The organism is Pseudomonas sp. NFX71, assembly GCF_048079215.1.
GTDB classification, from domain to species: Bacteria; Pseudomonadota; Gammaproteobacteria; order Pseudomonadales; family Pseudomonadaceae; genus Aquipseudomonas; species Aquipseudomonas fluorescens_B.
On the sequence record NZ_CP182230.1, the window covers coordinates 6230957 to 6286298 of the forward strand.

At 58.4% G+C, this 55342-nt stretch carries 55 protein-coding genes and 2 pseudogenes (1 of these 57 only partly in view); 29 read left to right on the forward strand and 28 right to left on the reverse strand.

Features of this window, described 5'->3' with window-relative positions; all coding sequences use genetic code 11:
* Both ACM1ZW_RS28950 and ACM1ZW_RS28955 read left to right on the forward strand, forming a co-directional pair.
* On the forward strand, positions 1-1097 hold the 3' portion of the coding sequence (locus ACM1ZW_RS28950) for an ABC transporter ATP-binding protein (RefSeq protein ID WP_416739863.1). It extends 763 nt beyond the left edge of the window; only the last 1097 of its 1860 coding nucleotides appear in the window; the start codon falls outside the window, past its left edge; its stop codon occupies positions 1095-1097.
* Between the two features lie 141 nt (positions 1098-1238).
* A complete protein-coding gene (locus ACM1ZW_RS28955; RefSeq protein ID WP_017338313.1) occupies positions 1239-1559 on the forward strand; it encodes an isochorismate lyase in 321 nt (106 codons plus the stop codon).
* Between the two features lie 125 nt (positions 1560-1684).
* Here ACM1ZW_RS28955 and arsN2 read toward each other — a convergent pair whose 3' ends face one another.
* On the reverse strand, positions 1685-2134 hold the full coding sequence (gene arsN2 / locus ACM1ZW_RS28960) for an arsenic resistance N-acetyltransferase ArsN2 (RefSeq protein WP_416739864.1): 450 nt from the start codon (positions 2132-2134) through the stop codon (positions 1685-1687).
* Between the two features lie 436 nt (positions 2135-2570).
* Here arsN2 and ACM1ZW_RS28965 point away from each other — a divergent pair, with 436 nt between their 5' ends.
* The gene (locus tag ACM1ZW_RS28965; RefSeq protein WP_017338311.1) at positions 2571-3080 is read left to right on the forward strand and encodes a YkgB family protein; all 510 of its coding nucleotides are present in this window, start codon (positions 2571-2573) and stop codon (positions 3078-3080) included.
* Between the two features lie 44 nt (positions 3081-3124).
* Here the strand turns inward: ACM1ZW_RS28965 and ACM1ZW_RS28970 are convergent, their stop codons facing one another.
* Entirely contained in the window at positions 3125-3970 is an 846-nt protein-coding gene (locus ACM1ZW_RS28970) for an AraC family transcriptional regulator (protein WP_212178055.1), read from the reverse strand.
* Between the two features lie 268 nt (positions 3971-4238).
* On the opposite strand from ACM1ZW_RS28970, the gene ACM1ZW_RS28975 reads away from it, so the two are divergent.
* Positions 4239-5312 (forward strand): NAD(P)/FAD-dependent oxidoreductase, encoded by a 1074-nt coding sequence (locus ACM1ZW_RS28975; protein WP_416739865.1) that lies wholly within the window; start codon positions 4239-4241, stop codon positions 5310-5312.
* Between the two features lie 31 nt (positions 5313-5343).
* Here ACM1ZW_RS28975 and ACM1ZW_RS28980 read toward each other — a convergent pair whose 3' ends face one another.
* Positions 5344-6330, reverse strand: coding sequence for a DMT family transporter (locus ACM1ZW_RS28980; RefSeq protein ID WP_416739866.1), 987 nt, complete (start codon positions 6328-6330; stop codon positions 5344-5346).
* Positions 6331-6422: 92 nt separating this feature from the next.
* On the opposite strand from ACM1ZW_RS28980, the gene ACM1ZW_RS28985 reads away from it, so the two are divergent.
* Positions 6423-7331, forward strand: coding sequence for a LysR substrate-binding domain-containing protein (locus tag ACM1ZW_RS28985; RefSeq protein ID WP_017338307.1), 909 nt, complete (start codon positions 6423-6425; stop codon positions 7329-7331).
* Positions 7332-7649: 318 nt separating this feature from the next.
* Here the strand turns inward: ACM1ZW_RS28985 and ACM1ZW_RS28990 are convergent, their stop codons facing one another.
* The 3 genes from ACM1ZW_RS28990 to ACM1ZW_RS29000 form a co-directional block, all read right to left on the reverse strand.
* The gene (locus ACM1ZW_RS28990) at positions 7650-8234 is read right to left on the reverse strand and encodes a DUF6630 family protein (RefSeq protein WP_017338306.1); all 585 of its coding nucleotides are present in this window, start codon (positions 8232-8234) and stop codon (positions 7650-7652) included.
* 278 nt (positions 8235-8512) lie between these two features.
* Complete coding sequence (locus ACM1ZW_RS28995) at positions 8513-8905, reverse strand: VOC family protein (RefSeq protein WP_031318798.1); 393 nt, start codon at positions 8903-8905, stop codon at positions 8513-8515.
* A 183-nt stretch (positions 8906-9088) separates the two neighbouring features.
* Complete coding sequence (locus tag ACM1ZW_RS29000) at positions 9089-9520, reverse strand: bleomycin resistance protein (RefSeq protein ID WP_416739867.1); 432 nt, start codon at positions 9518-9520, stop codon at positions 9089-9091.
* 707 nt (positions 9521-10227) lie between these two features.
* On the opposite strand from ACM1ZW_RS29000, the gene ACM1ZW_RS29005 reads away from it, so the two are divergent.
* Complete coding sequence (locus ACM1ZW_RS29005; protein ID WP_031318797.1) at positions 10228-11682, forward strand: TrkH family potassium uptake protein; 1455 nt, start codon at positions 10228-10230, stop codon at positions 11680-11682.
* A gap of 117 nt (positions 11683-11799) precedes the next feature.
* Here the strand turns inward: ACM1ZW_RS29005 and ACM1ZW_RS29010 are convergent, their stop codons facing one another.
* Both ACM1ZW_RS29010 and ACM1ZW_RS29015 read right to left on the reverse strand, forming a co-directional pair.
* Positions 11800-14697, reverse strand: coding sequence for an EAL domain-containing protein (locus tag ACM1ZW_RS29010; RefSeq protein ID WP_416739868.1), 2898 nt, complete (start codon positions 14695-14697; stop codon positions 11800-11802).
* 124 nt (positions 14698-14821) lie between these two features.
* On the reverse strand, positions 14822-15049 hold the full coding sequence (locus tag ACM1ZW_RS29015) for a hypothetical protein (protein WP_414880033.1): 228 nt from the start codon (positions 15047-15049) through the stop codon (positions 14822-14824).
* Positions 15050-15141: 92 nt separating this feature from the next.
* Between ACM1ZW_RS29015 and ACM1ZW_RS29020 the strand changes: the two genes are divergently transcribed.
* Positions 15142-16413 carry an epoxide hydrolase family protein gene (locus ACM1ZW_RS29020; RefSeq protein ID WP_416739869.1) on the forward strand — a complete coding sequence of 424 codons (1272 nt, stop codon included), beginning with the start codon at positions 15142-15144 and terminating at the stop codon, positions 16411-16413.
* A 98-nt stretch (positions 16414-16511) separates the two neighbouring features.
* Entirely contained in the window at positions 16512-17012 is a 501-nt protein-coding gene (locus ACM1ZW_RS29025) for a GNAT family N-acetyltransferase (protein WP_416739870.1), read from the forward strand.
* A 130-nt stretch (positions 17013-17142) separates the two neighbouring features.
* On the opposite strand, the gene ACM1ZW_RS29030 is transcribed toward ACM1ZW_RS29025, so the two are convergent.
* The gene (locus ACM1ZW_RS29030; RefSeq protein ID WP_017338298.1) at positions 17143-17475 is read right to left on the reverse strand and encodes a hypothetical protein; all 333 of its coding nucleotides are present in this window, start codon (positions 17473-17475) and stop codon (positions 17143-17145) included.
* A gap of 201 nt (positions 17476-17676) precedes the next feature.
* Here ACM1ZW_RS29030 and ACM1ZW_RS29035 point away from each other — a divergent pair, with 201 nt between their 5' ends.
* Positions 17677-17928, forward strand: coding sequence for a hypothetical protein (locus tag ACM1ZW_RS29035; protein WP_416739871.1), 252 nt, complete (start codon positions 17677-17679; stop codon positions 17926-17928).
* A 37-nt stretch (positions 17929-17965) separates the two neighbouring features.
* Complete coding sequence (locus ACM1ZW_RS29040; RefSeq protein WP_414884339.1) at positions 17966-18184, forward strand: DUF4287 domain-containing protein; 219 nt, start codon at positions 17966-17968, stop codon at positions 18182-18184.
* Between the two features lie 55 nt (positions 18185-18239).
* Here ACM1ZW_RS29040 and ACM1ZW_RS29045 read toward each other — a convergent pair whose 3' ends face one another.
* Entirely contained in the window at positions 18240-19094 is an 855-nt protein-coding gene (locus ACM1ZW_RS29045; protein WP_416739872.1) for a LysR substrate-binding domain-containing protein, read from the reverse strand.
* Between the two features lie 96 nt (positions 19095-19190).
* Here ACM1ZW_RS29045 and ACM1ZW_RS29050 point away from each other — a divergent pair, with 96 nt between their 5' ends.
* A complete protein-coding gene (locus tag ACM1ZW_RS29050) occupies positions 19191-19832 on the forward strand; it encodes an FMN-dependent NADH-azoreductase (protein ID WP_017338294.1) in 642 nt (213 codons plus the stop codon).
* Positions 19833-19933: 101 nt separating this feature from the next.
* Entirely contained in the window at positions 19934-20611 is a 678-nt protein-coding gene (locus ACM1ZW_RS29055; RefSeq protein ID WP_416739873.1) for a class I SAM-dependent methyltransferase, read from the forward strand.
* A 16-nt stretch (positions 20612-20627) separates the two neighbouring features.
* Here the strand turns inward: ACM1ZW_RS29055 and ACM1ZW_RS29060 are convergent, their stop codons facing one another.
* Positions 20628-21278 (reverse strand): TetR/AcrR family transcriptional regulator, encoded by a 651-nt coding sequence (locus ACM1ZW_RS29060; RefSeq protein ID WP_416739874.1) that lies wholly within the window; start codon positions 21276-21278, stop codon positions 20628-20630.
* 126 nt (positions 21279-21404) lie between these two features.
* Between ACM1ZW_RS29060 and ACM1ZW_RS29065 the strand changes: the two genes are divergently transcribed.
* Positions 21405-21830, forward strand: a complete 426-nt coding sequence (locus ACM1ZW_RS29065) for a hypothetical protein (protein ID WP_416739875.1) — start codon at positions 21405-21407, stop codon at positions 21828-21830.
* A gap of 192 nt (positions 21831-22022) precedes the next feature.
* On the opposite strand, the gene ACM1ZW_RS29070 is transcribed toward ACM1ZW_RS29065, so the two are convergent.
* The 3 genes and pseudogenes from ACM1ZW_RS29070 to ACM1ZW_RS29080 all read right to left on the reverse strand — a co-directional run.
* Complete coding sequence (locus tag ACM1ZW_RS29070; RefSeq protein ID WP_017338290.1) at positions 22023-22481, reverse strand: MarR family winged helix-turn-helix transcriptional regulator; 459 nt, start codon at positions 22479-22481, stop codon at positions 22023-22025.
* Between the two features lie 244 nt (positions 22482-22725).
* Entirely contained in the window at positions 22726-23217 is a 492-nt protein-coding gene (locus ACM1ZW_RS29075; RefSeq protein WP_017338289.1) for a VOC family protein, read from the reverse strand.
* Between the two features lie 86 nt (positions 23218-23303).
* Positions 23304-23516, reverse strand: a pseudogene (locus tag ACM1ZW_RS29080) (dihydrofolate reductase family protein); the annotation flags it as partial.
* Between the two features lie 286 nt (positions 23517-23802).
* Between ACM1ZW_RS29080 and ACM1ZW_RS29085 the strand changes: the two are divergent.
* Positions 23803-24981 (forward strand): GGDEF domain-containing protein, encoded by a 1179-nt coding sequence (locus ACM1ZW_RS29085; RefSeq protein ID WP_416739876.1) that lies wholly within the window; start codon positions 23803-23805, stop codon positions 24979-24981.
* A 117-nt stretch (positions 24982-25098) separates the two neighbouring features.
* Positions 25099-25947: a hypothetical protein gene (locus tag ACM1ZW_RS29090; protein WP_017338286.1), complete on the forward strand. Its 849-nt coding sequence runs from the start codon at positions 25099-25101 to the stop codon at positions 25945-25947.
* Positions 25948-26022: 75 nt separating this feature from the next.
* Here ACM1ZW_RS29090 and ACM1ZW_RS29095 read toward each other — a convergent pair whose 3' ends face one another.
* The gene (locus ACM1ZW_RS29095; protein WP_414880040.1) at positions 26023-26415 is read right to left on the reverse strand and encodes a GFA family protein; all 393 of its coding nucleotides are present in this window, start codon (positions 26413-26415) and stop codon (positions 26023-26025) included.
* A gap of 131 nt (positions 26416-26546) precedes the next feature.
* Here ACM1ZW_RS29095 and ACM1ZW_RS29100 point away from each other — a divergent pair, with 131 nt between their 5' ends.
* Positions 26547-26951, forward strand: a complete 405-nt coding sequence (locus tag ACM1ZW_RS29100; protein ID WP_017338284.1) for an antitoxin Xre-like helix-turn-helix domain-containing protein — start codon at positions 26547-26549, stop codon at positions 26949-26951.
* The gene (locus tag ACM1ZW_RS29105; RefSeq protein WP_017338283.1) at positions 26945-27637 is read left to right on the forward strand and encodes an RES family NAD+ phosphorylase; all 693 of its coding nucleotides are present in this window, start codon (positions 26945-26947) and stop codon (positions 27635-27637) included. Before ACM1ZW_RS29100 ends, ACM1ZW_RS29105 begins: the two co-directional genes overlap by 7 nt.
* A 62-nt stretch (positions 27638-27699) precedes the next feature.
* On the opposite strand, the gene ACM1ZW_RS29110 is transcribed toward ACM1ZW_RS29105, so the two are convergent.
* The 4 genes from ACM1ZW_RS29110 to ACM1ZW_RS29125 are packed head-to-tail and all read right to left on the reverse strand — an operon-like array spanning position 27700 to position 32018.
* The gene (locus tag ACM1ZW_RS29110; RefSeq protein WP_416739877.1) at positions 27700-28356 is read right to left on the reverse strand and encodes a DUF2931 family protein; all 657 of its coding nucleotides are present in this window, start codon (positions 28354-28356) and stop codon (positions 27700-27702) included.
* The gene (locus ACM1ZW_RS29115; RefSeq protein WP_416739878.1) at positions 28356-29888 is read right to left on the reverse strand and encodes a phospholipase effector Tle1 domain-containing protein; all 1533 of its coding nucleotides are present in this window, start codon (positions 29886-29888) and stop codon (positions 28356-28358) included. The genes ACM1ZW_RS29110 and ACM1ZW_RS29115 overlap by 1 nt, the downstream gene beginning before the upstream one ends.
* The gene (locus tag ACM1ZW_RS29120; protein ID WP_416739879.1) at positions 29812-30468 is read right to left on the reverse strand and encodes a DUF2931 family protein; all 657 of its coding nucleotides are present in this window, start codon (positions 30466-30468) and stop codon (positions 29812-29814) included. Before ACM1ZW_RS29120 ends, ACM1ZW_RS29115 begins: the two co-directional genes overlap by 77 nt.
* On the reverse strand, positions 30468-32018 hold the full coding sequence (locus tag ACM1ZW_RS29125) for a T6SS phospholipase effector Tle1-like catalytic domain-containing protein (protein ID WP_416739880.1): 1551 nt from the start codon (positions 32016-32018) through the stop codon (positions 30468-30470). The genes ACM1ZW_RS29120 and ACM1ZW_RS29125 overlap by 1 nt, the downstream gene beginning before the upstream one ends.
* A 218-nt stretch (positions 32019-32236) precedes the next feature.
* On the opposite strand from ACM1ZW_RS29125, the gene ACM1ZW_RS29130 reads away from it, so the two are divergent.
* Both ACM1ZW_RS29130 and ACM1ZW_RS29135 read left to right on the forward strand, forming a co-directional pair.
* Positions 32237-32677, forward strand: coding sequence for a phage infection protein (locus ACM1ZW_RS29130; protein WP_414880043.1), 441 nt, complete (start codon positions 32237-32239; stop codon positions 32675-32677).
* Positions 32678-33105: 428 nt separating this feature from the next.
* Positions 33106-33657, forward strand: a complete 552-nt coding sequence (locus tag ACM1ZW_RS29135) for a cupin (RefSeq protein WP_416739881.1) — start codon at positions 33106-33108, stop codon at positions 33655-33657.
* Between the two features lie 42 nt (positions 33658-33699).
* Here the strand turns inward: ACM1ZW_RS29135 and ACM1ZW_RS29140 are convergent, their stop codons facing one another.
* Together ACM1ZW_RS29140 and ACM1ZW_RS29145 are read right to left on the reverse strand one after the other, a co-directional pair.
* Positions 33700-35373 carry an MFS transporter gene (locus ACM1ZW_RS29140; protein WP_017338438.1) on the reverse strand — a complete coding sequence of 558 codons (1674 nt, stop codon included), beginning with the start codon at positions 35371-35373 and terminating at the stop codon, positions 33700-33702.
* A gap of 264 nt (positions 35374-35637) precedes the next feature.
* Positions 35638-37314, reverse strand: a complete 1677-nt coding sequence (locus tag ACM1ZW_RS29145; RefSeq protein WP_416739882.1) for a tetratricopeptide repeat protein — start codon at positions 37312-37314, stop codon at positions 35638-35640.
* Positions 37315-37581: 267 nt separating this feature from the next.
* Between ACM1ZW_RS29145 and ACM1ZW_RS29150 the strand changes: the two genes are divergently transcribed.
* A complete protein-coding gene (locus ACM1ZW_RS29150; protein WP_414880047.1) occupies positions 37582-37944 on the forward strand; it encodes a hypothetical protein in 363 nt (120 codons plus the stop codon).
* Positions 37945-38094: 150 nt separating this feature from the next.
* Positions 38095-38664 carry a chorismate mutase gene (locus tag ACM1ZW_RS29155; RefSeq protein WP_416739883.1) on the forward strand — a complete coding sequence of 190 codons (570 nt, stop codon included), beginning with the start codon at positions 38095-38097 and terminating at the stop codon, positions 38662-38664.
* A gap of 4 nt (positions 38665-38668) precedes the next feature.
* Here ACM1ZW_RS29155 and ACM1ZW_RS29160 read toward each other — a convergent pair whose 3' ends face one another.
* Entirely contained in the window at positions 38669-39058 is a 390-nt protein-coding gene (locus ACM1ZW_RS29160) for a c-type cytochrome (protein WP_414884329.1), read from the reverse strand.
* 359 nt (positions 39059-39417) lie between these two features.
* Here ACM1ZW_RS29160 and ACM1ZW_RS29165 point away from each other — a divergent pair, with 359 nt between their 5' ends.
* The 5 genes from ACM1ZW_RS29165 (at position 39418) to ACM1ZW_RS29185 (ending at position 45656) form a co-directional block, all read left to right on the forward strand.
* Positions 39418-40791 carry a glutamine synthetase family protein gene (locus tag ACM1ZW_RS29165; protein WP_416739884.1) on the forward strand — a complete coding sequence of 458 codons (1374 nt, stop codon included), beginning with the start codon at positions 39418-39420 and terminating at the stop codon, positions 40789-40791.
* Between the two features lie 7 nt (positions 40792-40798).
* A complete protein-coding gene (locus ACM1ZW_RS29170; protein ID WP_416739885.1) occupies positions 40799-42190 on the forward strand; it encodes an aldehyde dehydrogenase family protein in 1392 nt (463 codons plus the stop codon).
* 3 nt (positions 42191-42193) lie between these two features.
* Positions 42194-43354, forward strand: coding sequence for an iron-containing alcohol dehydrogenase (locus ACM1ZW_RS29175; protein ID WP_416739886.1), 1161 nt, complete (start codon positions 42194-42196; stop codon positions 43352-43354).
* Between the two features lie 114 nt (positions 43355-43468).
* Positions 43469-45025, forward strand: a complete 1557-nt coding sequence (locus tag ACM1ZW_RS29180) for an amino acid permease (RefSeq protein WP_414880051.1) — start codon at positions 43469-43471, stop codon at positions 45023-45025.
* A gap of 211 nt (positions 45026-45236) precedes the next feature.
* The gene (locus ACM1ZW_RS29185) at positions 45237-45656 is read left to right on the forward strand and encodes an organic hydroperoxide resistance protein (protein WP_017339309.1); all 420 of its coding nucleotides are present in this window, start codon (positions 45237-45239) and stop codon (positions 45654-45656) included.
* A 51-nt stretch (positions 45657-45707) separates the two neighbouring features.
* Here ACM1ZW_RS29185 and ACM1ZW_RS29190 read toward each other — a convergent pair whose 3' ends face one another.
* A complete protein-coding gene (locus ACM1ZW_RS29190; RefSeq protein WP_416739887.1) occupies positions 45708-46043 on the reverse strand; it encodes a hypothetical protein in 336 nt (111 codons plus the stop codon).
* Between the two features lie 353 nt (positions 46044-46396).
* Positions 46397-47566: pseudogene (gene solA, locus ACM1ZW_RS29195) on the reverse strand (N-methyl-L-tryptophan oxidase).
* A gap of 184 nt (positions 47567-47750) precedes the next feature.
* On the opposite strand from solA, the gene ACM1ZW_RS29200 reads away from it, so the two are divergent.
* The gene (locus ACM1ZW_RS29200; protein WP_416739888.1) at positions 47751-49463 is read left to right on the forward strand and encodes an amidase; all 1713 of its coding nucleotides are present in this window, start codon (positions 47751-47753) and stop codon (positions 49461-49463) included.
* A gap of 60 nt (positions 49464-49523) precedes the next feature.
* On the opposite strand, the gene ACM1ZW_RS29205 is transcribed toward ACM1ZW_RS29200, so the two are convergent.
* Positions 49524-49778, reverse strand: coding sequence for a hypothetical protein (locus ACM1ZW_RS29205; RefSeq protein WP_017339313.1), 255 nt, complete (start codon positions 49776-49778; stop codon positions 49524-49526).
* A gap of 158 nt (positions 49779-49936) precedes the next feature.
* Here ACM1ZW_RS29205 and ACM1ZW_RS29210 point away from each other — a divergent pair, with 158 nt between their 5' ends.
* On the forward strand, positions 49937-50176 hold the full coding sequence (locus ACM1ZW_RS29210; RefSeq protein WP_416739889.1) for a hypothetical protein: 240 nt from the start codon (positions 49937-49939) through the stop codon (positions 50174-50176).
* Positions 50177-50403: 227 nt separating this feature from the next.
* Here the strand turns inward: ACM1ZW_RS29210 and ACM1ZW_RS29215 are convergent, their stop codons facing one another.
* Positions 50404-51729 (reverse strand): OprD family porin, encoded by a 1326-nt coding sequence (locus tag ACM1ZW_RS29215; protein ID WP_416739890.1) that lies wholly within the window; start codon positions 51727-51729, stop codon positions 50404-50406.
* A gap of 144 nt (positions 51730-51873) precedes the next feature.
* Positions 51874-53223 carry a gluconate:H+ symporter gene (locus ACM1ZW_RS29220; protein WP_052909684.1) on the reverse strand — a complete coding sequence of 450 codons (1350 nt, stop codon included), beginning with the start codon at positions 53221-53223 and terminating at the stop codon, positions 51874-51876.
* A gap of 686 nt (positions 53224-53909) precedes the next feature.
* On the opposite strand from ACM1ZW_RS29220, the gene msrA reads away from it, so the two are divergent.
* Positions 53910-54416: a peptide-methionine (S)-S-oxide reductase MsrA gene (gene msrA, locus ACM1ZW_RS29225; protein WP_017339560.1), complete on the forward strand. Its 507-nt coding sequence runs from the start codon at positions 53910-53912 to the stop codon at positions 54414-54416.
* Between the two features lie 64 nt (positions 54417-54480).
* Here the strand turns inward: msrA and ACM1ZW_RS29230 are convergent, their stop codons facing one another.
* Positions 54481-55209 carry a cysteine hydrolase gene (locus tag ACM1ZW_RS29230; RefSeq protein ID WP_017339561.1) on the reverse strand — a complete coding sequence of 243 codons (729 nt, stop codon included), beginning with the start codon at positions 55207-55209 and terminating at the stop codon, positions 54481-54483.
* Between the last annotated feature and the right edge of the window lie 133 nt (positions 55210-55342).

Consider the following 55342-nt stretch of genomic DNA (forward strand, 5'->3'; position numbering starts at 1 on the left):
AGCAAACCGGCTTTCGCCAGATGCGTCTGGTCAGCCAATTCGAGATCGTCAACCAGGCGTTGGTGGTGGCGTTGATCATGGCCGCTGGCGGTTATGCCCTGTGGCTATGGCACCAAGGCGATGTCGGCGCAGGTGCCGTGGCGGCAATCACTGCCATGGCGTTGCGTATCAACGGCATGTCGCACTGGATCATGTGGCAGATGACCTCGCTGTTCGAGGGTATCGGCACGGTGCAGGATGGCATGGCCACCCTGACCCGCGGCCCCAAGGTACAGGACGCGCCGGACGCAGGCGTGCTGGTGACCTCGGGCGGAGCGGTGACCTTCGACAACGTGAGCTTCAACTACAATGGCGAACGCCAGGTGCTCGATGGCCTGAGCCTGAACATTCGTCCGGGCGAAAAAATCGGCCTGGTGGGCCGCTCCGGCGCAGGCAAATCCACGCTCATCAACTTGCTGCTGCGCTTCTATGACGTCGACAGCGGGCAGATTCGCATTGACGGGCAAGACATTGCGCACGTGACACAAGACAGCCTGCGCGGCGCGATCGGCATGGTCACCCAGGATACGTCCCTGCTGCACCGCTCCATTCGCGACAACATTGCCTACGGTCGCCCCGATGCGACCGACGCGCAAATCCACAGTGCCGCGGCCAATGCCCAGGCCGATGAGTTCATCAGCCAACTGAGCGACCGCCAGGGACACACCGGCTACGACACCTTGGTAGGCGAGCGCGGCATCAAACTGTCGGGCGGTCAGCGTCAGCGCGTCGCCATTGCCCGAGTGATGCTCAAGAACGCCCCGATCCTGCTACTTGACGAGGCGACCAGCGCGCTGGATTCGGAAGTCGAAGTGGCCATTCAGGAAAGCCTCGATGAAATGATGAAGGGCAAAACCGTCATCGCCATCGCCCATCGGCTGTCCACGATTGCGGCGATGGATCGACTCATTGTCATGGACGATGGACGCATCATCGAACAGGGCACCCACACCGAATTGCTCGCCAGGAACGGCCTCTATGCGCGGCTGTGGCACCATCAGAGTGGCGGGTTCCTGGGGGAGGATCGGGGGGTGCCCGAGGCGATGGATCAGGTATGAGCGTGAATGCTCGGGGATGAGACCGCTCCTCGTGCTGCAGACAATGGATGTTATGGTGTTTTGGCTGTATCACGCACGTAGATGCCGCGGCGATCCTCTTCCGAAGGCTCGCCATTTTTTTCAACAAACGGAGTCACCTGCATGGAAGTCATCAATCAGTTGCAACCCGCAGACTGTGCGGGCATGGAGGACATCCGACGCGAAATCGACGCCCTTGATCAGGTCGTTATCAAGCTGTTAGGCAAGCGTTTTCACTACGTGCTGGCGGCCTCGAAGTTCAAGACCTCGGCGACTTCGGTGCGTGCTCCGGAGCGTTTCAAGGCCATGCTGGCGACACGTCGCGAGTGGGCCGAGGTCGAGGGCCTGAACCCGGATGCAATCGAAAAGATGTACAGCGACCTGGTAAACCACTTCATTGCCGAAGAGATGAAACACTGGGTGACTCATCAATCCGAGACCTGATTCTGGTGTCCGGACTTTCCGCTTTGGGTGATGGATTTCACTCCGTCGCGACATGCAGAAAACGGCCAAAAGCGGGTGTTGGTTACCAACACTGGCAATGACCCAGAAGCGTTTCGATGGCTCACTCAGCGCAGAGGGGATCTGCTTAAAGTTTTGCGCAGGTAGCTTGCTGACGAAGGACACAAATGCTGGAACTGAGCTGTCTGGGCAATTGCGACAGGCGCTTTACCCCTATCAAGCAGTTCGTACCCGTTGGCCGTGAAAAAATCAACAGCGCTTTGGGTCAACAAATGCAGTCGGGCTGCGCCTCGGGAGACCGCGTGTTGTTCCAGTTCCGACAACACCGCTGTACCCAGTCCCGCTCCACGATGCTCCTCGCAAACGACCATAGAGCGCAGCAGGAGATCGGGGCCAGTACCCTCCAACCCTCCATAAGCAACCAGTTTCCCATCCACGTCGAATCGGTAGAACTGCCGCCCGGGTTCGCTCACATCATCGCAGGGCAATCCAGCTTGACTCAAAGACGCACGGAGCTGATTCAAACCGCTCGCTCCAACTTTAATCATCTGCATCATCAGTGCTCTTATAGGCTCTCTGACACTCAATGCTAGCAGGCTCAATCCTTGTCGCCGATCAATCGACAACGGCACTTAAATTCGTCCGTTTTGGGTCGGATAGCGACGGTCGCATACTAGCAATAGTGTTCATGGCTCGTCCTCCACGTTGAGGGGAGAACAGGGGTGGATCAGTCACAATTGCTGGTGGTCGCTATTCGACCCAAAGCCGACGTCGAGGACTCTTGTTTTATGCCATTCAGAAACGGTTTAAATGGTGCCGCCAGGGAGCATGGCGATCGCTTTAGACCTGAATGAGTCGAGACGATCTGCACCGAACGCAATACGTTCAGACGCCACGAGCGTGCGGACAAAGGCAACACTGTATCGACTCCCAACGCACACCGCGCAGGGTTGCTGATTAGCGTTCCTCACCACACTCTTGGAAGCATTGATCATGAAAACCTTCAGAATCGAGAACTACGAAACCAACAGCGCACAAAACCCTTCAACGCTCGGGTTCAAAACCATGGCGCTTGGCATCTACGGGGCCTATTTTGCGCTCGCCGTCATTTACTTCTGGTTCGGCGGAATGAAGTTCACACACTACGAAGCGGTCGGGCTGGTTCCGCTGGTGAGCAACAGCCCTTTCCTGGGTTGGGTTTATGAGATTTTCAGTGTCGACACCTTCTCCAATCTGCTTGGCGTTCTGGAGGTCTCGATCGGAATACTGATTGCAGGTCGCTTGCTGTCACCGAAGCTTTCTTTGGTAGGTGGCGTGCTCTCTGCCGGACTCTTTTTCACCACCTTGAGCTTCATGTTCTCGACCCCCGGCGTGATCGAACCCGGCCTCGGTTTTCCCGCTATCACGGTCGCTCCAGGTCAGTTTCTACTTAAAGACATCGGGTTACTTGCCGCTTCGATTTTCGTGGCCGGCCATTCTCTGACGGAGCTGGAACGCCGTTGAGCCGATGATCGACCACCCGGGATGGCCCGGAGCAGTTAGATGTTTCAGGCCATCGCTCCATCATCTGAACCTGCCAGGTCTTTAATCCAGTCCCGAGGACTGTAGCCAGTCTTGCGTCGAAACGCGCGTGCAAGTGCCGAAGGACTTTCATAACCGACTTCGGAGGCGATCAGTGTAATCGACCGTCCTTCACGAAGTCGCTTTTGCGCCAGGCTGATACGCCAACTCAGCAGATAATCGGCGGGCGTCTGCCCGATAACGGCCCGGAAATGCACCGCGTAGGCCGCGCGAGACATGTTCGATTCGCTCGCCAGTTCCGCAATTGACCAAGCACGATGAGGTGCGTTGTGAATCTGCACCAAAGAGCGCGACAACCGCGGGTCAGCCAGTCCAGCCATCATTCCAGTACGCAACTGGTTGTGATCAAGCAGATGTCGAAACAACAGGATGACCAGCAGTTCGAATAACCGTCCCAGCGCTGCCTCCCGGCCACAATGTGCACCCGCCGCCTCGCCGAACATCCACTTCAACGTATCGGCCAGCATTGGCAGTTCATCCAGGGACAACACCAGACAATCGGGTAACGAAGCCGACAGCGGGTTATCGACCCCACCCTCAAACTCCATTGACGCACACAACAACTGAGCTCCCTCGGACTCACCGGCAAACAATTGATGCCGGCTGGGGCGCGGCATAAAAATCAGGCTGGGCCGGATCAGCAGCAATTCCTTACGATCGGCTCCCAGTAACGTAACACTGCCAGCCTGTAGCAGGTGGATATACCCACGACCTTCAGCGCCGTCGTAAGACGACAAGCCGCACAGTTTGCCACTGTAAAACAGGTTTGCGCGCACGCCGAACTGTGACAACAAGGTAGACAAGCGATCCATGGGCAATCTCTTGGCAGAAATAGACGCCCAGATCATAACACCGCCGGATTGCGCCCCATCGTGACTAAAATGCTGTATTACCTGATGGGCTAAGTTCGATCAATCTTTGCCTGAAGTGACGGCCGCTTAGCGTCGATTACTACCCGTCACGACAGGCAGTAATCGGCCAGGAGCTGACACTTAAAAAGCGTTCTGAACGATCAGGTTCTCATGTCATGAAATCATCCTGCTGTCGTAACATCGGCACATCGACAGAACGGAGGTTGATATGGGAAATGGTCAGGGCAAACGAGTCGTTGTCATTGGTGCAGGCATCGTGGGCGCGTCATTGGCGTATCACTTGGCAGGTAAAGGCGCGAATGTCACCTTGGTCGAGGCTGAAGGTATAGCTTGCGGAGTGACTGGCAGCTCATTCGCCTGGATCAATACCGCACACCCCGAACCTGACCCAATTGCGCAACTGCGCGGTTCTGCCATCAAGGAGTACCGCCGGCTCGAAACGCAGCTGCCTGGTCTGAAGATACGATGGACAGGTGCCTTGTCTTACAGCGTGATGGCGAGTGGAGCGCTGCCGACCCCAGGTCACCAGGCTTCGGCAAACCTGGTGTCTCGATCGCAGATTCTCGACCTTGAACCAAATCTCAAGAACCCTCCCCAGTCTGCTCTATATGCGGCTGAAGAAGGAGCGCTGGACGCAGTACCAGCTACGCATGCGTTGATCGCAGGTGCCCAGGCGTATGGGGCGAATATTCTCACTCAGACGCGAGTGCTCGGTTTTGTAACCCAGAGTGCAACGGTGACCGGAGTCGAAACAACAATAGGCATTATCGATGCCGATATTGTCGTATTGGCAGCCGGGACAGGCATCACGAAGCTGACAGACATGCTTGGAGTGTCCCTGCCTATAGAAGCCTCGCCTGCCATTTTCATCCGTTACAAGTCACAACCCAACCTCGTGCACACTCTCATCTCCAGCCCTGAAATAGAAGTGAGGCAAAGTTCGGATGGTGCATTGCTGGCGGCAGAAGATTACCTGGACGACGCCATGGACAATCAGCCGGCAGCGATAGCGCTTCGAACTGCCAAGACAATACAGAACGAACTCCATGGTGTTGTTTCCATAGATCCGGAAAGGGCTTGTATCGGACTTAGGCCGATGCCTACCGATGGCATCCCCATCATCGGTTATTTGCCAAACGTGGGCGGCGTCTATGTTTGTGCAATGCACCCTGGAGTTACTTTGGCAGCGGTAGTGGGGCGTCTAGCCAGCGAGGAGATCATCGATGGCAAGACGTCCAGTGCCCTTTGGCCATGCCGGCCCGACCGATTCTTCCAAGCGTAGGGTGATCCTCTTGTGAGACAGCAATCGGCTGTTAGGAGTTAACGGAGTTGATTTTTCTTATCGTGCAGGATGGGTTACCGATTGAAGTCAGGATGATACGAACAGCCATAATCACACCTACTAGAATGGCAGCAAGACCTGACGCTTCTAAAGGTGTTGGCAGCCGGCTATGAAACAACAGGCCGAGTAATGTAGCGAACAGCGATTCAAGGGAGATCAGTTGTCCAGAAAGCACCATGGGAAGGCGACGGGACGCTGCGTTCCAGGCCCAGGCCCCGACGAGTGAGGACATCATCGCAATAACGAGGCCCCAGACGTACAAATGTCCTGCCGGGGAAACACTGAAACCAAGGATTGGCAGCTTGAGAAGGTCGAGCGCCTGCACAACCGGTAACAAGCACACGGTGCCCATTCCGGCACCGGCCATCATGAGGCCTGTCCAGACACCTGACGAATTGGCCGGGAGTTTCTCCAGTGCACTCTGGTTCAGCAAGCTGAATGCGAGCCACAAGACCACGGCGCAGACAGAAAAAATCAACCCCATCAACCACGCCCCATGGCCCGCAACGGGTTGATTGATACTGCTGATGTTCGTCAGCACAAGCCCGCCAGTCAAGAATGTCAGCGGTCTCATCAGTCTGCGCCATGGAAGCGTTTTTTTCGTGGCGTTGCTGAGCAGTGCCAACAAGACTGGCACCATGCCAATGAACGCTGGAGTCAGCACGGGGCCGCCAAAAATAACACCGGCGGCAATGCAGGTGCTGTACCCGAGATATCCGATCACGCCCAGACCGGCGGCGAGAAATTGCTGATTGCGACGCAGGCACCGTAGCTGGGCGCGACAGAGCACCATGACAACCACGCCCAGCGCACCCGAGATCAGAAACCGGATAACCATCAAGTCATAGATGCTGTAGGCGCCAGTGACGTAAGGGGCTATGAAATTCAGAGCCCAGCTCAGGGTCGCGACCACGGCAAGGATCACTCCGGCGATGATGTTTGAGTGAGCAATGGTCATCAGGCATATCCGCGAGGTATTCAGCTCATGTTGCACAGCGCCAGGGGTATGCTACAAACGAGTTCTCGGTCTTGGATGCATAACGTCTGATTATGAATACGCTTGGGAAGTCATTGCCGCCGCTTGCCAGTTTGCTGCCCTTTGAAGCGGCTGCTCGACTGGAAAGCTTTTCGAAGGCTGCCGATGAATTGCACATCACCCAAGCGGCGATCAGCCGCCAGATCCGTGGGCTTGAAGAAAATCTTGGGTTGAAGCTTTTTTGCCGCCGCAACCGTGCAGTCTTCCTGACGCAGGAGGGGCGTGAGCTAGGGCGCGTGGTGAGCACCGCATTGCAAAGTATCAGCGACAGTGCCGTCACCCTTCGTGAATCACCCCGTAAAAACCGCGTCGTTTTACTGTGTCAGTTGTGCGAAGCGTTCTATTGGTTGATGCCGCGCCTTTCGACGTTCCACCAGCAACACCCGGAAATCGAGATCCAGGTCGCGACATCCACCAGACCGTTGACTGAATTCAATGACCATTTTGACGTGGCCTTACAAAGCACCGGACGCCCCAGCGGCTTGCATGTTCTGGCGTTTACCGCCGCTGATGAAGTGTTTCCAGTGTGCAGTCCTCATTACCTGACTGCCCGACAGTCACTCGGGATCAGTGAACTTCGCCTCCACACGCTTTTACACCATCGCGCCACGCCACCGCACTTGATGGAATGGGATAGCTGGCTGCAGGCATTTGGGCAGACATTGGAGGGTTGTTCTCAGGGCACTTTGTTTGACAGTTACCCCTTGATGCTTCAGGCCGCCGTTGAAGGGCATGGAATTGCAATGGGGTGGCGTCGAACCGCCGGGAGGCTTATTGAAAACGGTACGCTGGTGAGACCTTGCGCAGAAAGTGTCCCTCTACCTAATGCGATATCGGTTTTCAGACTGCAGGGTGGGGAAGACCGGATTGAGGTGCGCGCGCTGATTGAGTGGCTTGCAGAGGAATTACGTAATGAAAGCTAACAGATCAATTCCCCTGTTTATGACGTTTGAGTAACGACCGCTTTTGGCCGAGGCTGTGTAAAAACGTTTTTCAGTGCGACAGGTACTCAAAACCGGATTGAAAATCGCGCTTCTACGCGAAATCTACATCTGCTGACGTGCCGATAAATTTCAGATTTAACGTAGACGCGCACACTTCAATTTTGGCGAAGCGTTTTTACACACTCTGGGCCGATTGTTGCCTGTCGCGAAGAGCAGCAATCGACCCACAGCGGCCTTTCTTAAACACTGACACCACGGTCGTCACACCGCCCATTTTCCCTTATGCACTGCTCAACGTCAGAAGTTCTCGAGACTGACTTTAATGCCCGCACGGCCGGCCAACTCAATGGTCTCTTCCACCCGGTCAGCGTCAACAATAAAACCATCGTAATTTTCACCACCGGAGTCCAAGTGAAGATAACGTTTACCAAACCGAACCAACCATCGGTCGAATTCATCAAGCACCTCTGGCATTGATGAGGCACCGTTTCGCACGTAGACGTAGGGCTCTTTCAATTGGTTGGCGCTAACCAGATAAGGAGCCTGATATTCAAACACATCAAAACCTTTCCAATCCAGGCTCATTAAAACGAGGTGTTCAAGTTTTTGCGCCTTTGAACCATCCAACAATCCATCTGTGAAAGCACTACATGCGTCATCTCCCATCGCGTATCTACGCATGACGCGCCTGACAAGTCTGGCGCCTTCTTTTTCCGGAACCACCGCCAACAGCGCCTGGGCAAAAGTCTCGAGTGCCTTTTTTTGTGCGGGATCGGGTGGGCCGGGCCGTAATTCTTTCATGATCGCTGAAGCGCTGAGGTTAGTTTCCTCGGGTGGAGGCATGGTAAAGCGCCCACCAAACAACCGATCCAAAATGCCCATACCACTCCTTGGAATACCTTGGGGCAAGCGACTTTTCTTTTACCGGCGACAGTCGCTGCTTGTTTTGAGATTTGTGTTGTAGTTGAGCCTAAGGCTCCAAGTGAGGTTTGTCGATCGACCGCCTTTTTTACTGCCAAATTGGACCTGATCCGACCGTCCGCTTTTGGCCCAGAGTGTGTAAAAACGCCTTCGTGAACCCTTGCTATCAGAAATCATAGCAAGGGCTCTCGACAATGTTTTGTTCACGATTTCAGCCAAAAAAAGATCCTACACTTGACCTACTCCGAATCGTGACAACAGACGCAAAGCTTGTTTCCTTCAGGGTCTCGAAAATACGCCCCATAAAAATTCGGGTGGTATTCGGGTCGCAAGCCCGGAGCGCCTTCACATGTTCCATCCAATGCCAACGCCAAGGTATGGGCGTTGTGTACGATCTGTCGATTAGGTGCCAGCAGAGCAATCATTTGCCCATTTCCTAGCGTCGCAGATTCGCCGTCGAACGGTTTGCCCACCACGAAAAGAGGGCGTGCAGTGTCGGGGTGTTTCCAGCCCGCCCATGGGCGTTCAAGTTCTGTGAACTTGAGATCAAGTCCGAGTATCTGCATGACCCCTTGATAAAACACAAATGCTCGATTGAAGTCATTCACTCCGATGAATACATGTGAAATCATTTTTTGTCCTAAAAAGAGGAAGCCTTCTCGCACCATACCAAGAATTTTTCAGGCTGTTTTCAACTCCTAGCCCGAAACATACTCCGTCGGTCTTGGAAGCTGTTTTTACACACTCTGGGGCCGAAAGCGGACGACCATGAATGCTCGCTTGTGACCAAAGCTGACGGTTGACTTGGTTCGGATTCAACTTGAGCAGGCTGGTCGCTCGCCTAACCGCTCTACCAACCTTACGAGATAACCGTCGACATCCTGGACGATGAACTCGCGCTGCCCTACTTCTACATTTTCAGCCCGATACCAGGTGTCTTTGCATTCTCGATAGAGTGGAAATCCAGCCTGATCAAGTTTTTGGATGATGGGTGCAACGGCCTCGACATCAATCTGCAGGTTGATGCCTCTTCCAAACGGTTTAGTCAACGGCGCAGTCAGCCATTGCCCGGCATTCGAATCAATCTGCTCAAGCATTACTTGAGCGCCATTTAAATCCAGGTATGCGAATCCATCTTCCGGACGTTGATAAGCTATTTTGAACCCCAGGCAAGAAACCCAAAAAGCCATACTGCTACCCAGATCGGTGACCATCAGCTCCGGCACCAGTTTGTTACGTTTGAACATGAGATGACTTCCATTTCAAAAGGCTTACATGGCGGGCTGCGGCTTTCAGCTGACGTTCCTTCAAAATCTGGGTGCCGATACCCTTGGCTTGAAATTCGTGTGAAACAGCGATGTTCTGAATATGGATTCAGATCGTCTTTGTCCAGACCTTGAAAGTAGCCAACAGTCTGGCCGTCGACTTCAATAACCGACGTGATTGCATATGCGAATTAGGCTGCAAAATTAGAGCGCTGCCAACTTTCATCCCAGCCCCATATTTTCTCGATGTGCCCGTGGAAAACTGCTCGATGCAAGTCAAACAGGGCTGTTCGATCACTGTCAGTTGCGGGGCGTACCGTCATATCGCTTATCAATCCCTGATAACGCATGCCCTCCAGTGCTGCGCTATATCGGCATAACTTTGATTTGTGCTGAAGTCCGGAGAGGCTAGCGCCTGTAAAAACAAACAGCAACACCACTCAATAAACCGACTGCTGAAAACACCTTTTTTGCGCGCAGCTACGCGAAATCCGAGCCCGGAATGCTCTGCTCAAAGTGAAGGTGTCAATCTCAAGCTCGTACTACGGCCGACCTTTTCAACAGGACCCAAAGCTGCTCTTTGACCCATGCAGCCTGACTGATTGCTCATAGAAATTTTACGGAGAATTTACGGAGCCTTTAGGGTGGGCATCCGATACTGCGCGGTGCTAATTTGGAACGCTACTGTGATGTCCCTCGCAGCAATTCGGCTTATCGGCTTCATCTTAGGTATTTTTTTGATCACGCTGGCCGTGAGCATGGCTATTCCCATGATCACACTGGTGATCTATGAGCGTAGCGACGATCTCTCGGCCTTCCTCTGGTCGAGTTTGATTACCTTCATCTGTGGTCTCCTGTTGATCGTGCGGGGGCGCCCGAATACTGGCGATCTTCGGCCGAGGGACATGTACTTGCTGACTACCGCAAGCTGGGTAGTTGTGTGCACCTTCGCAGCTTTACCCATGGTGTTCATCAGCGATATCAGCTACACCGACGCATTCTTTGAAACGATGTCTGGCATCACGACCACTGGCTCGACTGTACTCACCGGTCTGGATAGCTCATCTCCCGGCTTGCTGATCTGGCGCTCCATGCTCCACTGGTTGGGTGGCATCGGCTTTATCGGCATGGCTGTGGCGATTCTTCCACTGTTGCGAGTCGGCGGCATGCGTCTGTTCCAGACAGAGTCCTCAGATTGGTCGGAGAAAGTGACACCGCGCTCCCATGTGGCAGCCAAGTACATTCTTTTGCTCTATCTGTGGCTGACGGGCATCGGAGCTCTAGCGCTCTGGCTCGCGGGAATGACGCCATTTGAAGCGGTCAACCACGCGATGTCGCTAATCTCTACCGGAGGGTTCTCAACTTCGGATTCCTCTCTCGGGCATTGGACTCAACCAGCGATTCACTGGGTGGCGGTAGTCATCATGATTCTGGGCAGCCTGCCATTCACCTTGTATGTCGCGACATTGCGGGGTAATCGGCGTGCGCTGATCAAGGATCACCAGGTACGCGGATTTATTGGATTCTTGCTCGTCACATCGCTGGCTGTTGGTACCTGGCTGTATTTTCACAGCGATTACGGATGGTGGGATGCGTTTCGTATCGTGGCTGTCAATGTGACCTCGGTCGTCACGACCACCGGAATTGCGGTTGGCGACTACACCTTGTGGGGCAGTTTCGCTGTTTTGCTGTTTTTCTATTTGACCTTCGTCGGTGGCTGTTCCGGCTCAACGGCAGGCGGTCTTAAAATCTTCCGTTTCCAGGTGGCTGCCGCTCTGCTGGTCAGCAGCTTGAAGCAGTTGATCCATCCTCGAGCCGTGATTCAGAAAAAATACAACGGTCACCCCATCGACGAGGAGATCGTGCGCTCGCTTTTGACCTTCTCGTTTTTCTTCACCATCACGATTGCCGCCATCGCTTTGGGCCTGGCTTTCATTGGGCTTGATTGGATAACCGCGTTGAGCGGTGCCGCTACGGCGGTGTGTAACGTCGGGCCAGGCCTGGGCACGATCATTGGGCCGGCAGGTAATTTCTCGTCATTACCGGATGCCGCCAAATGGCTACTCACCGTTGGAATGCTTCTGGGAAGGTTGGAAATCCTGACTGTGTTGGTGCTCGTAACTCCAGTTTTCTGGAGATATTGACCCCGCTAGTCGAGGGCAGGTTTTGGCCGATTTCATCAATGGGGCCGATGAGGTACAGGCCGTACTCGCTCGTGAAGGTCAGGAAACCGCGATAAGGGCGCAATACCTCAACAACCCCTAACCCTCAATCAACGAACTCGCCAACAACGCCTCCAACCCCATCGGCTTGGCAAAGTAATAACCCTGGGCCTGCCCTGCGCCCATTTCGCGCAGCAGGTCCAGCGTCGCTTGATCCTCGACACCTTCGGCCACCACACTCAGGTCCAGCGATTCGGCCATCCGCACAATCGCCCGGACAATCGCGCGACTGCGAGGGCTGGCGGTCAATTCGAGGATGAACGACTTGTCGATCTTCAGGCCGCTGAAACGGTATTGATGCACATAGCTCAGGGATGAAAACCCGGCACCGAAGTCATCAAGCACCACCGACATGCCGTTGTCGGCCAATTGCTGCATGGTCAGTCGGGCAATCGCCGGTTCGGCGACCAGCGCCCCTTCGGTCAACTCCAGGCAGATCCGCGACGGCTCGACCCGGTGCCGCGCCAGCAAGGCAAGCACATCACTGGCGAAGTCCGGACGCGTCATGCTGTAGCTGGAGCAATTGACGTGCACCGGCGGCCAGTTCGCGTGCTCGGGTTGCGCGAGGATCATTGCGATGCTGGTCAGCATGTACAGGTCCAGGCGACCGATCAGGCGCAAACCCTCGACGTCCGGCAAAAACTCGCCCGGCGCGATCACCCGGCCGCCCGGCTGGTGCCAGCGAATCAGCGCTTCGAGGGCAACCAGTTCGCCGCTTTCGACGCTGACGATCGGCTGGAAATACGGCAGCAATTCGTCGGTACGCTTGAGCGCGTTTCGCAAGGCACCTTCCCGCTCGACCTGGTCCGAGACTTCACGGCGCACTTCCTGATTGAACACCGCGTAGCTGTCGCGTCCGGCACTCTTGACCCGGTACATCGCCGCATCGGCATCGCGCAGCAAGTCGGCGGGCTCCATATGAAACTGGCTGTCGGCGCTGACGATACCGATGCTGCAGGACGAAAACACCTCATAGCCATTGATCAAAAACGGCAGGTCAAACGCCACCAGAATCCGTTCGGCGATTTCGATCACCACGTCCAGCGGCGCGTCGGGTGCCAGCACGGAAAACTCATCGCCGCCCAGGCGTGCGAGCATGTCGGTGTCGCGCAGGCAACCGCGTAAACGGTGGGCGGCCTGCCTCAACAGCAGGTCGCCAAAATGGTGGCCGAGGCTGTCGTTGACCAGTTTGAAACGGTCGAGGTCGATGAACATCACCGCCAGGTGCCCGCCTTCGCTGCCGAACTGCGACCAGGCCAGATTGAGGCGCTGTTGCAGGTAGGTACGATTCGGCAGCCCGGTCAGCGCATCGTGGGAGTTCTCGTGCTGCAACTTGGCATTGGCGTGATCGAGCTCGCGGGTACGGTTCTGCACCCGGGCTTCCAGCTTGAGGTTGGCGGCATGGATCGCTTCGGCGGCCGTGCGGCGCGATAACGCGGTGTCGATGTGCCGCGACACGAACGTCAGCAATTCCTGGTCACGCAGGGTATAGCGCACCTGCGAGGTATAGCTTTGCACTGCCAGCACGCCACGCACCACATCGCCATCGAACAAGGGAATGCCCAGCCAGGAATAGGATTGGAAATACGCATCGGCCACTTCGATTTCACCGTGCGCAGTCAATCGCTCGGCTTCGTCGGCGTCAATCAGGCAAGGTCGGCGCTGACGGATCACGTACTCGGTCAAGCCCCGGCTCCCACGCCGTGCCACCGGGCAGGTCGTCTGCCGCTCATCAACGTAATAGGGAAAGGTCACTTCACTGGTCGCGTCGTCGAACAGCGCAATGTAGAAGTTCCGCGCGAACAACAGATCACCGACGATGCCATGCAGGGTTTGAAACAACTCAGCCATGTCGCCAGGCTGGCTGGACAGTTCAGCGATCTGGAACAGCGCGCTCTGCAGATGCTCGGCGCGCTCTCGTTCTGCCACTTCCTGCCGCAATGCGTCGTTGAGTGCCGACAGCTCCAGGGTACGACGTATCACCGTCGCTTCCAGGTCCTCTCGGTGCAGGATCCGGTCCAGCGCCATGGCCACGTGGCGTGCCACTACCAGAAACAGCGCGCGGTCCTCGGCGCTGTAGGTTCGGGAAACCTCGTAGACCTGCATCGCGAGCATGCCGAACACGTCATCCGAGGCATTTTTCAACGGCGCCCCCATCCAGAACTCGGGACGATCACCCACGCAGTAAAAACGCTCCTCGGCCTGAGCCGCGAGAATGCCGGCGGCGTCGATCAGCAATGGCTGGCCCGTGGTCAACACTTGCCCGGTCAAGGACAGGTGTGACGGGTCAAGGTATTCGTAGTGCTGGGACTCGACGGCATCAACGTCGATGATGTCGACGTAATACGGATAGTCGATCTTGCCGCTGTGCGGGTCATACAACGCGAGATAAAAGTTCTCGGCATCGATCAGGCTCGCCAATAGTTGGTGAACCCCCACCAGAAACACTGACCGGTCGCGGGTCGAACTGGCCAGGTAGGTAATTTCATACAGCACACGCTGAGTAATCTGCGCACGGGCAAGCGTATTGGTCTGTACCTCAATGCCCAGGCGCTGGGCAAATTCGGCGAGCGCCGGTTCAGCGGCATCGTCGACTGGCGCAAGCAGCCAACCCAGTTCACTTTCGCCCTTGCCGGTCGGCCAGCGGTGCAATCGCCAGGTCAGGCAAAAGGCTTCGAACTCGTCATTCGCAACACTTGAAGGCCACCGCGCACGTGGATCGCCCTGCCCGACCAAATGCATTTGTTCACCGGCGCGGTAAACCACCCACGCGGTGGTGTGCCCCCAGTTGCGCGCTGAATCCAGCAATTGTTCGATCGTATTTTCGTTGCCAGCGTACGCCATGCCGACAGTCTCCGAATTTCCTTTTCGTTGAGATGCAACCACGTGGCAATCGTTCGATTGCCGCGCAGAGTCGTTGCATGGACGAACACTCATCAGCGCTCCCTGAGCCAGTAACTGGCGATACTTACTGAGTGATTGCTAGCAATGCGCCAGTGAGCATCCCGTTTAAAGCTTATAGAGCTTTTATTCAATAGATTTTTTCGGTTTGCTACACACGTTAGTCCAGGACCTGTATCTGCGTCAGCCCTACCCGCTCGGCCTGCTCTGAAATCTCCGCTGGCGTCGCATCCGCATTGGGCATGATCAGGCTGTTCTCTCCATCCCCAAAATGCAGTTGCAACAGGTGCATCGCCGCCTCATGGACAGGCAGCCGAGGCTGATTGAACTCGAACACGTGAGTGCGGGGCTCGCCGTTGAACAGGTATTGCACAGTGTAGTGGCGCATGCCGGGATCCTCGTAATGGGAGAAGTGCGCACGGTTGAACTAACCTTCAATTTCCAATGATGTCCAGCATGCCCTCATTCGAGGAAGTGAATATGAAATTCGCATTCGTCGCTGCCGCAGTCGCCGTCATGCTCACCTCATCGCTTCCCGCCAATGCGGTCGCCACTGAAGAGACCGAAGCCATCCGCCCTTTTCAGATCCACGTTCCTGACCGCGATCTGGCGGATCTGCGTGAGCGCATTGCGGCGACCCGCTGGCCGGATAAAGAGACGGTTTCCGATCGGTCCCAGGGCGCTCAACTGGAACAATTGAAGGCGCTGGTTCACTACTGGGGCACGAGTTACGACTGGCGCAAAGTGGAGGCCCGGCTCAACGCCTTGCCGCAGTACGTCACGACGATCGATGGCGTGGACATCCATTTCATCTGGGTGCGCTCTCCCCGTCCGAACGCTTTGCCGTTGATCATGACCCACGGTTGGCCAGGCTCCATTCTCGAGTTTATTGATGTCGTCGGCCCGCTCTCCGACCCCGTCGCTCACGGGGGCAACGCGGCGGATGCATTTGATGTGGTGATTCCGTCGATCCCTGGCTATGGCTTCTCCGGAAAACCGACGGGGATTGGCTGGGACCCGGATCATATTGCACGGGCATGGGCGCAGTTGATGAAACGCCTCGAGTACACGCGGTACGTCGCCCAGGGTGGCGACTGGGGTGGCCCGATCACCAGCGCGATGGCGCGCCAGGCACCGGCCGGATTGCTCGGCATTCACCTCAACCTGCCGGCCACAATTCCGCCGGAAGCGACTGCGGCACTCGCTGCGGGCGGGCCGGCACCGGAGAACTTCTCCGCGCAGGAGCGCGCCACCTTCGACGCCGTTGCCACACTGATCAAGCAGGGCAACCTGGCGTACAGCACAATGATGGCCGCAAGACCGCAGATGATGGGCTACGGCGTAGCGGATTCACCGAGCTTTCTCGCCGCGCTCCTGCTCGTTCACCCGGGATTTTCAAAATGGATGTACGGCGCCGACCCTCAACAGCTGCCGACAAAGGATCAAGTGCTGGATAACTTCACGTTGTACTGGCTCACGAACAGCGCCGCTTCGGCAGGACGGCTGTATTGGGAAAACAAAGGGCGCAGCCCGCTTTCCTCTGCGGCACAGAAGACCACCGAGATTTCCCTGCCAGTGGCGGTCACAGTGTTTCCAGATGACGTTTATTTCCCTCCGGAAACCTGGGCCCGACGCGCCTACAGCCGTCTGATCTACTTCCATCAAGCCGACAAAGGCGGTCACTTTGCAGCCTGGGAACAGCCCCGACTCTTTACTGAAGAACTTCGCACAGCGTTCAAGTCTCTGCGTTAGCGGTGCCTGGCATGTGTGAGAGGATGCTGGCGGCCAGGAGCGGACCGGTGTCCCACTGCACAATGATCCAGGTTGTTTACCAAGGAGGGAGCGTACTTATGAAGCCCGTCAGAATCAGGACTCTGGAAAGCACGGATGCTGAAGCGTTGCTGACATTTGAATTGGACAATCGCGAGTGGTTCGAGCGCCACATTGACGCGCGTGACGCTGCTTTCTACTCGACGCGGGGTGTCACCGAGCACATCACGGCTTATTTGTCCGATTATGCCGCCGGAACCTGGCACCCTTTTGTCATCGAAGACGCTGGCAGGAAAATAGTGGGTCGGGCGAACCTGAAAGGCATCGATACGGCAGAACGGTCGGCAGAAGTCGGCTATCGAATTGCTCAAAATGCGTGCGGACAAGGACTGGCCACACAGGCGGTGAAGCATCTGATCCAGGAGGCGCGGTTGCGTTGGAACCTTAAACAACTGGTTGCCAATGTCTACGCCGCAAATATCGGCTCGGCAAAGGTACTTGCGCGCTGTGGCTTCTTGATCGAGCATCCATCCGGGCAAGAAGGGACAGCCCAGGAATATCGATTTGGCCTGTCGATTTAGACGAGTGGAAAAACAGCTACCGTTTATTCGCAGACAAAAAAAGCCCCGCCACCGAATGCGGTGCGGGGCAAAAAATTGGTTGGTTGCGGCCAACCAAAGGAGCTCTGTAGAAAACGTTTACGTACCGGGGTTAGATGCAGTCCTGTGCGGCGCGTTCAAAACTGGAAGGCAACAAGTTCGAGGCCAACAGGTGCCGCTCGTAGATGAACACCTTGCCGCCGTTGCCGGCCTTGTAGGCTTCCAGCACGTTGTCCGCCGAGACTTTGCTCGGCACCACGATCCGGTAGCTGCGCTGGGTCTGCGAGACGGTCGGGTTGCCCTGCAATTTCGGTACGACGCATTCAGCGTATTGGGCCGGGGTCTTGCTGGTCTGCAAGGTCAGGGTCGGGTCGTTCGGCGCGGAGGCACAACCGGCGAGCAACAAGGCGCCGAAGGCCATGGCAGGCACACTTAAAAGACGCATCGGTCTCATCCTGAAAGGTTCGTTCATCAAATCACGCAAATTTTCGTGAGTGGTGTGTCGTTGGAGGTGATTTTCCGGGTATTGCGAACAAAGTAGAACTTGCGTTTCTTGATGGTCACTATTACCTCTAACAATAGTTGCGCGCCGTGCCGGCGGATGAATACTCAATCGCCACTGGAAACGATGGATGAGGAACTCTCCTTGAGAACGTTTGACTTGATTCGTGACGCTGTTTTGCCCGATTTCCGTGATCGGGTGGCCGAGTACCTGGTGCAGTACGAAACCGTACTACTGGGCGAAACCGCGCCCGACCCGAAGCTGGTGCAGGCCACCGCCAATCAGTTGCGCGGGTATTTGCGCGGGCTGAATACCACGCGGGTGCTGGGTATGGCGGACTGGGAGGAGCTGGATCGGCGGGTGGTGAATACGTGGCTTTTAACGATCGACCAATGACAGAAGCAGCACACAAAACCAAAAAGGAGTTTGCGTCATGACCGACGATTCAAAACTAAAAGGACCAGCGTCGTACTTCCCCTCTATTGAAAAAAAGTATGGGCAGCCGATCACCCACTGGCTAAGCCTGCTCAAAACAGTCAGCGGCAAGAAGCATATGGAAATGGTGGCCTTGCTCAAGACTGAACACGGCATGGGCCATGGCCATGCCAACGCATTGGTTGCGTACTTTTTAGCGAGCGCTAAAACCGACTGACGAGAGGGGTCGCATCGATATCGCAGCATTCGATACCAAGCCTTTGAAATGACTGTCAGGCCCTGCGCGCAGAGCAATACGCCACAATAAGCTGAGTGAACGCTGCCACTATCGCCTGGTCCGCTTCAGGAGAGGTAAACAACCGAAACTCCGCATCAGGCAACTCCGGCAACCCTTGTTCCGCCCCAAGAACCACCAGTCCTTGCCTCAACTGGCTGAGTGGCATGGGCGCTACCGCGAAGCCTGCAAGCGCCGCTGCCTGCAACCCGGCCGTGCTGCTGCATAACATGGCCGTGCGTTGGGCGATGCCCGCCTGAGCCAGTCGCTTCAGCGCTGCTTCGCGATAAGGGCACGGCTCGGGGAACAGGGCCAGCGGCAACGGCGTCGGTAGCTGCGTGACGGGTTGCGCCGACCAGGCCCACACCAGCGGTTCTTGCCATAGCAAAAGACCCGCTTCGCTGGTTTCGCACAGCGAACCGATGACCAACTCCAGATGCCCTTGCTTCATCAGCGCCAGTAACGTGCCAGGAATGCTCACTTGCACGTCGATCTCCATCCCTGGGTACTGCGCGGCGAAATCCTGAAAAGTGCGCAGCAGGCGTGATTCGACAAAATCCTCGGACACCCCGATCCGCAGTCGCCCGTGAAATGGCGTACGCGTCAGTTCTGCCCAGGCATCACGATTCAACACAAGGATCGTGCGCGCATAAGACACCAGGCGCTCGCCATCGGGCGTCAGTTGCTGGGAGCGGGTGGTCCGCGTCAACAGCGGTTTACCAACCTGTTCTTCCAGTCGCCGCACATGGCCACTGACCGCAGATTGAGTAAGGTGCAGCTTTTCAGCTGCACGACTGAAGCCTTCTTCATCGACGACAGCGACAAATGTTTTGAGCAGCAGGGTATCGAACATAGTTTTATACGTGATCAATCGAGTACTAATTTACGATTTATATTTCAAATACAACTATGTTGCAATGCCGCCCTACCCCACCACTCGAGGCGCGCCATGACTACTCTTCTGCATATTGAATGTTCTCCACGCAAGCAGCGTTCGGCGTCCCTTGAAGTCGCCCGCCGCTTCATCTCACGTTATCAAGAACACATCCCGAACACCGAAATCCTCACGCTCGACCTCTGGAACATGGCGTTGCCGGAATTCGATGACCTGGCCATGGAGGCCAAATACGCAGGACTCAATGGCACCGCCTTGACCCCGGCGCAACAGGAGGCCTGGAACACTTTGAAAGACCTGGCTGCGCACTTGCACCGCGCGGATGTGCTGGTGATGTCCGTACCGCTTTGGAATTTCAGTATCCCGTACAAACTCAAGCACTTCATCGACCTGGTTTCGCAGAAAGACATCCTGTTCAGCTTCGACCCGGAACGCGGCCTGGAAGGCATGCTGCACAACAAAACCGCCGTGGTGGCGTACGCCCGCGGCCTGGATTTTTCGGCGCAGTCGATCACGCCGGCGGAGCGTTTCGACTTTCAGAAGCCTTATGTGGAAGCCTGGCTGCAATTCATCGGCGTGACCGATGTGCATTCGGTGATTGTGGAAAAAACCATTTTGGGGGAAGACGTTGATCGTGGCGCGCGCGAGGCTGCGACTCGGCAGGCCAGGAAACTGGCAGATGAGATCTGTCGCTGACGTTTCGGCATCAAGGCCCCCATCGCGACTGCATGCCCAACCCCATTCGCCCATCAACATTTGACCTATCCTTTATCCAACCCAGAACGCCGGTCTCCGCCATGTCCGCCCCCGAATCCACCCTCCTCCAAAGTTGGCACCTTAATGCCCGGTCCTGGATCGAAGCCATCCGCGCCGGCACCATAGAAAGCCGCCACACGGTCACAGACCAGGCCATCCTGCTGGCGGTGCTGGGCCGTCAACCCGAGCGCGTGCTCGACCTGGGCTGCGGTGAGGGCTGGCTGTTGCGTGCGCTGACGGAACGTTCCATCGAGGCGGTCGGTGTGGATGGCGATGCGACGCTGGTCGAAGCGGCCCGTGCGGCGGGAACTTCTGTGGTGCATTTGGCGAGTTATGAAGCGTTGGCGGAGGCAAAAGTCGATATCGGTCGTGACTACAACCTGATCTGCGCCAACTTCGCCTTGCTGCACCAGGACATCATCCCTCTGCTCGCCGCCATGCCTCCCCTGCTCGCCCCAGACGGTGCGCTGGTGATCCAGACACTGCATCCGTGGGCCGCAGCGGCGGGGGATTATCAGGATGGCTGGCGCACAGAGACCTTTGCCGGGTTCAAGGGGCAGTGGCAACCCATGCCCTGGTATTTCCGCACCTTGTCCAGCTGGCTCAATGCCTTGGACATGGCCGGTTTTCGGTTGGCCGGCCTGCAAGAGCCGCAGCACCCACAAAGTCCCGTGCCGCAGTCGTTGCTATTGATCGCCGAGCCTATACGCCGAGGATGAGCGATGGCGCCCGGCATCACTTTCGCTTTTGCCGCGCCTGTTCCTCCTCCGCCAGCGCCTGACGAACCAGCGCTCTCGCCGCCCAGGCAGCGGCATCGAGTGATTCTTCAACGCTCGCGCCACTGATATCGCGCACGGCGATCAACGCTTCAGTGCCGATGACGATCGACAGCGCCTGCTTCAGGCGTTTGCGCGCACGGGGTGTGAGCACGTCCTTCAGCGAGTCGACGATCGGCTCGATGTAGCTCATCCGTCGGCCCGGCCGCAGGGGTTCGTGGGTCTCGCTTTCCAGCCACACCGACATGAACGAACGTTCCATCACGTGCAAGCCGATCTCGTCGTCGATCAAGAGTGTGTTCAACGCGTTCGCGGCCAGGCCAATGCCCTTTACCGGATCGTCTCCCGGCCGCCAGAAGCTTTCCAGCGGCTTCATTTCGCGATCGGCGGCCAGCTCGCTGATCAACGCCTCGGTCGAGGGAAAGTAGCGATAGGCCGTGGCGCGCGAAACCATTGCGCGCTCGGCCACTTGCGCAACCGTCGGGTGAAGGCTCTCGTCGCGCAAGGCGACGGCGGCATCGATCAGCGCCTGGCGAGTTCGCAGCTTCTGGTTGGTGCGACCTTGCGTACCGCCGTTGGGGTTCGACGGGCTTGACTTCGGTATGGACATGGAATATATGAGACTCTGTCTTTTCGTGAGATACAGTCTCACAATAGACGTACAGCAACCAACCTGCAAGGTTGCCCATTATGTTTCAGCAACTGAACGCGCCTCAGGGCGCATGAGGTGTATGCCATGAATCACAACCTCCGTTCGCGGACCTGGTTTCGGCTCGCTGCGATCTACTTTGCGCTTGGCGTGATGCTGGGCGTGGCGATGGGCGCTTCCGGCGACCACTCGCTGTTCGCGGTACATGCCCATGTCAATCTGTTGGGATGGGTGTCGATGGCCCTGTTCGGCATCATCGGCACCGCGCACCCGTCAATCACCGAAGGGCGCGTGGCGGCTGCCCAGTTCTGGACGTACAACGTGGCCGTCCCGGTGATGCTCGGCGCGCTGACGCTGCGCCTCAAGGGCTTTGCGTCGGTCGAGCCATTGATTGCTGGCGCATCCGTCCTGATTGGCTGCAGTGTGCTGCTGTTTGTGTGGCTGGTGTTTTCGCGCATCGGTGTCACGGTGGAGCACTTGAACAGCGCGTCACGGGAATCGCGCCTGTCATAACGAAGGACCAGCAGGCGTTTTTGGGCAGCGTATCGGTGCGAGGGAGATTGACCTCGAATTGGGCTGCTGCCCTTCTCACTTCGCCGACATCTTGCACAAAAGGTTCGAAGATAAAGGGCAGCGCGTTGGCGGAAATACCGATGCCGTTATCGCTGGGTCGCCCCTCTGAAACACTATCGAAGCTCCGCCCTCTTACTCCCTGTCTTTCGTCGAACGGATGAGATTGCCCCGCAATTTCACAATCGCCTTCTGCATTTTCACGAAGTCGTCGGGGTCAAGACCGGTTTGCGGGAAGCCCTCTTCCGAGAGCCCTTCACGCAGCTTTCGCCCCTCTTTCGTGAGGCTGATCCGCACCTGGCGTTCGTCTTCCGGGTCGCGCTGGCGCAGCACATAACCCATCGCTTCCAGCTTCTTCAGGATCGGCGTGAGGGTGTTGGACTCCAGGAACAGCTTTTCGCCGAGGCTGCCAACGGTCTGGTTGTCTTCCTCCCACAGTGCAACGAGGGTGATGTATTGCGTATAGGTCAGCCCGAGCCGTTCGAGCATTGGCTTATAAGCCTTGCCGAAGGCGAGATTGGATGAATAGACCGCAAAACACAGGAATTCGGAGAGCTTCAGGTCGAGGGCGGCTGGCTTGTCGGTGGTTTTCATGGGGCGTTCTCTTTGGCCAATCTTGCAAGGCTGAAACTCTACATCGTATGCGATGGTATCGGAAGTGCGTCAACCATCGACGGGTTCCGCGCGGGCGTTCCAGGCCTGTAGCAGCCGACGGCCGGTTGACCGGGATGAACCGGATGAGCCGGCCGTGACCAGCATGCTGACTACTTACTCGCGCTTGCGTCACCGGGGCAAGGGGTGAGCCACGAGTCGGCACTCACCCTTCCATATCCGTCCCTTAAAGACCTGCAGCACGCCCAACCGCCGCTTCAATCGCCGCAACATCAATCTTCCCCATCGTCATCATCGCGTCGAACGCGCGCTTGGCTGTCGCTCGATCGGGATGTTTGATCGCCGCTGTCAGCACACGCGGGGTGATCTGCCATGACAGTCCCCACTTGTCCTGGCACCAGCCGCAGACGTTTTCCTGGCCGCCGTTTCCGACAATCGCGTTCCACAAGCGGTCCGTTTCGGCCTGGTCGTCGGTCGCCACCTGGAACGAGAACGCCTCGTTGTGCTTGACCCCCGACCCGCCGTTCAGCCCCAGGCACGGGATGCCCATCACCGTGAATTCGACGGTCAGGACATCGCCCTGCTTGCCCGCCGGGTAGTCGCCGGGTGCGCGAAGGACAGTGCCCACCGCGCTGTCGGGGAACGTCTTGGCGTAGAAGGTCGCGGCGTCCAGTGCGTCGCCGTCGTACCAGAGACAAATGGTGTTTTTACTGGTCATTTTGCTTCTCCAACAATGGGCTGACATTTCATTCTAGCCAAGCAGTCAGCCAGGCAAATGAAGGCGGCCAATACTGGCGCCTGTTGCTACTCAACGTCTTCGAACGTTCCGGTGCGCACCTCGCCGCTGCGCAGGTATCGGGTGATCAGTACCCCCGTCGGCGTGGTGCTCGAATGCACCAATGTGAAGGCCGATGCCACTGCAGTGTCGTCAAACAGGCGCTTGCCACGCCCCGGCACGACGGGAAAAATCATCAGCCGAAGTTCGTCCACCAACCCGGCTGCCAGTACGCCGCGAAGATGTCATAGGTGCGACGCCCCAGCAGCAACTCGAACGGCTGCGAGACTGATGAACGCGGCAACGGTGAGTGTGCGCATGGGTCTTCTCCCGGTTCGTCTTCGTGAACGTTTGTGTACAGGGAACGCCGACAGGCGCAGTGACCGTGCAATGCATTCCCTGCCCCATAGTCGAACGGGGAACTGCGGGATCGACAGTGCGATATCCAGATAACGAGCCACTGCGAAAAAGAGTCTCGAACGCTACAATCACAGCCCTTAACCGCAAATCAGGCAAACCCGTCAGGCTATGGCGCTCGACCCTCCAACGATGTTGACCCTCTCGATCGCCCTGGCAGCGGCGGCCGCGCTGTATCTGGCGGTGGAGTGGCGCAGCATTCGTGAGCCCTCGCTGATGTTCTGGAGTGCGGGGTTTGCGACGATCACCGTGGGCTCGACACTTGCGTTGCTGCGCGGCAGCGGGCTTTTGCTGATCGGCATCTGGTTCGCCAACGGCCTGTTGGTGACGGCCCACTGGCTTTTCCTGCTCGGCGTGGCGCGCTTCACGCAGGTGCGTCTTTCTCGCGCCTGGTACCTGATCTTTGTCGCCTGGCTTGCCATGCTGTTTCTGCCCGACGAACCGTCGTGGTCGAAGATCATGCTGGTGGCCAACTCGCTGCTGGTCGCCCTGCCCACGCTCAGGGCCAGCTTCCTCCTGCGCCCCCACGGCAAGTCGTTGAGCGTGGGGGCGGTGCAGCTGCGTTATGTGCTGCTGACTCACGGGCTGTTCTACTTCATCAAGGCGATATCGGTTGTCGTTCCGGGCACGCTGATCGACCTGGCGGCCTTTCGTGGCGAGATCATCCAGATTTCTTTGGTCGAGGGTGTGATGGCGATCATGTTGATCGCGCTCTCGATGACCGGCACCGAGCGCTATCGCCGGGAGAAACGGATCGCCCGACTGGCCGCGCGTGATCCGTTGACCGCCCTGTACAACCGCCGTGCCCTCGAGGTACGGGCGTCGCGTCTGCTGGACGACGTCTCGAGCACTCGACCGGGCGCCCTGCTGCTGATCGATATCGATAACTTCAAACTGGTCAACGACCTCTACGGCCATACCGCCGGCGACCAGTTGCTCATCGCGCTGAGCGAGATGATTCGTTCGGTGCTGCCAGAAGGCGCGCTGGCCGCGCGGTTGGGGGGTGACGAGTTCGTCATTCTGTTGAATAACACATCGAGCGAACAGATCGTGGGGCTGGGCAACGCACTGCGTGAGCAGTTTCACCACACGGCCTCACAGACATTCGCCACGCCTGAACGGGTCACCTTGAGCATCGGTGCCAACCTGTTTGACCAGTCGCCAACGAGTCTGGCGGCATTGATCGAGCAAGGCGATACCGCGCTGTATGAATCCAAGCGTGGCGGACGCGACCGCATCCGCCTGGTGGATCGGACCCTCGCGAGCAGCGAGCCGCAGCAGGCCCGTTGATTGGCCATTTGTTGCATTGCTGATACATGGAAATGCCAGATTCACACTTTCAGCGTACCTTGTCCCCCATTGAGCATCTCAACGCGGCCGCCTGGGCCTCCTCGTCAAGGAAGAACAATGATCATTGCTTCAACTTCAACGAATGCGGCGATGTCTGCCTACACCTCTGCCGTCGATGCAAAGGCTGCGGCCGATGCGCAAAAACGCGTCACGCAAGATGATCAGGCCAAGCCGCAGAACGATGATTCAGTGAGTCTGTCCAGCACCTCTACCGAGTACAGCAACTCGATCGCGGGCAACGCGCCGTTCTTCCCGGTGCGTTCGGGGATGAACGCCGATGCACTTGTCCTGGGCGCCTCCAAGCCTGGTGCGATCTCCAGTTCCAAGGACAAGACCTTTGCCGAAGTGGCCGCTGATGCCCGCAAGCGCATGGACGAAAAATACGCACTGATGACCGCCAGCGGCAAACCCTACACCGGCAGCGATGAAGACCGTAATGCGTTGATGGGCGATCTGGACCGACGTTCGCTGAACGCCGTCGCCACCAATCAGGGCGGGAAATTCACCGCACAGGAACAAGCCTCGGCGCAAGCCTTGATGCGCCAGCAAGCCCGGCTCGCCACCGGTTATTACAGCGGCCCGGCGGATCAGCAAAAAAACTGGAAAGATCCGTTCATCAATGATCCTTTCGGTCGAGCCACAGCGGCGCTGGCATTTATGGACAACATGAGTCCTGAAGAAAAAGCCACCCCTGAGTGGCTCTCCCAGCATTTGTCGCTGGAAGCGGCATTGAATCAGAGCGGTGGCACGGACCCTGCCGAGAAAAAGACCGGGCACTTTCACAACCTGGCTGAAATTCTTGCGGGCATCGTGACGGACGGATCTGACAGCGAAAAATCCAGTGCAGCCAAGCATGCAGATCCAAGCGTCGAGATTCTGAAGAAGCTGCAATCGTTGACGTCGTGACACTGGTGGAACGCGGGCTTGCTGGCTGAGCGTTCCGGACGAAAGGCATGACGCCCTCGCGCCTTTCGTCGCGCCCTACTCCTCAAAACGCCCCGTGCCCTCACGGTCGCGCGCGTATTTTCTCGTGAGCGGAAACGACGGCAACCAGGACTCGCGACGGGTGATCCAGCTTTCGTAAGTGGGCGTCAGTTGGTCGGGAGCATCCAGGGATCCCAGGCTCACTTCGATTTCGTCGTCGCTGCGGGCGAAAACCGAAGAGCCGCAGCGCGGACAGAAACACCGCCCGGCGTAGTCGCGAGTTTCACCGGTGATCGTCACCGCGTCCTGCGGGAATATCGCGCAAGCGTGAAACAGCGCGCCATGGTGCTTGCGGCAGTCGAGACAGTGGCACAGGCCAACCCGGTAAGGGCGTCCCGACGCTTCAATTCGAACGTTGCCGCACAGGCAACCGCCGGTAAAACGGTCCATGTTGCGCCTCCTCTCATTCGTACGGTCGCTAGGTTTATAACGATAGCAGCCTCCACTGGTCGCGATGAACTTGCTCTATAGACGCTTTTTACCTAACTTTGAATCCATGGATTCAAAAAGAGGTATTGGATATGGCCGTTGCCCTCCAGCAACAAGCCTTCAGCAAGCGCCAGTGTGTAACGGGCCTGCGGGCCGCTGTCGGCATCCTCGAAAAGTGGGGAGCGTCCAGCGATCAGGCCTGCCGTATCCTGCGCATTTCCCGCAGCACCTACACCCGCGCACGGCAGCTCGATCCCGACTGGGCCGTGGCGCTGGACGCGGACCAGATGCAACGCATCAGTTTTGTGCTCAACATCCACGCCGCCTTGCGCCTGGTGTTCGATAACCCGGAGAACGTCTACGGCTTCCCGTCGATGGCCAACGATAACGAATTCTTCAACGGTCGCTCGCCGCTCGAGATCATGGCTCAGGGCGATATGATTTCGCTGTATGAAACCTTTCGGCGCATCGACGTGCTGCGTGGTGCGCAATGGTGAGGCTGAGCGAACTGGCAGAACTTGCCGGTGAGCCATTGCAGGCCTATCGACTGGTCAATTCCAAGTTCCCGCCGGTGGCGTTGTTTGATGATGTCGCCGACGCCGACGAGTTCGAGGTGCTGTATCAGATACAGGAACTCACCAACCCCAGGTTGAAAAATGAAGTGGGTCGCCTTGAGCTGATTCGCCGCAGTGAAATCCCGTTCGGTATTCCAGGCTGCTCTTACGCCACAGCACCATTCACCCACGTCAACCCCGCGGGTTCGCGGTTCAGCGATGGCCGTTTCGGGGTGCTGTACCTGGCGGACACACTGGAAACGGCATTGGCCGAAGTGAAGCATCACCAGAGTCTGTACTGGTCGAACGTGCCGGGCCTGAACTATGAGCGGTTCGTTTTCCGGGGGTTGTCCTGCTCTTTTGTGGATGCAGGGATGAAGGATGCGACGTCCATTGCGATGACCGACCCTGTTTATGATCCGGACGATTACACGCATTCCCGGCATTTGGGGAAGTTGGTCAAAGAGGCGGGTTGTCCCGGGCTTCGTTACAACTCAGTGCGAATGCACGGCAGTCATTGCTGGGCATTGATGACGCCGAAGCCGGTTTTATCGGTTGTTCAGGCGGCGCATTACGAGATGATCTGGAATGGGCAGGTGACGAGTGTCAGTCAGATCAGTGAAGCTTGATGGCATTATGCGGGAATGAAAACGGGCGCCTTGATAGGCGCCCGTTTTTTGTGCGGTGATGATTACCAGCTGCCGTAGGGGATGCCGAATTGTTCGATGTAGCGCTTCGCCTTTTCACTGACTGGATAGGCGTACTGCCCCTGACTTTTTCCTTGGTCTGGGCCCAACGGTTCTATTTCTGCTTGAGCATGAGCGACCTTGATTGCCTTCATACATTTGTCCGCGACCCACACCTGAACGACGCCCCCCGGCGCTACACCGACATACACCAGCGCGACATTGCCTGCTGGTTCATCCGGCGCTGAAGGACAAGGCTCATTCAGCGTATCGCGCATGATTTGTCGGGCTTGCTCTGGAATGTCGACCCAGGCGCGGTACGTTTGTGGCTCCACGATGGACTGCCAACGGACGAAGATTCGTTTCGGTAAGTCTGCACCGACAACTTCGCGAATCCCCCCCGTAATCTCACCCCACCCTCTTGCGGACTCCGTACCATTTTCTGGCTCGCCCCCCGCTGCCGTACCGCCACCCGTGCGACGGAACAATTTGCCGTTAACGTCTTCGACCGCACTGTCTTCAACCCAGGCTTTCATGTAATACGGTTCGTTGAAACTGAGGCTCCACCATTTTCTGGTGAGCTCCGTTTCGGGCGTTGCGAGATTTGTGGCCTGGCAGCCAGAAACCAGTAACAGTCCTACAAGCAATCCCAACAAACGCATTAAAATGTTCTCCAGCTTGAATCCGGTACATGAGGGTGACGTACGCGCACACCACTTTCGGTCGGTGCATTCGTGTAGCGGAGATTCACCCCGCGCTCACGAGTCGATCCCACTGGATTGCTCCAATTGGCAGACATATGGATGTAGCGCAATCTGAGCAGTTTCTCCTCCGCAGGCATAACCTGGTAATTGCCCCCGAGGAACCTGTCGCAGAGTGGTTGAAGCTCTGATGGAACGGAATACTGAGAGGTTTTCGGAACATCCTTGAACTGCACCCCCTTCTCCTTGGCCAGTTTATGCATCAAGTGCAGATACACCACTGACAGCTTCCCACTAACCGGACGCTTGAGTTGCAAACCTGCGTACACCCGCACCTGCCTGAACCCGGATGTCTGCTCTTCCCTCGACAATGAACTCGGTTTCGGAGTCACGATTTCCAGCATTGCTTCTGGCCAGCCATTGGCGACCCAACTCGCTTTCTGCTGCTGGGCATCACGATAAATCGAAGTGGTTTGAATGTCGGTTCCCTGTCGCACCGTCATGGCCTGCATTGGGCTGACCAGTACGCACTCTTCCACTTCTTCCCGATAACCTCCACCGATATCCGAATGCACACCGGGAACGGGTATTTCCGTATGCGCGGGAATGACTGTGCTTAACGCAAAGTTGGCCCGATGCTCGTCCCGTGCAGTCAATTGAATGACATCGGTAAAGTACTTGCGGTCAAGGTACAGTTTGATCCCCGGTGCTACCGGACTTTGGATGTTACCTATGTTTGTGACCCCCGCGACCGAGGGCACGGTATCGAACAGGCCGATGAACCCCATGATGATTTCGCTGTTGTACCGGGCATCGAAACTGGAGCTAAACCCCTTGGGGTTGCTGCGGAGCACTTCGCCCAGAGGCCCTAGTTTGCAACGTACGATTTCATTGGCGAAATGTCGGGCAGCGGCGGCACCTCGACTGAACCCGAAGGTGTCGAATGTGAGCGATGTAATCTCGCCGTCAGGATTGCGATCAACTGCTTCCTTGATCAGTGCTTTCATGGCGACAAACGCTTTTTGTACCTTCCCCGCTACGCCTGCGTCTCCTCGCCCGGTCGCCGCGGCGCCCATGCTGTCTTCAGCGCCCGCATCGGTGCCGATCCCGTCTACGTAGAGACTGCGCTGTACGAGTTTGGATGACGCATCGTTTCCGGCTACTTCCGCTGTCGGATAGAGCTCATACAACTTGAAAACATTACTCACATCATTCCCATAACTCCCCTCCGGATCCGCCATATACGGCTTGCAGCTCGCATCGACGTCTTCCGGGCGAATCGGGTGATGGGCGCCGCACAATAATCCTGACGCAGAGTTACCCGCATTGTTCAGCGTTCCGTCAAAGAACACGCCAATGCGCAACGCAACTCTGAATGCGCCTTGATAGGCGCCCGTTTTTTTTGTGCGGTGATGATTACCAGCTGCCGTAGGGGATGCCGAATTGTTCGACGTAGCGTTTGGACTCGTCGGACAACGGGTAATAGTTGCCACCGGATTTTCCGAGGTGGGGTCCCAAGGGTTCTATTTCTGCTTGGGCACGAGCAACCTTGACTGACTTCAAGCATTTATCAGTCACCCACACCTGTACGATGCCGCCGGGGGCAAGTCCGAGGTAAACCATGGTTATGTAGTTGGCTGGCTCGTCGGGCGTCGCCGGGCATCGCTCATTGACTGAGGCGTGCATGATCTGCCGTGCTTCTTCGGGTATATCGACCCACCCACGATAGGTCTTCGACTCGACAACCGACTGCCATCGGACAAAGATGCGTTTCGGTAGATCTGCTCCAACTACGCCACGGATGCCGCTGCTTATATATTTACTCCAGCCACGAGCTGCTTCGGTACCGTCCTCGGAGTCATGGCTACCTGCTGTGCCTCCACCCGTTCGATTAAACCGCTTGCCGTTGATGTCTTCTACGGCAGAGTCTTCCACCCATACCTTCATGTAGGCGGGCTCAACGAAACTGAGGCTCCACCATTGATCTTTAGGGTCGTTTTCGCCGGAAAGTGGGTCGGCTGCCTGACATCCGGCTACAAAAAACGCGCCCAGTAATATTAGGATCGAGCGCATTAAAACGTTCTCCAGTTAGAGTCAGATACATGAGGATGTCGCACCCGAATGCCATCGTCAGTGGGTGCATTGGTGTAACGAACAGTCACGCCGCGTTCGCGGCTAGCGCCAATAGGATTATTCCAATTGGCAGAAGTATGAATGTATTTGAGTTTCAATAGCTTTTCTTCACCGGGATCAAGTTGGTAATTCCCGGCGAGGATCTTGGCGCAAATTGGTTGAAGCTCAGAAGGTAAACTGTACGCGGGATCGTTCTCATCAAGCGCTTCAAACTGAACGCCGTTCTCTTTAGCCAATTTGTACATCAAGCGTAAATACACCAACGATAGTTTGCCGCTGACTGCGCGCTTGAGTTGCACTCCTGCATACACCCGTAGTTCCTTTGGTCCTAACCTCCGCTGCTCATTGTCATGTGCCAATGTTGGCTTTGGAGTGATCACATCCAGCATCGTCTCAGGCCAACCGTCGGCGACCATTTTTGCTTTTTTCTGTATTGCATCCCGGTAGATGGATGTAGTTTTGACATCGGTACCATTGGGGACCGTGAGTGCCTGCATAGGGCTGACCAGCACGCACTCCTCCACTTCCTCACGGTAACCACCGCCAATATCGGAGTGCACCCCTGGTACCGGGATTTCAGTATGCGCAGGAATCACTGTGCTCAACGCAAAATTGGCACGGCGTTCGTCACGGGCGGTAATTTGAACGACATCGGTAAAGTATTTGCGGTCCAGGTAAAGCTTGATTCCAGGAGCGACTGGACTCTGGATATTCCCAAGATTGGTGAATCCCGCGACAGAAGGAACAGTATCAAACAGACCGATGAAGCCCATCAGAATTTCGCTGTTGTACTGACCTGTAAAGCTGGCGCTAAAACCATTGGGACTGCTGCGCAACACCTCTCCCAGTGGCCCCTGCTGGCAGCGCACGACCTCATTTGCAAAATGCCTGGCCGCCGCAGCTCCTCGACTGAAACCAAACGTATCGAAGGTTAGCGAAGTGATTTCACCGCAGGGGTTTTGATCGACGACTTGTTTGATCAGGACTTTCAGCCGAGAAAATGCGTTTTGGACCTTACTCGCGACACCCGTTTCACCCCGTCCGGTGGCGGCATTACCAAAGCTGTCTTTGCTCCCGCTTTCCGTACCGATGCCGTCGATGTACAGACTTCGCAACGCCAGTGTAGGGGTGCCTTCCCCCTTCACATCTTTGTTGGCTGGGTACAGTTCATACAGTCTGAAAACATTACTCACATCATTCCCATAACTCCCCTCCGGATCCGCCATATACGGCTTGCAGCTCGCATCGACGTCTTCCGGGCGAATCGGGTGATGGGCGCCGCACAATAATCCTGACGCAGAGTTACCCGCATTGTTCAGCGTTCCGTCAAAGAACACGCCAATGCGCAACGCAACTCTGACTTTTTCCTTCGCCGCCGCCGGTGCCTTGCCGTATTTCTCATACTCGGCCCAGCGCTTGGCGTGGATGTCGACGGGTTTGGCTTCGTCGTAGCGGAAGTTTTTCGGGGGGTTGGGTACGTATCCACTCATTCCTTGATCACCTGGCTCCTTGGTGCAACGGGCGCTGAGGGTGCCACTGTGGATCCAATCAAGCAACGCGTAGCCAGGTGCCATCACTCGGACGACATGGGCCTCGTCCATCTATTGGTTTCGTCAATGGTCACCATTAATTCAATGAAGTTCTCTTAAAAATTCTGCGGCGTAACATCGCCTCCATACCAAACAACTACACCCCGGAGCACACACTCATGAAACGCCAAATCCTTCTCAGCATCGCTTTCTCGGTTTTTGCAGTTAACGCTTTCGCCGCTTCTTCTGCTCATTCGGTTGTCGCTGAAGGCGGCTCGGATCGTCTGATTGAAAGCCGTGTGGCTGAGGGTGGTTCGGATCGTCTGATCGAAAACCGCGTCGCCGAAGGTGGCTCCGACCGCCTGATCGAAAACCGCGTTGCAGAAGGTGGCTCTGACCGCCTGATCGAAAACCGCGTCGCCGAAGGTGGTTCCGACCGTCTGATCGAAAACCGCGTTGCCGAAGGTGGTTCCGACCGCCTGATCGAAAACCGCGTCGCCGAAGGTGGTTCCGACCGCCTGATCGAAAACCGCGTCGCCGAAGGTGGTTCCGACCGCCTGATCGAAAACCGCGTTGCCGAAGGTGGTTCTGACCGTCTGATCGAAAGCCGCGCTGTATGAATGAATAGCCTTAACGCAGTACTCGACAAAAAGCCCGGCCTGATCAGCCGGGCTTTTTCTTGCTCAAAATAAATGAATGTCCTTCATTGAGGTGAAGCCGCAACACGCCTCTCGCGTATCGCGCCAGCCCGATCTTGATGCCGACCAGGATGGGCCCGGCGCGCTGCGACGTTAACGATAACGCGTGCTGAATGAACGCGCTGTGAACCTCCATCGCTGGCAAGCCAGCTCCCACAGCGGATTTTTAGCGAGCATGACATGGGTGTTCACCGCCGATGACCTACTGTCGTCCGGTTGATTCAGGCTGGTGCCCACACATTCTTTCTCGGAGAAGTGCGAACCTTCAGATACTGTTCGTCTGCCGAGCCGAATTCGCCACCGGGGCACTGGTCACACCGGAATCAGCGTCAACCGCTCCGGAGATTCCCATGGCACGTTCGCATTCCCTCCCCGCCCCCGCGCAACCCCTGTTGCTCGAAGCCAACGACTGGGTGCCCAACAATCCGCGCCTGCCGGTACTCATTTACCCCAAGGCCATTGCCGTCCAGGGCAACGATCCGGCGGCGCTGTTCGAGAAAACGTTCAAGGCCAATGGCTGGCCACCGCAATGGCGTTACGGGGTCTACGACTTTCACCACTATCACACCGAAGGCCATGAAGTGCTTGGCATCGCCAGCGGTCATGCGCGTTTGATGCTGGGCGGTCCGGACGGTCATGTACTGGAAGTCAGTGCGGGTGATGTGGTGCTGCTGCCAGCGGGCACGGGCCACTGCAACCTGGGTTCAAGCGACGATTTTCTGGTAGTCGGTGCCTACCCGCCCGGGCAGCACGCCGATATTTGCCGCGAGGCACCGAGTGCCGAGCAACAGGCAAGCATCAACACGCTGCCGTTTCCCGAGCGCGATCCGGTGCAGGGCGAGGATGGTGCGGTCGGCCAGCATTGGGTCAGCCAGCATTGGGTCAGCCAGCATCAGCCATGACAACCTCGCCCTCTCCCCCGCGAGAGAGGGCGAACGCCAGCCCTAGGTGTGATGAATTTCCCGATCCTTGGTTTCCGGCAGGAAGAACGTACCGAGTATTGCAGTCAACACCGCAATGACAATCGGGTACCACAACCCGTAGTAGATATCCCCCGTGGCCGCGACCATGGCAAATGCCACCGTCGGCAGGAAGCCGCCAAACCAACCGTTGCCTATGTGGTACGGCAGCGACATCGAGGTGTAACGGATGCGCGCCGGGAAGAGTTCCACCAGCCACGCAGCGATCGGACCGTAGACCATGGTCACGTAGATCACCAGGATAGTCAGCAGTAACAACACCATCGGGTAATTGGTCTTGGCCGGGTCAGCCTTCTCGGGGTAACCGGCGTCCTTGAGGGCAGTGCCGAGGGTGGCGGTGAAGGCGTCGTTGCGGGTCTTGAAGTCGGCGGCCGGCATGCCGGTGCCTTCGAAGCTCGGGATCACTTTGTCGCCGATACGAACCTGCGCGACTGCGCCCGGCTCAGCCTTCACGTTTTTATAGGGAATGGCCCGCTTCGCCAGCACCGTTTTGGCGAGGTCGCAGGAACTGGTGAATCTGGCTTTACCCACCGGGTCGAACTGGAACGAGCACTGGTCCGGATCAGCGACCACCGTGACCGGATTCTTCTCCTGGGCGATGAACACGTCAGGGTTACCGTACTGGGTCAACGCGTGGAAGATCGGGAAGTAGGTCACCGCCGCCAGGATGCAGCCCGCCATGATGATGCCCTTGCGACCGATGCGGTCGGACAGGCTGCCGAATATCACGAAAAACGGCGTGCCGATCAGCAGGGAGCCGGCAATCAGCAAGTTGGCGGTCTGCGCGTCGATCTTCAGGGTCTGCAGCAGGAAGAACAGCGCGTAGAACTGCCCGGTGTACCAGACGACCGCCTGGCCAGCCGTACCGCCGAGCAAAGCCATGATCACAATCTTCAGGTTTTCCCAGCGAGCGAAGGATTCCGTCAGCGGCGCCTTGGACGCCTTGCCCTCAGCCTTCATCTTCAAGAACACCGGCGACTCACTGAGTTGCAGGCGGATGTACACCGAGACGATCAGCAACAGGATCGACAGCAGGAACGGAATCCGCCAGCCCCAGGCCTCGAAGGCTTCAGTGCCGAGAATCGTGCGGCAGGCGAGGATCACCAGCAGCGACAGGAACAGACCGAGGGTCGCGGTGGTTTGTATCCACGAGGTGAAATAACCGCGCCGCCCCTTCGGCGCATGCTCGGCCACGTAGGTCGCCGCCCCGCCGTATTCACCGCCCAGGGCCAGGCCTTGCAGCAGGCGCAGGGTAATCAGGATGATCGGTGCCGCCACGCCGATGGTCGCGTAGCCCGGCAGAAAACCGACGATGGCAGTGGAGACACCCATGATGACAATGGTGATCAGGAAGGTGTGCTTGCGCCCGATCATGTCGCCCAGTCGGCCGAACACAATCGCGCCGAAGGGCCGCACGGCAAACCCCGCCGCGAACGCGAGCAGCGCGAAGATGAAGGACGTGGTCTCGTTGACGCCGGCGAAAAAGTGCTTGGCGATGATCGCCGCGAGGGAACCGTAAAGGTAGAAGTCGTACCATTCGAACACAGTGCCCAGGGACGAGGCGAAGATGACTTTGCGCTCCTCCCTGGTGATCCCGTGGTTGGGCACGTTGCCCGTGGTGGTGTCGATTGCGGCCATGAGTCTTCTCCGTCTTGCTCTTGTTGTAGGCCGGAGCACCTCACTACCATCGTCGTACTCAGGCCCTGGGCTGAAGTCATCGGATTACCGATTTCATGAAGCCTGGCAACAGGCTGACCGCCTCACATCGCTGCAAGGTTTCCTGAAGCATAATCACCTTCGCGCAGATATCCACTCGCCATCCGGCTTTGTCCGCGACCGACACGAAGCAACGAGTGGATCGTTGCCTGAAAACGGGCGCCCCGCCGCCCGTTTCGTAAGGTTTCACCCCTGACAGCAGCGTGCCCCGACACGGCAAAAACAGGAGGCGGTGATTTCCACATCGGCTCGGGCCATGGCCAGGTCGAGGCGGGTCCGGGCGGCAGCGGCTTCGGCGTCCCGCCCCAATCGCGTCAGGCATTCCACGTAACCGTGGAGGGCCCACACGTTGTCCAGATGCCAGGACGCGCGGCTCAGCGTGGTGTCCAGCCCCAGATCGGCGCGATAAGCCTGCAAGGCTTCTTCTACACAGCCCTGTTCCAGCAGCAGCGCACCCAGCGCATGTCGCACCGGTTGCATCCAGCCCCAAGGCTCGTCGTACGGCAAGTTGTCGTCCAGTGACCGCGCCTCGCGCAGGTACGTGAACGCGCTGTCGTAGTTGCCTTTGCGGTACTCGATTTCCCCCCGCAGCATCGCGTCGGCCACCGCCAGGATGTCGGTGCATTTATTGTTGAAGAGGTAACGCGTTTGCGGCACACGCGTCAGTGCATTGATGAACAGCCGTTGTTCGGCTTCCGCGGCGGCGATGTGCCCGCTGGCCGCGTGGGCCACGCCCCTGGCGTAATGCAGCATCGCGGTGGTCACGCAGTACAGTTCCTGGTCATTCGGCAACGGCGTGGCGAGGATGTCCTGCCATTTGCCGAAGCGGATCTGCACGTGGACCTTCATCGACACGAAGCTTTCCAGCCAGTCGGCCATGGGCGGTTGCTCGACGCGCAGCAGTTCTTCCTTGATGGTCGACATCAGTTCGTCGGCGGCGTCCAGCGCCGGTTGGTATTGCCCGAGGAACATCGCCGAGTAGAGTTTGAAGTGGTAGTTGTGGCATCGATACAGGGTGTAGAAGTTGAGCGGCCCTTCCCGCTCCAGGAATTTGCCGTCGGCCAGAATCGCCCGGCTATTGGTGACCATGGCCCCTCGGTAATCGCCGCAGAGCACGTCGATGTGCGACGGCATATGGCGCAGATGCCCGGCGTCCGGCACCAGGTCGCGCAGGACATCGCCGGCGCGCAACGCTCGCTCGGGATGGGGCGACATTTCCAGGGTGTGGACGTACATGTGCAGCACGCCGGGGTGCGGCGCATCGCCGTGTTGCTCTACCCGCCGCATCGCCTGCTCCAGCACGGCCAGCGCTTCCAGGGTGTCGGCACCCGGCGCGGGCTCGCCGGTTTTCAGATCCCACAGCAGCCAGGGTGTGCGGTCGATCAAGGCTTCGGCAAACAGCGCCGCCACATCCGGATCGTCGGGAAAGGCTTTATAGACATCACGCATCGACGCCGCGTAGGCATCGTTCCAGTCGAAAAGTTGTTCAACGCTGGCGGCCTCGTCAGCCTGATAGCGTTGCTCCAGCGCCCGGATCAGCGCCTGTTCCACCGGTTTTGCACCCTCGCCATGCGCAAGCGCGGCACGCGTCGCCAGCCGGGCCTGGGTGACGGCGTCTTTCAATTCCTGTTCGATAAACGCATCCCAGCGTTTGTTGTAATTGGGGCCGGAAGCATAGGCGATGCCCCAGTAGGCCATCGCGCAATCGTGGTCATGTTCGATCGCCTTGCGGAAACAGCGGATGGATTCGTCGTGGTTGTAGCCGTAGCACCATAACAATCCCCGGTCGAACCAGAGCTGAGCCTGTGGTGAACGGGTCGTTACGGGGCGGCTATAAGTGCCCAAATCGTAATAGTCGTGCATCGGTTTACCCTCTCGATCAGAGCCTGGAACCTCTCAGGAAACGCCTTGCCACGGTCTGATTTCCTGGAGACCGTCGATCGTTCAAGAGATCCAGCATACCCCGCAGGTTCTGCCCCAGCGCTGCAACCGACGACAGGCTGGCGCAATGGAAGTCCGAGGACCATTGCCGACGTCGATAGTCACCATCAACTCAATGAAGTTCTCATAAAAAATCCGCGGCGTAACATCAGCTCCATACCCAACAACTACACCCCGGAGCACACCATCATGAAACGCCAACTCTTCCTCAGCATCGCTTTCTCGGTTTTTGCAGTTAACGCTTTCGCCGCTTCTTCTGCTCACCCGGTTGTCGCTGAAGGCGGCTCGGATCGTCTGATTGAAAGCCGTGTGGCTGAGGGTGGTTCGGATCGTCTGATCGAAAACCGCGTGGCCGAAGGTGGCTCCGACCGCCTGATCGAAAACCGCGTCGCCGAAGGTGGTTCCGACCGTCTGATCGAAAACCGCGTGGCCGAAGGTGGTTCGGATCGTCTGATCGAAAACCGCGTGGCCGAAGGTGGCTCCGATCGTCTGATCGAAAACCGCGTGGCCGAAGGTGGTTCCGACCGCCTGATCGAAAGCCGCGCCGCATGAATGAATAGCCTTGCCGCAGTACCCGACAAAAAGCCCGGCCTGACCCGCCGGGCTTTTTCATGCACAAAAATCAGCCCCTGCTTAATGTCGCTGTCTCACTTGTGATAAATAGCACCTGATTGCGAGTCCCGTACCCAATGAGGTTTGCCCATGTTGTGTTTCCTACGCCTGCCGCTGCTGCTGACCTGCGCCCTGTCCGGTTTACTCGCTTGCGGTGCACACGCCGCCACACCATCCCCGGCGCCCGACAGTCTGCAGCCGCTGCTGGTGACGATGAACGAACGCCTGAACATCGCTGACCTGGTGGCACTGACCAAATGGGACAGCCACAAACCGATCCAGGACAGCGTCCGGGAAGCGCAGGTCATCGCCAACGCCAGGAAGCAGGCCGTTACCCGTAATCTCGACCCGGACGAGGTCGCGGAGTTGATCGCCGCACAGATCGAAGCCAACAAGCTGGTGCAATACGGACTGCTCGCGCAATGGCAAGCGTCGGGCAAGGCGCCGGACACGCCACGGCCGGACCTTGCCCATCAAATCCGCCCACGGCTGGATGAGCTGCAAAACCGCCTGTTGCAGCACTACGCCGATTTCGCGCCTTATCGCAAAGACCCGAACTGTGCCCAATGGCTGGCCAAGGAGCGATCCGCGCTGATCAAGGATGGCCTGCACGGCCAGGCACTGATCCGCGCCACCGGGGATTTGTGCGTGACGGATTGATGGGCTACTGCGGCTGAAACGTCTGCAAGTACGCCAGCACATCCTCGATCTTCTCTGGATCGCTGAGCCCCCAGAAAATCATCCGGGTGCCCGGCACCACTTTCTTCGGCGCTTCGAGGTAAGCCGTCAGTGTCTCGCGGGTCCAGACAATACCGGCGTTTTTCATCGCGTCGGAGTACTGGTAGTCCGCCGAGCTTCCCGAAGGGCGGCCGAAGATGCCGTTGAGTGGCGGGCCGAAACCGCCCCGGGCCGACTCGCCCACTTGATGGCAGCCACCGCAGATCCGCGTGAACAGTTTCGCCCCGGCTTCAACATCCCCCGCCGCTGCCACCGGTGTGCAAAATGCCCCTGCCGTCAGTGCAAGGACGAAGGTGAGGCTTACGGCTTTCATCATGTTCGGTTCCAGTGAGGTCAATCGGCGCTGCCGGTGCATTTTCGCGCCTACCTTACCCGATTGCAGCAGCCTGACGGGCACAGGTCACTCAAGCGTCGACGGGGTGCGCGGGTCCGGCACTGATCCCGCAATCGGTCAAGACGGTGCCAGGGGCGTGCCGGATCGTTTGCGCCGGATTGGCTACACGCCTTTGATTCAGCGGGCTTGGGGTCATGTGGACTTGCAGTTTTCAACAGTAGGCTAAGCTTGGATCAGCTCATTGCTCACGATGCTCGATTCTGCAGGGTTTTGGTTTTTCTGGAGAGCGTCTGCAACAGCTATCTCAGACAGGCCCAACCCTTTCACGCAGGATTGACGTGATGACCGAGCCCCTCCTCAGTTTTGATGCGCTCAAGCGCGCTGCTGCCGCTGGTGAAATCGATACCGTACTGGTCTGCATGGTCGACATGCAGGGACGCCTGGTCGGCAAGCGCTTCCAGGTCGAGTTTTTCATCGACAGTGGTCACGAAGAAACCCACTGCTGCAATTACCTGCTGGCCGACGACATCGACATGGAACCGGTCCCCGGTTACGCCGCGGCCAGTTGGAGCAAAGGCTATGGCGACTTCGTCCTCAAGCCCGACATGTCCACGCTGCGCCGCGTGCCCTGGCTGGAATGCACGGCGCTGGTGCTGTGCGATGTGCTCGATCATCACCATCGAAAAGACTTGCCCCACAGCCCGCGGGCGATTCTGAAAAAACAGGTCGAGCGCCTGCGCGAACGCGGCTACACCGGCATGTTCGCGTCGGAACTCGAGTTCTATCTGTTCGATGAGAGCTACGAGGCGATCCACAAGCGCAATTATCACAAACCGAAAACCGCCGGCCATTACATCGAGGACTACAACATCCTGCAGACCACCCGCGAGGAGCCGGTGCTGCGGGCGATTCGCAAACATTTGCAGGCGTCGGGCATTCCCGTGGAAAACTCCAAGGGCGAATGGGGACCCGGCCAGGAAGAAATCAACATCCGTTACGCCGATGCCATGACCATGGCCGATCATCACGTCATCATCAAGCACGCCTGCAAAGAGATCGCGCAGTTGCAAGGCAAGGCGATCACATTCATGGCCAAGTGGCGCTATGACGCCGCCGGCTCCAGCAGCCATATCCATAATTCGCTGTGGGACAAGAACGCCAAAAAGCCGCTGTTTTTCGACGCGAAAGCCGAGTTCGGCATGTCGAAACTGATGCGCGCCTGGGTCGCCGGGCAGCTCAAGTACGCCAACGACATCACCTGTTTTCTCGCGCCGTACATCAATTCATACAAGCGCTTCCAGGCCGGCACCTTCGCACCGACGCGGGCAGTGTGGAGCCGGGACAATCGCACCGCCGGCTTTCGTTTGTGCGCCGAAGCCAGCAAATCCATCCGCATCGAATGCCGCATCGGCGGCGCGGACCTCAACCCTTACCTGGCCTTCGCCGCGCTGATCGCGGCGGGCCTGGCCGGGATCGACGAGAAGCTCGAACTCGCGGCGCCGTTCGAGGGCGATGCCTACCTCGACGAGGATCTGCCGGAAGTCTCGAAAACCCTGCGCGACGCGTGCTCCGCACTCAAGGGCTCGAGCATGTTGCGCGAGGCGTTCGGCGATGAAGTGATCGAACACTACGTGCACACCGCCGAGTGGGAGCAAAAAGAGTACGACCGGCGTATCACCGACTGGGAACTGCAGCGCGGCTTCGAGCGCTATTGAGCACATCATGACGGCCAAGGTTCAGCTTGTCTCACCGGTCGATGGCCGGGTTTTTGTCGAGCGCGATTGTGCCTCTACGGCGCAGATCGAGCAGGTCCTGTCGGCGGCCGCCACCGCCCAGGTTCTATGGCAGCACCGATCGCTGAGCGAACGTGCTGCCTTGTGCAGCGCCGCCGTGGACGCGATGCTGTCGATGCAGGCGGACATCGTGCCGGAACTGGCCTGGCAGATGGGTCGCCCGGTGCGCTTTGGCGCGGGAGAACTGCGCGGTTTCGCCGAACGCGCCCGCCACATGATCGCGATAGCGCCTGAAGCGTTGGCACCTGTGGAACCCGATCCTGTCGCCGGTTTTCGGCGCTTTATCAAACGCGAACCGTTGGGCACGGTGCTGGTCGTTGCGCCTTGGAATTATCCGTACCTGACGGCGGTGAATACGATCATCCCGGCGCTGATGGCCGGCAACAGTGTGATCCTCAAACACGCCACGCAAACGCTGCTGGTCGGCGAACGTTTCGCCGAAGCCACGCGTCGCGCCAAGCTGCCCGACGGGCTATTCCACAACGTGCTGCTCGACCATCAGCAGACGTCCGCGATCATTGCTTCCGGCCGTGTGCACCAGGTTAACTTCACCGGTTCGGTCGAGGCCGGCAAAGCCATGGAAGCCGCTGCCGCTGGGCGTTTCATCGGCGTGGGCCTGGAGCTCGGCGGCAAAGACCCGGCCTACGTTCGTGCCGATGCCAACCTTGAGCACGCGGTGGAGAATCTGGTGGATGGCAGCTTCTTCAATTCCGGGCAAAGCTGCTGCGCCATCGAGCGCATCTACGTCGATCAAACAATCTATCCGGCATTTGTCGAACGCTTCATCGAACTGACTGGCCACTATGTATTGGGCAATCCACTGGACGAGGCCACGACGCTGGGCCCTATGGTGACACCGGGCGCCGCTGATTTTGTTCGCGGACAAATCGCCGACGCGCTCACGCAAGGCGCCAGAGCGCTGATCGATCCAAAGACTTTCCCCGCCGATGCGCCGGGCAGCGCCTACCTGGCGCCGCAGGTGTTGGTCGATGTCACTCATCAAATGTCAGTCATGCGCGACGAAAGCTTTGGCCCGGTGGTCGGCATCATGCCGGTAGCTGGTGACGACCAAGCCATCGCCCTGATGAACGACAGCGCGTTCGGCCTCAGCGCATCCCTGTGGACCCGGGACCTCGCCGCCGCCGAACGCCTCGGCAACGAGATCGCCACCGGCACCGTGTTCATGAACCGTTGCGATTACCTCGACCCCGCGCTGGCCTGGACCGGGGTCAAGAACAGTGGACGCGGCGTCACCCTCTCGCGCCTGGGCTACGAGCACCTGACCCGCGCCAAATCCTTTCATCTGCGCCACGAGGTGTAGGCCATGAACCTGACTGGAAACTGGAACTACCCCACCAGCATTCGCTTCGGTGTCGGCCGCATCGCCGAGCTGGCCGAGGTCTGTCGCAGCCAAGGTATCGAGCGACCGCTGCTGGTCACCGACAGTGGCCTGGCGCGCGCGCCGATCACCACGGCAGCGTTGGAAGCCATGCGCGCTGCCGGCCTGGGTGTCGCGCTGTTTTGTGACCTCAAGCCCAACCCCATCGAGGCCAACCTCGCCGGCGGGCTCGACGCCTGGCGCGCCGGCAAGCACGACGGCGTGGTCGCCTTCGGCGGTGGCAGCGGCCTGGACATGGGCAAACTCATTGCCTTCATGAGCGGGCAGACCCGACCGGTGTGGGATTTCGAAGACATCGGCGACTACTGGACCCGCGCCGACGAAAGCAGTATCGCCCCGGTCATTGCGGTGCCGACCACGGCGGGCACCGGTTCCGAGGTCGGCCGCGCGGCGGTGATCATCGACGAAAGCACACACACCAAACGCATCATCTTCCACCCCAAAATGATGCCGCGGGTGGTCATCAGCGACCCGGCGCTCACCGTCGGCATGCCGGCGAAAGTCACCGCCGGCACCGGCATGGATGCGTTCGCGCATTGCCTGGAGTCGTACTGTGCCCCCGGTTTTCATCCGATGGCCGACGGCATCGCGGTGGAAGGCATGCGCCTGGTGGCCAATGCCCTGGTGCGCGTCGTGCACACCCCCTCGGACCTTGAGGCGCGGGCGCAAATGCTCGCTGCCGCAGCAATGGGCGCCACCGCATTCCAGAAAGGCCTGGGCGGCATGCACGCACTTTCGCATCCGGTGGGTGCGTTGTACGACACCCATCACGGCATGACCAACGCCACGTTCATGCCCTATGTCCTGCAATTCAATCGCCCGGCCATCGAAGAGCGCATCACCCGCCTCGCGGCGTATCTGCGCCTGCCCTCCCCCGGCTTCGACAGCTTTCTGGCCTTCGTCCTCAAGCTGCGCAAGGACATCGGCGTGCCGCATACGCTGTTTGAACTGGGCGTGGACGACCGGCAGGCCGACCTGATCGCGGACATGGCAATTGTCGACCCCTCGGCCGGCGGCAACCCGCTGCCATTGACCAAGGACGGCGTGGCCCACATTTTCGATGCGGCTTTTCACGGCCGTCTCTAGATCCGGAGCAGTCAGTGGTATCGGTTGGAAAAGGAGCAGTACGACAAGGTGTTGAAGGCCAGTCCATTGCGCACACGCCAGTGGATTGAATCAAAACCTGATGGGGTACACAGCATGAACCCAGCAAGCCAGCCTGGCACCGACGCGCACGACGATGACATCAAGGTGCTGCACAGCATGGGCTACGCCCAGCAACTCTCGCGACGAATGGGTGTTTTCTCCAACTTCGCCATTTCCTTTTCGATCATCTGCATCCTCTCCGGCGGCATCAACTCGCTGGCGCAGGGCACGTCGGGTGCAGGGGGTGCGTCGATTGGCATCGGCTGGCCCATCGGGTGCCTGATCTCAGGGGTTTTTGCCCTGGCCATGGCGCAGATTTCCTCGGCCTACCCCACCGCTGGCGGGCTCTATCACTGGGGCTCGATCCTGGGTAACCGCTTTACCGGCTGGCTGACGGCCTGGTTCAATCTGTTGGGACTGATCACCGTGCTGGGCGCCATCAACGTCGGCACCTACTACTTCTTTTTCGGTGCCTTCGGACCGGCCCTCGGCATGGAAGACACCACCACGGTCAGGGTGATTTTCCTGGCGATCCTGACCGGTATCCAGGCCCTGTGTAACCACTTGGGAATCGGCCTGACCGCGAAGCTCACCGACTTCTCGGGCTACCTGATTTTTGCCACGGCGCTTGCCTTGACCCTCGTCTGCCTGATCTCCGCACCGAGCTATGAATTCGCCCGTTTGTGGACCTTCGGCAACTATTCCGGCGAAGCCGGCGGCAGCGTCTGGCCACAGGTTTCGAACGGTTGGGTGTTCATGCTCGGCCTGCTGTTGCCGATCTACACCATCACCGGTTATGACGCGTCGGCGCATACCTCCGAAGAGACCCACAACGCGGCCATGTCGGTGCCGCGCGGCATGGTCATGTCGGTGGTCTGGTCGTTGCTGTTCGGTTGGGTGATGCTCAGCTCATTCGTCCTGATGCTGCCAAGCATGGACGAAGCGGCGAAACAGGGCTGGAACGTGTTCTTCTGGGCCATGAATGCCCAGGTGAGCCCGACCATCAAACTGGCGCTTTACGTGGCGATTTTCATCTCGCAGTTTCTCTGCGGTCTGGCCACCGTGACCTCGGTGTCACGCATGATCTTCGCCTTCTCCCGGGACGGCGGCCTGCCCTGCTCGAAAGCACTGGCCTCGGTCTCGCCGAAATATCGCAGCCCGGTGGCCGCCATCTGGACCGGCGCTACCCTGGCGGTGTTGTTCGACTGGGGCTCGTCGGTGATCTCGATCGGGGCAACGCCGGTCTACACCATCGTGGTCTCGTGCACGGTGATCTTCCTGTTCTTCTCTTTCATCATCCCCATCGTGCTGGGCCTGTTCACTTACGGGACCGCGAAGTGGCCGACCATGGGGCCGTGGAACATGGGACGCGGGTTGTATTCACTGTTCGCCATCCTCTCGATCCTGTCGATGGTGGTGATCTTCGTCATCGGCATCCAGCCACCGAACGACTGGGCGCTGTACATCACCATCGGATTCCTGGTGCTGACGGCCATCGTCTGGTTCGGTTTTGAGGCTCGGCGCTTTCAGGGCCCGCCGACGGGCGATCTGATCGTCAAGCGTCAGGCGGAAATTGCGGCGACGGAGGCGGCGTTGAACAAGCAGGTGTGAAGGCTTTTACCTGTGGGGAGCGAGCTTGCTCGCTCCCGCATTTGTATCGATCTGTATTTTTTCGCGGCGATCCTACACAGCGTTACACAAGTGCCGGATCAGGACACATCCGCACTACATGAGGATGAAAAAGTGGGCCACATCGGAAATTCAGACGTTTTCCGGTGAACAGCAATGTAGAAGAGCCCAAAAACCTCAGCAGGAACCCGCCATGATCAATCAAATCGACACCGTGCTTTACACCGGCAAGACCCACACGACCGGAGGCCGTAACGGCGAGTCGCGAAGTGACGATGGACGTCTGGATATCAAGCTTTCCGCGCCTGGCTCTTCAGGCAGTGGCACCAATCCTGAACAACTGCTGGCCGCAGGCTGGTCCGCCTGCTTCATCGGCGCCATGGGTAAAGCGGCGGTTGCATTGAAAGTGACGTTGCCGACTGACGTCGCGGTCGATACCGAAGTGGACCTGGGCAAGACCGAAAACGCCTTTTTCCTTCAAGCACGTCTCAACGTGAGCCTTCCGGGCCTCGATCCTGTTGTCGCACGTTCGCTGGTGGATGCCGCGCACCAGACCTGCCCGTATTCGAAGGCGACCCGTGGCAACATCGACGTCGTGATCAACCTGGTTTAACCGTAGCGACAAGCGAGGCCTGCCATTGCGGCAGGCTGTGCTGGTGAAAGCTTACTGAACGTTTTTCAGCTTGACCACATCACCGGACACCTTGGTGGTGTAACCGGTCAGGACCCAGGCCCAGAACCAGTTTTCCTGCACCTGGGTGTTGATCAGTGCGTCGCCGCCCTTGGCCTTGATCGCCGCGTCTTGTGCGCGAACGAAACGGTTGTTCTGGCGGATCGGGATGACACCGAACAGCATAAGGCCGGTGGCGCTCGCTTCGCTGTGGCCAACGACGGTGTATTGGCTGGCATCGTATTGCTGGGTTTTCATCGGCGCGCCGGTGCAACCTGCCAGAACCAGACCGAACAGGGAAACGGCAACCACTTTGCTGAGGTAATTCACTGAGTAACTCCATGGAAAAACGCCCGGGATCCATCTCTCGAGCGGCGCACACTTTACCGGAGGTAGTGGCCAATTGGTATCAGATGTAGCCGCATTATCGCCCGGCGTAACGGCCGGGGGGCTTTGATTTTCCGTATGAAGCTGTCGTTCATCGTCCGGGGTCAGAAGAAACCTGTGGCGAGGGAGCTTGCTCCCGCTTGAGTGCGCAGCACTCACAAAAACCGGCGATGGTTGTCAGATTTTGGAGCCGCTACGCAGCCCAACGCGAGCAACATGAACAGCATGACCCCGACACGCGGCATTGCAAAGGAAGGGGGAAAACAACGGGCTCATCGGTTTGGCTTAATAAGGAATCAGGATTGCCCCTCAAACCGCTTCAACGAAAACGCCGACAGATCCAGGTCGCTGGAGCCACGCACACACCACTGCGCCACCGCCTCGCCCAACGCCGCAGAATGTTTGAAGCCATGCCCTGAACAGGCCGAGACCACCAGGGTGTTTTTCAAGGTCGGATGCTCGTCGATGATGAAGTGCGAATCCGGCGTGACGGTATAGGCGCACACCGCTGACTTGACCACCCGCGAGGTCACACCGGCGATCCTGCCGTGCACCTGCGTCTCGAACATGTCGCACGCTTCGGCGGCGCTGACGGTGCGGTCCAGGGAGTCCGGGGAACATGCCTCGCTGTACTGTTCCGTCGCGACTTTCAGGCTGCTCTCGCCGGGTAACGGCGGAAAGCCGTAGTAGGACTGCCCTCGCCCGTGGGTGAAGATGAACGTCGGCGAGACCTGCGCAAACCGGGCGTTCTCTTCCAGCTCGAACCAGAACAGTTTCTACCGACACACCCGCAACAACCGGTCGAACGGTTGACCCAACAGGTCCCGGGACCACATGCCAGCACTGACCACGACTTTGTCGGCATGGATCGTTCGCTGGTCGGTGGTGAGGGTGACGCCCTGCTCATGCGAGGTGATGCCTGTGACGGTTTCACCCTTCAGCAGCGTCGCGCCGTGTTCCTCGGCGAGCCGCAGTTGCACGGCGATGCAGCGTTCCGGCCGGACAAAACCGCCACTCGGTTCGAAGTAGCCGACGGCGCTGTCCAGCACCGGGGAGAACTGCGGGAATCGTTGGCGAATCTGTTCGGCGGACAATACCTCATGCTCGATGCCGTAGGTTTTCGCCAGTTGAAAGGTGCGGTGGGTGAAGTCGCTCGCATCATTGGCGTCATAGTCGGGGCTGGAGGTCATGACCAGCACGCCACACTGCTCGAACAGCGACTCGCCGGACAGTGCTTCGAGTTCGCGCCAGATCCGGTGGGAGTTACGGACGACAGGCAGATAAGCCGCGCCTTCCCCGACCGACAGTCGGGTGATACGCGTATCACCGTGGCTGGAGCCCTGGGTGTGGGGCGGATGGTATCGGTCGACACCGATCACCCTGACGCCGGACTTGGCCAATTGATAGGCCGTCGCAGCGCCCATCGCACCCAGCCCGACCACGGCTACTTCACACCGATGTTCCATATCATCACCGTCCGCAAAATGATCATTTGAGTCTGAAAGCCGATGAAAACTCAAGGGCCGAAAAAGCCCTCAGTGCAGGGTGGGATCGCGCGGCCATAAAACGCCCCGGCACTGGCAACAACCCCTTCATTGGACATACCATGCCGCGCATTCACTTCTTCCCTATCAAAACGGCGGTAACAGCATGATCGAGGTCACCGAGGTTTCCATTGCCGAACTGCGCGCGGCGCTCGAATCCGGCCAGACCACTGCAGTGGAACTGGTCCAGGCCTATCTCGCCAGAATCGACGCCTACGACGGCGCCGACACGCCCACCGCCCTCAACGCGGTGGTGGTGCGCAATCCCGAGGCGCTCAAGGAAGCGCAGGCTTCCGATAGCCGGCGAGCGCAGGGCAAAACGCTGGGGCCACTCGATGGCATTCCCTATACGGCCAAGGACAGTTACCTGGTCAAAGGGCTGACCGCCGCCTCTGGCAGTCCCGCCTTCGCCAACCTGATTGCCTATCGCGATGCGTTCACCATCGAACGGCTTCGCGCCGCCGGGGCGATCTGCCTGGGCAAGACCAACATGCCACCGATGGCGAACGGCGGCATGCAGCGCGGCGTTTATGGCCGTGCGGAAAGTCCGTACAACGCCGATTACCTCACCGCGCCTTTTGCCTCCGGTTCGTCCAACGGAGCAGGCACTGCCACCGCCGCCAGTTTCGCGGCATTCGGCCTGGCAGAAGAAACCTGGTCGAGCGGTCGCGGCCCGGCCTCGAACAATGGGCTGTGCGCCTATACGCCGTCCCGCGGGGTGATTTCGGTGCGCGGCAACTGGCCGCTGACGCCGACGATGGACGTGGTCGTGCCGTTCGCCAGAACCATGGCTGACCTGCTCGAAGTGCTCGACGTGGTGGTGGCGGAAGACCCCGATACCCGCGGCGACCTGTGGCGGATGCAGCCCTGGGTGCCGATTCCGAGTGTCACCTCGGTGCGCCCTGCTTCCTATGCCGAACTGGCGGCGAAGCCAGATGCCCTCGCCGGCAAGCGCCTGGGTGTTCCGCGCATGTTCATCAACGCCGATCCCGACGCCGGCACCAGCGAGGCGCCGGGGATCGGTGGGCCGACGGGGCAACGCATCAACACCCGGCCTTCAGTGATTTCTCTCTGGGAAGAGGCACGCAAGGCACTCGAAGCCGCGGGCGCCGAAGTGATCGAAGTCGATTTCCCGCTGGTCTCCAATTGCGAGGGTGATCGTCCGGGAGCGCCGACAGTGTTCACCCGGGGCCTGGTGTCGAAAGAGTTCCTGCATCATGAGTTGTGGGACCTGACGGCCTGGGCGTTCGATGATTTCCTGCAGGCCAACGGCGATCCGAAACTGAACCGCCTGGTCGACGTCGACGGGCCGCTGATTTTCCCCCACGACCCGGGCACCCTGCCCAACCGCGAAGGCGACCTCGTCGCGGGCATGGACGAGTACGTGCGGATGGCCGAGCGCGGCATCACGCCGTGGGACCAGATCACTACCGTTCCCGATGGACTGCGCGGACTTGAACAGACCCGTCGCATCGACCTTGAAGACTGGATGGACCGGCTGGGCCTCGATGCGGTGCTGTTCCCGACGGTGGCTGACGTTGCGCCAGCGAATGCCGATGTCGATCCGGCCTCCGCCGACATCGCGTGGAGCAATGGTGTCTGGGTCGCCAACGGCAACCTCGCCATCCGTCACCTCGGTGTTCCAACGGTCACTGTGCCGATGGGCATCATGCCGGATATCGGCATGCCGGTCGGGCTGACCTTTGCCGGTCGTGCCTATGACGATTCGGCGCTGCTGCGTGTTGCCTCGGCGTTTGAATCGACCGGATCGAAGCGCAAAATCCCGCCTCGAACCCCACCGTTGTCGACCGGTAAATAATGGAAGAAACGGGATTGGGGCACACGCTCCAATCCCGTTTTTTTTCAGCCCGTCTACGCTTCATCGACCGTGGTAATCCTCCCCCGCGACCGCACGCAGATAAGCCTCGTCACCCTTTGTGCGCAAGTCTCGCCACTCCTCCCAATCGATGATGCCCTGGCGATCCATTTCATCCGCCTGCCGCAGCAGTTCCTCATGGTAGGCATCCGGGCAGTCCATGCGCAGCGAGCAGTTTTCGAGCGTACGGTGCCAGGCATCCAGGGCCCGAAGTTTTTGCTCCTGGGTTCTCGTCAGCAGGTTTCTGAATGAATTCATGGCGGCGGTTTCCACGGTCGTTTCTGAATGGAGCGATCGGGTGCGACACAGGTTCATCACGCCCGACCAGAGGTGAGGGGGCGACTATCGTGGGCAAAAAATCTCGAACTCGTGGGTAACCGTCGCATCCAATGTGAAGGCAAACGGAGGTACGCGACATGAACAGTGATGACCGTGATAACGCACTCGAATCGCAAACGACGTCAAACGCTCCGCCCATCGATTCGTCGGGCAAACCGGTGAATGTGGTCGAGCGGGATGTGCAGGACAGAAACGGTGAAGCCGAAGGTGTCGATCAAGCCATCACGCCCTCTTCCACCCGAACCAAAGAGCAGGACGCCGAGGAACTGCAGCGCAAAATCGACGAGATAGAACGCAAGGTTGCCGACGGCAATTAGCCGCGCCGACCTGGTTGGGTCCGGCCGAATCACCGGCGGCGTAACCCGATGCAATGCCGGACATCAATCCCCTGTGGGAGCTAGCCTGCTAGCTCCCACAGGGGGAATGCGTACACATGAAGAGCCAGGTGCTGGCCCCTCGAGAGGCCATTACGCGGGGCTTTTCCAAGTGACTCGCTGTAAGGCGGCCGTTACCGCAGAAACGGAGTTTCTTATTCGCCCGGCGCTTACAACAGCGACAAGGTGTAGTTGATGATAAAGCGATTCTGGTCAACATTACGCCCCGCATCAGTGTTCGACTTGCCATTGCGCACACTGAACCCAAGCCCCTTGAGCGCCCCCGACTGCAACACATAATCCAGGGTCATATCGCGTTCCCACTCTGACTGATCACCGGCGTTGCGAACCTTGATATCAGTCCCCTTCAAATACACGATCGACGCTTTCAGGCCCGGCACGCCCAAAGGCGCGAAGTCATAGGTGTACTGACCAAAGTTCGTCTGCTCACCCGCACGGGTAAAACTCTGGATCATGCGGTCCGTCGGCAGATAAACACTGCCGCCACCCGCCCCTTTATCAACCAGGCTGCCCTGGTTGGGCTGGACGAAGTTACTGCCATCACCCACCTGCTGATGGCCCAGCGACACCGAGTGCCCACCGTTCATATAAGTGATCATCGCAACCCAGGTGTTGTTGTCGATTTCACCATTGTTGTCCTCGGTGTAACCGGAAGCGCGGTAGCCTTGTGCGCGGCCAGCGGCGGAACTGTTGGCCCCGGTCGACGTGGTGCGAAAGTAACGCAGGTCAGTGGTGAACGAACTCTTGCTGTCGATCGGCAGTACATGGGTCAGACCGAAGAAATTCTGGTTATAGAAGTCTTCCATCTGCGCGAAGTAATACTGTGCTTTCAGATCCTTGGTGATGAAGTAATCACCCCCGGCGAAGTAAAACTTGTTGCTGTCCTGTGTGGCGCCCGGTACGGACAAACCGGTCCGGTCCGTCGAAGCACGACCGACCGCATGTTCAAGCACACCACTGGTCAGCATCAGCCCATCGATATCATTCGAAGTGATCTGGGCGCCGGTGAACGATTGCGGCAAGACGCGGGCATCGTTCGACAGCAGGATCGGCAGTTTCGGCAACAACGTGCCGTAGCGGAACTCCGTCTTCGCAATACGCATCTTCGCCGTGGGACCGAAGCTGCTCCAGGTATCGGCTGCACCGTCGCCCTCCGTCGGGATCATGCCGCTACCGACGTGGCGCCCGGCACCACTGTCCAATGTCACCCCCAGCAGCGCCTGAGCATCGAGCCCGAAACCGATCGTGCCTTGGGTAAACCCGGACTCGTAGCGCAGCACAAAACCCTGCGCAGCCTCCTCGGTTTTCGAGGGATCCGCCGCACCATCGCGGTTATCACTGTTGAAATACAGCGTGCGCATCGAGAGGCTGGCTTTGCTGTCTTCCAGAAAACCGTGCGCGCCAGAGTCCGCTGCCTGTGCGCAGATCGAACCGGTGGCCAACAAGAGTGCGGTGGGGATTGCTCGTTTGAACATACGATGCTCCAGGGTGATTTTTTTATGGTTTTTAAGTTTTGCCCGACCGCAATCCGCCGCTGAGACCCAACACCGGCGCGCACGATGACGCGCCCAATGGGTGACCATGAGCATTGAAACTGGAGAGCGATCGAAGGGTTCGAGCTAGATCAGATAGGAAAGACCTACGGTCAACGCAAAGGCGACCACGGAAATGATGGTCTCCAGCACGGTCCAGGTCTTGAAGGTCTGGGCGACGCTCATGTTGAAGTATTCCTTGATCAACCAGAAGCCGCCGTCGTTGACGTGGGAAAAGATCACCGACCCCGCGCCCGTCGCCAGCACCAGCAACTCCGGATGCGGATAGCCCAGCCCAATGGCCACCGGCGCGACGATGCCCGACGCGGTGGTCATGGCCACGGTGGCGGAACCGGTGGCAATGCGCATCAGCGCGGCGAACAGCCAGCCCATCAGCAGCGGCGACAGGTGAAATTCATGGGCCAGGCTGACGATCTGATCGGTCACCCCGGCGTCCACCAGAATCCGGTTCAACCCGCCGCCAGCGCCGACCAGCAGGGTGATGCTGGCGGTCGGCGCCAGGCATTCGTTGGTGAACTTGAGGATCGATTCGCGGTTGAAGCCCTGGGCGATGCCGAGGGTCCAGAAGCTCAGCAAGGTTGCCAGCAACAAGGCGATCACCGAGTTGCCGATGAACAGCAGAAACTGGTTGAAGCCGCTGCCCGGCGTGGAAATCAGGTTGGCCCAGCCGCCGATCAGCATCAGCACCACCGGCAGCAGAATGGTCGCCATGGTGATGCCGAAACCCGGCAGGCTGTCGCGTGGTTCGCGTTCGAGGAACTGCCGCTCCAGCGGGTTTTCCGCCGGCAATTGAATGCGCGGCACGATGAACCTCGCGTATAGCGGACCGGCGATGATCGCCGTCGGAATGCCGATCAGAATCGCGTACATCAAAGTCTGCCCGACCGACGCCCCATACACCTGCACCGCCAGCATCGCCGCCGGGTGCGGCGGCACCAGGGCATGCACCACCGAGAGCCCGGCGACCATCGGCAAACCGACCATCAGGATCGACACCCCGACGCGGCGCGCCACGGTAAAGGCGATCGGTACCAGCAACACAAAACCGACCTCGAAGAACAACGGCAGCCCGACCAGGAACGCGATGCAGACCATCGCCCAGTGTGCGTTCTTCTCGCCGAAACGGTCGATCAACGTGCGCGCCACCTGCTCGGCACCGCCGGACTCGGCCATCATCTTGCCGAGCATCGTGCCCAGCGCCACTACCAGCGCGATATGCCCCAGGGTCTTGCCGACGCCGGCCTCGTACGCACCGACCACCCCGGACGGCGGCATGCCGGCCAGCAGCGCGAGGCCGATGGACACCAGGGTGATGACGATGAAGGGATTAAGCCGGTAACGGGCGATCAGAACGATCAGGGCAATGATGGCGATGGCGGCATACACCAGCAGCCAATAGCCGAAGGACAGGGTCATGCGGTACTCCTCGAAAGGGTCACGTCGAATGGGTTGTGAAACTCATAAAACATTTCGAAGAGCGATTTTCAAACGAGGCGAAAGTAATTTTCGTAGAGGGATAAGGGTTGTCGCGTAGAGGTATGGAGGGTCGTGGTTTTTGAAATTGGGTCAGGCGGATTTTCATTGCGCCTGCGCTGTTTGCGCTCGGTTTTAAGGTCTGCCAAGTGCGGTATCCGCACCGGTGGTCACCGGTTCTGAACAATCGCCACCACAGCCTTATACTTCTTCAGTTCGTCTTCTCTGTGTCAGGAAATCCCTCGACACCCGTGCGCGCCAAAGCGCGCCCGTGCCAATCGCAAACGTAACCAGCCAAGACCCCAGGCGTTGTGCCGTCCAGCATCAGATGACGGGTCGTGTTCAATGGCTCCATGGCTGAGGGATTGTGGAGAACGTCATAAAAACTTTTCGGGGTTGTATGGGTCTTGCAACAAGGGTGCTGCCCCCCGGTGCCTGGGCTGCAGCGACACGAGCCCTGGCGTCGGATGGCGCTGATCACGTCGGTGCTGTTCGTCTGGCATACTCCCGCAGTGGTATAGGATCGGATCGGGTGGCATCCTCGCTGATGGACGGCAGCTACTCCGGCCAGTTCAACAGCCCGATCGGCAATCAGTAGCGTGTCAACACTTTGAGGGGAATGACCGTCTATGACGACGCAAACCGAAACCGCCATTCTGGCCGGCGGCTGCTTCTGGGGCATGCAGGATCTGCTGCGGCGCTACCCCGGCGTGCTGTCCACACGAGTGGGTTACTCAGGAGGCGATGTGCCGAATGCGACCTATCGCAACCACGGAAACCACGCGGAAGCGATCGAGATTGTGTTCGACCCGCAGCAGATCAGTTACCGCCAGATCCTCGAGTTTTTCTTCCAGATCCATGACCCGACGACCCCGAATCGCCAAGGCAACGATGTCGGCGCCAGCTATCGCTCTGCCCTCTTCTACCTCAGCGACAAGCAGAGGGAGATTGCCGAAGACACCGTGGCTGACGTCGAAGCGTCTGGCCTCTGGCCTGGCAAAGTGGTCACCGAAATCACCCCGGCCGGACCATTCTGGGAAGCCGAACCGGAACACCAGGACTACCTCGAACGCCTGCCCGACGGCTACACCTGTCACTTCATCCGGCCAGGCTGGAAATTGCCCGTACGCGGGTAGTCACGCAACAGAGGCGGCTCGAATGAGCCGCCTCTGTTATTTCATGCCCGATCGCACGTCTCCCTCATGGGTTCCCGCGCCCAAGAAACTCAAGCGTCTGCGCCGTGCTCCACAAGGCATTGGCGATGTAGCGATAGTTGATCAACGCCGCCAGATAACCATCGCCTTCAGGGGTTGTCGGGCCGGCCGTCGCGTCCCGAACCACCGCCACTTCGAAACCGAGTTCCAGCAGTTCACGAAGGTGCGACTCGACGCAGAGGTTCGCCGCCATGCCGGCCAGAATGATCTGCGAAACGCCATGTTTGCGCAGTTGCAGCGCCAGGTCGTTGGTTTCCGGACCGTACACCTTGTGCGGTGAAGCGATAAGGGTTTTGCCATCAAGAATGTAGGGTTTGTACTCGGGCATGAAGTCGGCGCCGGAGTTTTCGAAACCGTCGAGGCTCAACGGCCCCTTGCGATCAAACATGCAGATGCTGTGCATGACCTTCTCGAGCGGCCCGCCAAAATGCCAGTCGTGGTCACACGGATAGTAGTAATGCGGGGAAACCGCGACCGTGATGCCGGCACTCTTTGCTGCAGCAAACAGCTGGCCAATGTGCTTGACGGTATCGTGCTCGACAATGCTTTTGCCAAACACGGACCAGCTAACCCCCTCGGGGCTGAGAAAGTCGATTTGCGGATCGATCACCACCAGCGCGGCGCGGCTCAGGTCCAGCTTCATGCCGGGATCCGGCAAGGCCGGTTCCAGCGGGTCTGCGTACGGGGAGGCGATGTGAGGTGAAGGGTTGCTCATGGCTGTAGACTCCAGTCGACAATCAGAAATAACGATATCGCCATGGCGCCCCTGAGGGCCGTTGTCTACCATCGGCGAGAACTTCATCCTATTGCCGCGCACAGCTTCGCTTTTGCCAGGACGTGCAGAGTCT

What these genes read in the sequence shown, in the direction of transcription:
- ACM1ZW_RS28955 (WP_017338313.1), top strand. Translation starts at nt 1,239, where the DNA reads ATGGAAGTCATCAATCAGTTGCAACCCGCAGACTGTGCGGGCATGGAG.
- arsN2 (WP_416739864.1), bottom strand. Translation starts at nt 2,134, where the DNA reads ATGATGCAGATGATTAAAGTTGGAGCGAGCGGTTTGAATCAGCTCCGT.
- ACM1ZW_RS28965 (WP_017338311.1), top strand. Translation starts at nt 2,571, where the DNA reads ATGAAAACCTTCAGAATCGAGAACTACGAAACCAACAGCGCACAAAAC.
- ACM1ZW_RS28970 (WP_212178055.1), bottom strand. Translation starts at nt 3,970, where the DNA reads ATGGATCGCTTGTCTACCTTGTTGTCACAGTTCGGCGTGCGCGCAAAC.
- ACM1ZW_RS28975 (WP_416739865.1), top strand. Translation starts at nt 4,239, where the DNA reads ATGGGAAATGGTCAGGGCAAACGAGTCGTTGTCATTGGTGCAGGCATC.
- ACM1ZW_RS28980 (WP_416739866.1), bottom strand. Translation starts at nt 6,330, where the DNA reads ATGACCATTGCTCACTCAAACATCATCGCCGGAGTGATCCTTGCCGTG.
- ACM1ZW_RS28985 (WP_017338307.1), top strand. Translation starts at nt 6,423, where the DNA reads ATGAATACGCTTGGGAAGTCATTGCCGCCGCTTGCCAGTTTGCTGCCC.
- ACM1ZW_RS28990 (WP_017338306.1), bottom strand. Translation starts at nt 8,234, where the DNA reads ATGGGCATTTTGGATCGGTTGTTTGGTGGGCGCTTTACCATGCCTCCA.
- ACM1ZW_RS28995 (WP_031318798.1), bottom strand. Translation starts at nt 8,905, where the DNA reads ATGATTTCACATGTATTCATCGGAGTGAATGACTTCAATCGAGCATTT.
- ACM1ZW_RS29000 (WP_416739867.1), bottom strand. Translation starts at nt 9,520, where the DNA reads ATGTTCAAACGTAACAAACTGGTGCCGGAGCTGATGGTCACCGATCTG.
- ACM1ZW_RS29005 (WP_031318797.1), top strand. Translation starts at nt 10,228, where the DNA reads ATGTCCCTCGCAGCAATTCGGCTTATCGGCTTCATCTTAGGTATTTTT.
- ACM1ZW_RS29010 (WP_416739868.1), bottom strand. Translation starts at nt 14,697, where the DNA reads ATGAGTGTTCGTCCATGCAACGACTCTGCGCGGCAATCGAACGATTGC.
- ACM1ZW_RS29015 (WP_414880033.1), bottom strand. Translation starts at nt 15,049, where the DNA reads ATGCGCCACTACACTGTGCAATACCTGTTCAACGGCGAGCCCCGCACT.
- ACM1ZW_RS29020 (WP_416739869.1), top strand. Translation starts at nt 15,142, where the DNA reads ATGAAATTCGCATTCGTCGCTGCCGCAGTCGCCGTCATGCTCACCTCA.
- ACM1ZW_RS29025 (WP_416739870.1), top strand. Translation starts at nt 16,512, where the DNA reads ATGAAGCCCGTCAGAATCAGGACTCTGGAAAGCACGGATGCTGAAGCG.
- ACM1ZW_RS29030 (WP_017338298.1), bottom strand. Translation starts at nt 17,475, where the DNA reads ATGCGTCTTTTAAGTGTGCCTGCCATGGCCTTCGGCGCCTTGTTGCTC.
- ACM1ZW_RS29040 (WP_414884339.1), top strand. Translation starts at nt 17,966, where the DNA reads ATGACCGACGATTCAAAACTAAAAGGACCAGCGTCGTACTTCCCCTCT.
- ACM1ZW_RS29045 (WP_416739872.1), bottom strand. Translation starts at nt 19,094, where the DNA reads ATGTTCGATACCCTGCTGCTCAAAACATTTGTCGCTGTCGTCGATGAA.
- ACM1ZW_RS29050 (WP_017338294.1), top strand. Translation starts at nt 19,191, where the DNA reads ATGACTACTCTTCTGCATATTGAATGTTCTCCACGCAAGCAGCGTTCG.
- ACM1ZW_RS29055 (WP_416739873.1), top strand. Translation starts at nt 19,934, where the DNA reads ATGTCCGCCCCCGAATCCACCCTCCTCCAAAGTTGGCACCTTAATGCC.
- ACM1ZW_RS29060 (WP_416739874.1), bottom strand. Translation starts at nt 21,278, where the DNA reads ATGTCCATACCGAAGTCAAGCCCGTCGAACCCCAACGGCGGTACGCAA.
- ACM1ZW_RS29065 (WP_416739875.1), top strand. Translation starts at nt 21,405, where the DNA reads ATGAATCACAACCTCCGTTCGCGGACCTGGTTTCGGCTCGCTGCGATC.
- ACM1ZW_RS29070 (WP_017338290.1), bottom strand. Translation starts at nt 22,481, where the DNA reads ATGAAAACCACCGACAAGCCAGCCGCCCTCGACCTGAAGCTCTCCGAA.
- ACM1ZW_RS29075 (WP_017338289.1), bottom strand. Translation starts at nt 23,217, where the DNA reads ATGACCAGTAAAAACACCATTTGTCTCTGGTACGACGGCGACGCACTG.
- ACM1ZW_RS29085 (WP_416739876.1), top strand. Translation starts at nt 23,803, where the DNA reads ATGGCGCTCGACCCTCCAACGATGTTGACCCTCTCGATCGCCCTGGCA.
- ACM1ZW_RS29090 (WP_017338286.1), top strand. Translation starts at nt 25,099, where the DNA reads ATGATCATTGCTTCAACTTCAACGAATGCGGCGATGTCTGCCTACACC.
- ACM1ZW_RS29095 (WP_414880040.1), bottom strand. Translation starts at nt 26,415, where the DNA reads ATGGACCGTTTTACCGGCGGTTGCCTGTGCGGCAACGTTCGAATTGAA.
- ACM1ZW_RS29100 (WP_017338284.1), top strand. Translation starts at nt 26,547, where the DNA reads ATGGCCGTTGCCCTCCAGCAACAAGCCTTCAGCAAGCGCCAGTGTGTA.
- ACM1ZW_RS29105 (WP_017338283.1), top strand. Translation starts at nt 26,945, where the DNA reads ATGGTGAGGCTGAGCGAACTGGCAGAACTTGCCGGTGAGCCATTGCAG.
- ACM1ZW_RS29110 (WP_416739877.1), bottom strand. Translation starts at nt 28,356, where the DNA reads ATGCGTTTGTTGGGATTGCTTGTAGGACTGTTACTGGTTTCTGGCTGC.
- ACM1ZW_RS29120 (WP_416739879.1), bottom strand. Translation starts at nt 30,468, where the DNA reads ATGCGCTCGATCCTAATATTACTGGGCGCGTTTTTTGTAGCCGGATGT.
- ACM1ZW_RS29125 (WP_416739880.1), bottom strand. Translation starts at nt 32,018, where the DNA reads ATGAGTGGATACGTACCCAACCCCCCGAAAAACTTCCGCTACGACGAA.
- ACM1ZW_RS29130 (WP_414880043.1), top strand. Translation starts at nt 32,237, where the DNA reads ATGAAACGCCAAATCCTTCTCAGCATCGCTTTCTCGGTTTTTGCAGTT.
- ACM1ZW_RS29135 (WP_416739881.1), top strand. Translation starts at nt 33,106, where the DNA reads ATGGCACGTTCGCATTCCCTCCCCGCCCCCGCGCAACCCCTGTTGCTC.
- ACM1ZW_RS29140 (WP_017338438.1), bottom strand. Translation starts at nt 35,373, where the DNA reads ATGGCCGCAATCGACACCACCACGGGCAACGTGCCCAACCACGGGATC.
- ACM1ZW_RS29145 (WP_416739882.1), bottom strand. Translation starts at nt 37,314, where the DNA reads ATGCACGACTATTACGATTTGGGCACTTATAGCCGCCCCGTAACGACC.
- ACM1ZW_RS29150 (WP_414880047.1), top strand. Translation starts at nt 37,582, where the DNA reads ATGAAACGCCAACTCTTCCTCAGCATCGCTTTCTCGGTTTTTGCAGTT.
- ACM1ZW_RS29155 (WP_416739883.1), top strand. Translation starts at nt 38,095, where the DNA reads ATGTTGTGTTTCCTACGCCTGCCGCTGCTGCTGACCTGCGCCCTGTCC.
- ACM1ZW_RS29160 (WP_414884329.1), bottom strand. Translation starts at nt 39,058, where the DNA reads ATGATGAAAGCCGTAAGCCTCACCTTCGTCCTTGCACTGACGGCAGGG.
- ACM1ZW_RS29165 (WP_416739884.1), top strand. Translation starts at nt 39,418, where the DNA reads ATGACCGAGCCCCTCCTCAGTTTTGATGCGCTCAAGCGCGCTGCTGCC.
- ACM1ZW_RS29170 (WP_416739885.1), top strand. Translation starts at nt 40,799, where the DNA reads ATGACGGCCAAGGTTCAGCTTGTCTCACCGGTCGATGGCCGGGTTTTT.
- ACM1ZW_RS29175 (WP_416739886.1), top strand. Translation starts at nt 42,194, where the DNA reads ATGAACCTGACTGGAAACTGGAACTACCCCACCAGCATTCGCTTCGGT.
- ACM1ZW_RS29180 (WP_414880051.1), top strand. Translation starts at nt 43,469, where the DNA reads ATGAACCCAGCAAGCCAGCCTGGCACCGACGCGCACGACGATGACATC.
- ACM1ZW_RS29185 (WP_017339309.1), top strand. Translation starts at nt 45,237, where the DNA reads ATGATCAATCAAATCGACACCGTGCTTTACACCGGCAAGACCCACACG.
- ACM1ZW_RS29200 (WP_416739888.1), top strand. Translation starts at nt 47,751, where the DNA reads ATGATCGAGGTCACCGAGGTTTCCATTGCCGAACTGCGCGCGGCGCTC.
- ACM1ZW_RS29205 (WP_017339313.1), bottom strand. Translation starts at nt 49,778, where the DNA reads ATGAATTCATTCAGAAACCTGCTGACGAGAACCCAGGAGCAAAAACTT.
- ACM1ZW_RS29210 (WP_416739889.1), top strand. Translation starts at nt 49,937, where the DNA reads ATGAACAGTGATGACCGTGATAACGCACTCGAATCGCAAACGACGTCA.
- ACM1ZW_RS29215 (WP_416739890.1), bottom strand. Translation starts at nt 51,729, where the DNA reads ATGTTCAAACGAGCAATCCCCACCGCACTCTTGTTGGCCACCGGTTCG.
- ACM1ZW_RS29220 (WP_052909684.1), bottom strand. Translation starts at nt 53,223, where the DNA reads ATGACCCTGTCCTTCGGCTATTGGCTGCTGGTGTATGCCGCCATCGCC.
- msrA (WP_017339560.1), top strand. Translation starts at nt 53,910, where the DNA reads ATGACGACGCAAACCGAAACCGCCATTCTGGCCGGCGGCTGCTTCTGG.
- ACM1ZW_RS29230 (WP_017339561.1), bottom strand. Translation starts at nt 55,209, where the DNA reads ATGAGCAACCCTTCACCTCACATCGCCTCCCCGTACGCAGACCCGCTG.